This is a genomic window from Candidatus Kosakonia sp. 282A-S69, from assembly GCF_029433855.1.
In the GTDB taxonomy this organism is placed as follows: Bacteria; Pseudomonadota; Gammaproteobacteria; order Enterobacterales; family Enterobacteriaceae; genus Kosakonia; species Kosakonia cowanii_A.
This window is the reverse complement of the sequence record NZ_JAROAU010000003.1, coordinates 2,452,958-2,510,628: the sequence shown is the minus strand read 5'-3', so window position 1 is coordinate 2,510,628 and position 57,671 is coordinate 2,452,958. Positions and strand designations below refer to the sequence as shown.

52 protein-coding genes and 1 riboswitch (1 of these 53 cut by a window edge) are annotated in these 57,671 nt (G+C 57.6%); of the genes, 24 read left to right on the top strand and 28 right to left on the bottom strand.

The window, feature by feature from the left end; genetic code table 11:
• On the top strand, positions 1–970 hold the 3' portion of the coding sequence (gene uvrB / locus PU683_RS17535; protein ID WP_277173725.1) for an excinuclease ABC subunit UvrB. Its footprint begins 1,052 nt before the window's first position; the window shows 970 of its 2,022 coding nt (coding positions 1,053–2,022); its start codon lies beyond the left edge, outside the window; it ends in the stop codon at positions 968–970.
• Between the two features lie 120 nt (positions 971–1,090).
• On the opposite strand, the gene pmrB is transcribed toward uvrB, so the two are convergent.
• The 4 genes from pmrB to yvcK all read right to left on the bottom strand — a co-directional run bounded on the left by pmrB (position 1,091) and on the right by yvcK (position 5,534).
• Positions 1,091–2,203, bottom strand: a complete 1,113-nt coding sequence (gene pmrB / locus PU683_RS17530; RefSeq protein WP_277174323.1) for a two-component system sensor histidine kinase PmrB — start codon at positions 2,201–2,203, stop codon at positions 1,091–1,093.
• Complete coding sequence (pmrA, locus tag PU683_RS17525; protein ID WP_277173723.1) at positions 2,203–2,877, bottom strand: two-component system response regulator PmrA; 675 nt, start codon at positions 2,875–2,877, stop codon at positions 2,203–2,205. The genes pmrB and pmrA overlap by 1 nt, the downstream gene beginning before the upstream one ends.
• Entirely contained in the window at positions 2,874–4,517 is a 1,644-nt protein-coding gene (gene eptA / locus PU683_RS17520) for a phosphoethanolamine transferase EptA (protein ID WP_277173721.1), read from the bottom strand. Before eptA ends, pmrA begins: the two co-directional genes overlap by 4 nt.
• A 108-nt stretch (positions 4,518–4,625) precedes the next feature.
• Complete coding sequence (yvcK, locus tag PU683_RS17515) at positions 4,626–5,534, bottom strand: uridine diphosphate-N-acetylglucosamine-binding protein YvcK (RefSeq protein ID WP_277173718.1); 909 nt, start codon at positions 5,532–5,534, stop codon at positions 4,626–4,628.
• A gap of 407 nt (positions 5,535–5,941) precedes the next feature.
• Positions 5,942–6,085, top strand: a riboswitch (molybdenum cofactor riboswitch).
• Between yvcK and moaA the strand changes: the two genes are divergently transcribed.
• The 7 genes from moaA to PU683_RS17480 all read left to right on the top strand — a co-directional run bounded on the left by moaA (position 6,073) and on the right by PU683_RS17480 (position 9,781).
• On the top strand, positions 6,073–7,062 hold the full coding sequence (gene moaA, locus PU683_RS17510; protein WP_277173716.1) for a GTP 3',8-cyclase MoaA: 990 nt from the start codon (positions 6,073–6,075) through the stop codon (positions 7,060–7,062). (Overlaps the previous riboswitch by 13 nt.)
• 18 nt (positions 7,063–7,080) lie before the next feature.
• Entirely contained in the window at positions 7,081–7,593 is a 513-nt protein-coding gene (gene moaB / locus PU683_RS17505) for a molybdenum cofactor biosynthesis protein B (protein ID WP_277173714.1), read from the top strand.
• 3 nt (positions 7,594–7,596) lie between these two features.
• Entirely contained in the window at positions 7,597–8,082 is a 486-nt protein-coding gene (gene moaC / locus PU683_RS17500) for a cyclic pyranopterin monophosphate synthase MoaC (protein WP_277173712.1), read from the top strand.
• On the top strand, positions 8,075–8,320 hold the full coding sequence (moaD, locus tag PU683_RS17495) for a molybdopterin synthase sulfur carrier subunit (protein WP_277173710.1): 246 nt from the start codon (positions 8,075–8,077) through the stop codon (positions 8,318–8,320). The genes moaC and moaD overlap by 8 nt, the downstream gene beginning before the upstream one ends.
• Position 8,321: 1 nt before the next feature.
• Positions 8,322–8,774 carry a molybdopterin synthase catalytic subunit MoaE gene (moaE, locus tag PU683_RS17490; protein ID WP_277173708.1) on the top strand — a complete coding sequence of 151 codons (453 nt, stop codon included), beginning with the start codon at positions 8,322–8,324 and terminating at the stop codon, positions 8,772–8,774.
• 64 nt (positions 8,775–8,838) lie between these two features.
• On the top strand, positions 8,839–9,546 hold the full coding sequence (locus tag PU683_RS17485; protein ID WP_277173706.1) for a Bax inhibitor-1/YccA family protein: 708 nt from the start codon (positions 8,839–8,841) through the stop codon (positions 9,544–9,546).
• A gap of 61 nt (positions 9,547–9,607) precedes the next feature.
• Complete coding sequence (locus PU683_RS17480) at positions 9,608–9,781, top strand: hypothetical protein (protein WP_277173704.1); 174 nt, start codon at positions 9,608–9,610, stop codon at positions 9,779–9,781.
• Between the two features lie 701 nt (positions 9,782–10,482).
• Here the strand turns inward: PU683_RS17480 and PU683_RS17475 are convergent.
• From PU683_RS17475 to PU683_RS17465, 3 genes are read right to left on the bottom strand one after another with little or no spacing between them, the layout of a single operon-like run.
• The gene (locus PU683_RS17475; RefSeq protein WP_277173702.1) at positions 10,483–11,448 is read right to left on the bottom strand and encodes a lysylphosphatidylglycerol synthase domain-containing protein; all 966 of its coding nucleotides are present in this window, start codon (positions 11,446–11,448) and stop codon (positions 10,483–10,485) included.
• Complete coding sequence (gene clsB, locus PU683_RS17470) at positions 11,448–12,692, bottom strand: cardiolipin synthase ClsB (protein WP_277173700.1); 1,245 nt, start codon at positions 12,690–12,692, stop codon at positions 11,448–11,450. The genes PU683_RS17475 and clsB overlap by 1 nt, the downstream gene beginning before the upstream one ends.
• Positions 12,689–13,450, bottom strand: a complete 762-nt coding sequence (locus PU683_RS17465) for an endonuclease/exonuclease/phosphatase family protein (RefSeq protein WP_277173698.1) — start codon at positions 13,448–13,450, stop codon at positions 12,689–12,691. Before PU683_RS17465 ends, clsB begins: the two co-directional genes overlap by 4 nt.
• 133 nt (positions 13,451–13,583) lie before the next feature.
• Here PU683_RS17465 and PU683_RS17460 point away from each other — a divergent pair, with 133 nt between their 5' ends.
• Complete coding sequence (locus tag PU683_RS17460) at positions 13,584–14,003, top strand: YbhQ family protein (RefSeq protein ID WP_277173696.1); 420 nt, start codon at positions 13,584–13,586, stop codon at positions 14,001–14,003.
• On the opposite strand, the gene PU683_RS17455 is transcribed toward PU683_RS17460, so the two are convergent.
• Genes PU683_RS17455 through cecR form a run of 5 tightly spaced genes read right to left on the bottom strand, consistent with a single transcriptional unit; the run spans position 13,956 to position 19,596 of the window.
• Complete coding sequence (locus PU683_RS17455; RefSeq protein ID WP_277173694.1) at positions 13,956–15,062, bottom strand: ABC transporter permease; 1,107 nt, start codon at positions 15,060–15,062, stop codon at positions 13,956–13,958. The genes PU683_RS17460 and PU683_RS17455 overlap by 48 nt on opposite strands.
• Positions 15,063–15,071: 9 nt before the next feature.
• Complete coding sequence (locus tag PU683_RS17450; RefSeq protein ID WP_277173692.1) at positions 15,072–16,205, bottom strand: ABC transporter permease; 1,134 nt, start codon at positions 16,203–16,205, stop codon at positions 15,072–15,074.
• On the bottom strand, positions 16,195–17,934 hold the full coding sequence (locus PU683_RS17445; protein ID WP_277173690.1) for an ATP-binding cassette domain-containing protein: 1,740 nt from the start codon (positions 17,932–17,934) through the stop codon (positions 16,195–16,197). The genes PU683_RS17450 and PU683_RS17445 overlap by 11 nt, the downstream gene beginning before the upstream one ends.
• Entirely contained in the window at positions 17,927–18,922 is a 996-nt protein-coding gene (gene hlyD, locus PU683_RS17440; RefSeq protein ID WP_277174322.1) for a secretion protein HlyD, read from the bottom strand. The genes PU683_RS17445 and hlyD overlap by 8 nt, the downstream gene beginning before the upstream one ends.
• Positions 18,922–19,596 (bottom strand): transcriptional regulator CecR, encoded by a 675-nt coding sequence (gene cecR / locus PU683_RS17435; RefSeq protein WP_023479037.1) that lies wholly within the window; start codon positions 19,594–19,596, stop codon positions 18,922–18,924. The genes hlyD and cecR overlap by 1 nt, the downstream gene beginning before the upstream one ends.
• Before the next feature lie 282 nt (positions 19,597–19,878).
• Between cecR and rhlE the strand changes: the two genes are divergently transcribed.
• Complete coding sequence (gene rhlE / locus PU683_RS17430; RefSeq protein ID WP_277173688.1) at positions 19,879–21,306, top strand: ATP-dependent RNA helicase RhlE; 1,428 nt, start codon at positions 19,879–19,881, stop codon at positions 21,304–21,306.
• Between the two features lie 625 nt (positions 21,307–21,931).
• On the opposite strand, the gene PU683_RS17425 is transcribed toward rhlE, so the two are convergent.
• The 4 genes from PU683_RS17425 to licT all read right to left on the bottom strand — a co-directional run bounded on the left by PU683_RS17425 (position 21,932) and on the right by licT (position 27,645).
• Positions 21,932–23,323 (bottom strand): glycoside hydrolase family 1 protein, encoded by a 1,392-nt coding sequence (locus tag PU683_RS17425; RefSeq protein ID WP_277173686.1) that lies wholly within the window; start codon positions 23,321–23,323, stop codon positions 21,932–21,934.
• A gap of 9 nt (positions 23,324–23,332) precedes the next feature.
• The gene (locus PU683_RS17420) at positions 23,333–24,805 is read right to left on the bottom strand and encodes a glycoside hydrolase family 1 protein (protein ID WP_277173684.1); all 1,473 of its coding nucleotides are present in this window, start codon (positions 24,803–24,805) and stop codon (positions 23,333–23,335) included.
• Between the two features lie 11 nt (positions 24,806–24,816).
• Complete coding sequence (locus PU683_RS17415) at positions 24,817–26,649, bottom strand: beta-glucoside-specific PTS transporter subunit IIABC (RefSeq protein ID WP_277173682.1); 1,833 nt, start codon at positions 26,647–26,649, stop codon at positions 24,817–24,819.
• Between the two features lie 159 nt (positions 26,650–26,808).
• Entirely contained in the window at positions 26,809–27,645 is an 837-nt protein-coding gene (gene licT, locus PU683_RS17410; RefSeq protein WP_277173680.1) for a BglG family transcription antiterminator LicT, read from the bottom strand.
• 366 nt (positions 27,646–28,011) lie between these two features.
• On the opposite strand from licT, the gene dinG reads away from it, so the two are divergent.
• Both dinG and ybiB read left to right on the top strand, forming a co-directional pair.
• Positions 28,012–30,153 (top strand): ATP-dependent DNA helicase DinG, encoded by a 2,142-nt coding sequence (dinG, locus tag PU683_RS17405; RefSeq protein WP_277173678.1) that lies wholly within the window; start codon positions 28,012–28,014, stop codon positions 30,151–30,153.
• Positions 30,154–30,178: 25 nt separating this feature from the next.
• On the top strand, positions 30,179–31,147 hold the full coding sequence (gene ybiB / locus PU683_RS17400; protein ID WP_277173675.1) for a DNA-binding protein YbiB: 969 nt from the start codon (positions 30,179–30,181) through the stop codon (positions 31,145–31,147).
• A 108-nt stretch (positions 31,148–31,255) separates the two neighbouring features.
• Here the strand turns inward: ybiB and ybiJ are convergent, their stop codons facing one another.
• From ybiJ to PU683_RS17385, 3 genes are all read right to left on the bottom strand, one after another.
• Positions 31,256–31,516 (bottom strand): DUF1471 family protein YbiJ, encoded by a 261-nt coding sequence (gene ybiJ / locus PU683_RS17395; protein ID WP_277173673.1) that lies wholly within the window; start codon positions 31,514–31,516, stop codon positions 31,256–31,258.
• A 284-nt stretch (positions 31,517–31,800) separates the two neighbouring features.
• The gene (locus PU683_RS17390) at positions 31,801–32,067 is read right to left on the bottom strand and encodes a DksA/TraR family C4-type zinc finger protein (RefSeq protein WP_277173671.1); all 267 of its coding nucleotides are present in this window, start codon (positions 32,065–32,067) and stop codon (positions 31,801–31,803) included.
• A 496-nt stretch (positions 32,068–32,563) separates the two neighbouring features.
• Entirely contained in the window at positions 32,564–33,178 is a 615-nt protein-coding gene (locus PU683_RS17385; RefSeq protein ID WP_277173669.1) for a flavin reductase family protein, read from the bottom strand.
• A gap of 94 nt (positions 33,179–33,272) precedes the next feature.
• Here PU683_RS17385 and rlmF point away from each other — a divergent pair, with 94 nt between their 5' ends.
• Positions 33,273–34,208 (top strand): 23S rRNA (adenine(1618)-N(6))-methyltransferase RlmF, encoded by a 936-nt coding sequence (gene rlmF / locus PU683_RS17380; protein WP_277173667.1) that lies wholly within the window; start codon positions 33,273–33,275, stop codon positions 34,206–34,208.
• On the opposite strand, the gene ybiO is transcribed toward rlmF, so the two are convergent.
• The 6 genes from ybiO to rhtA form a co-directional block, all read right to left on the bottom strand.
• Positions 34,198–36,438 (bottom strand): mechanosensitive channel protein, encoded by a 2,241-nt coding sequence (gene ybiO, locus PU683_RS17375; RefSeq protein ID WP_277173665.1) that lies wholly within the window; start codon positions 36,436–36,438, stop codon positions 34,198–34,200. The two genes, rlmF and ybiO, sit on opposite strands and share 11 nt — an antisense overlap.
• Before the next feature lie 115 nt (positions 36,439–36,553).
• Positions 36,554–37,276 (bottom strand): glutamine ABC transporter ATP-binding protein GlnQ, encoded by a 723-nt coding sequence (glnQ, locus tag PU683_RS17370; protein ID WP_277173664.1) that lies wholly within the window; start codon positions 37,274–37,276, stop codon positions 36,554–36,556.
• Positions 37,273–37,932, bottom strand: coding sequence for a glutamine ABC transporter permease GlnP (gene glnP, locus PU683_RS17365; RefSeq protein WP_187801868.1), 660 nt, complete (start codon positions 37,930–37,932; stop codon positions 37,273–37,275). The genes glnQ and glnP overlap by 4 nt, the downstream gene beginning before the upstream one ends.
• Positions 37,933–38,018: 86 nt before the next feature.
• The gene (gene glnH, locus PU683_RS17360) at positions 38,019–38,765 is read right to left on the bottom strand and encodes a glutamine ABC transporter substrate-binding protein GlnH (protein WP_277173661.1); all 747 of its coding nucleotides are present in this window, start codon (positions 38,763–38,765) and stop codon (positions 38,019–38,021) included.
• Positions 38,766–39,134: 369 nt separating this feature from the next.
• Positions 39,135–39,638: a DNA starvation/stationary phase protection protein Dps gene (gene dps, locus PU683_RS17355; RefSeq protein WP_277173659.1), complete on the bottom strand. Its 504-nt coding sequence runs from the start codon at positions 39,636–39,638 to the stop codon at positions 39,135–39,137.
• Between the two features lie 294 nt (positions 39,639–39,932).
• On the bottom strand, positions 39,933–40,823 hold the full coding sequence (gene rhtA, locus PU683_RS17350; RefSeq protein WP_277173657.1) for a threonine/homoserine exporter RhtA: 891 nt from the start codon (positions 40,821–40,823) through the stop codon (positions 39,933–39,935).
• Positions 40,824–41,181: 358 nt separating this feature from the next.
• On the opposite strand from rhtA, the gene ompX reads away from it, so the two are divergent.
• On the top strand, positions 41,182–41,697 hold the full coding sequence (ompX, locus tag PU683_RS17345) for an outer membrane protein OmpX (protein WP_124969018.1): 516 nt from the start codon (positions 41,182–41,184) through the stop codon (positions 41,695–41,697).
• 68 nt (positions 41,698–41,765) lie between these two features.
• Here the strand turns inward: ompX and PU683_RS17340 are convergent, their stop codons facing one another.
• On the bottom strand, positions 41,766–43,355 hold the full coding sequence (locus tag PU683_RS17340; RefSeq protein ID WP_277173655.1) for a phosphoethanolamine transferase: 1,590 nt from the start codon (positions 43,353–43,355) through the stop codon (positions 41,766–41,768).
• A gap of 277 nt (positions 43,356–43,632) precedes the next feature.
• Positions 43,633–43,764 (bottom strand): manganase accumulation protein MntS, encoded by a 132-nt coding sequence (gene mntS / locus PU683_RS17335; RefSeq protein WP_023481863.1) that lies wholly within the window; start codon positions 43,762–43,764, stop codon positions 43,633–43,635.
• A 186-nt stretch (positions 43,765–43,950) separates the two neighbouring features.
• Here mntS and mntR point away from each other — a divergent pair, with 186 nt between their 5' ends.
• From mntR to PU683_RS17290, 9 genes are all read left to right on the top strand, one after another.
• A complete protein-coding gene (gene mntR, locus PU683_RS17330; protein ID WP_187801874.1) occupies positions 43,951–44,421 on the top strand; it encodes a manganese-binding transcriptional regulator MntR in 471 nt (156 codons plus the stop codon).
• The gene (locus PU683_RS17325; protein ID WP_277173652.1) at positions 44,418–45,527 is read left to right on the top strand and encodes an anion transporter; all 1,110 of its coding nucleotides are present in this window, start codon (positions 44,418–44,420) and stop codon (positions 45,525–45,527) included. Before mntR ends, PU683_RS17325 begins: the two co-directional genes overlap by 4 nt.
• A 101-nt stretch (positions 45,528–45,628) precedes the next feature.
• Positions 45,629–46,753 (top strand): HlyD family secretion protein, encoded by a 1,125-nt coding sequence (locus PU683_RS17320; protein ID WP_277173650.1) that lies wholly within the window; start codon positions 45,629–45,631, stop codon positions 46,751–46,753.
• Positions 46,750–48,321, top strand: a complete 1,572-nt coding sequence (locus tag PU683_RS17315) for a DHA2 family efflux MFS transporter permease subunit (RefSeq protein ID WP_277173648.1) — start codon at positions 46,750–46,752, stop codon at positions 48,319–48,321. Before PU683_RS17320 ends, PU683_RS17315 begins: the two co-directional genes overlap by 4 nt.
• 1 nt (position 48,322) lies before the next feature.
• The gene (locus PU683_RS17310; protein WP_277173646.1) at positions 48,323–49,846 is read left to right on the top strand and encodes an efflux transporter outer membrane subunit; all 1,524 of its coding nucleotides are present in this window, start codon (positions 48,323–48,325) and stop codon (positions 49,844–49,846) included.
• A gap of 101 nt (positions 49,847–49,947) precedes the next feature.
• Positions 49,948–50,988, top strand: coding sequence for an aldo/keto reductase (locus PU683_RS17305; RefSeq protein WP_277173644.1), 1,041 nt, complete (start codon positions 49,948–49,950; stop codon positions 50,986–50,988).
• Between the two features lie 199 nt (positions 50,989–51,187).
• Positions 51,188–52,564, top strand: coding sequence for a glycoside hydrolase family 1 protein (locus PU683_RS17300; protein WP_277173642.1), 1,377 nt, complete (start codon positions 51,188–51,190; stop codon positions 52,562–52,564).
• Positions 52,565–52,587: 23 nt separating this feature from the next.
• Complete coding sequence (locus PU683_RS17295) at positions 52,588–53,907, top strand: PTS sugar transporter subunit IIC (protein ID WP_277173640.1); 1,320 nt, start codon at positions 52,588–52,590, stop codon at positions 53,905–53,907.
• Positions 53,908–53,923: 16 nt separating this feature from the next.
• A complete protein-coding gene (locus tag PU683_RS17290; RefSeq protein WP_277173638.1) occupies positions 53,924–54,640 on the top strand; it encodes a GntR family transcriptional regulator in 717 nt (238 codons plus the stop codon).
• A 52-nt stretch (positions 54,641–54,692) separates the two neighbouring features.
• Here PU683_RS17290 and ldtB read toward each other — a convergent pair whose 3' ends face one another.
• Positions 54,693–55,613: a L,D-transpeptidase gene (gene ldtB, locus PU683_RS17285; RefSeq protein WP_277173636.1), complete on the bottom strand. Its 921-nt coding sequence runs from the start codon at positions 55,611–55,613 to the stop codon at positions 54,693–54,695.
• Positions 55,614–55,820: 207 nt separating this feature from the next.
• On the opposite strand from ldtB, the gene PU683_RS17280 reads away from it, so the two are divergent.
• A complete protein-coding gene (locus PU683_RS17280) occupies positions 55,821–57,413 on the top strand; it encodes an ABC-F family ATPase (protein ID WP_277173634.1) in 1,593 nt (530 codons plus the stop codon).
• Positions 57,414–57,671: the final 258 nt, after the last annotated feature.

The following is a 57,671-nucleotide window of genomic DNA, read 5'->3' as shown; positions in this document are numbered from 1 at the left end:
CCGCGGCGACCGGGCGCGTAAAGAGACGCTGGTGGAGTATGGTTTTCGCTTGCCGTCAGCGCTCGATAACCGCCCGATGAAGTTTGAAGAGTTTGAAGCGCTGGCACCGCAGACCATCTATGTCTCTGCGACGCCGGGCAACTACGAGCTGGAGAAATCGGGCGAAGAGGTGATCGATCAGGTGGTGCGCCCGACTGGCCTGCTGGATCCGGTTATCGAGGTGCGCCCGGTAGCCACCCAGGTTGACGATCTGCTCTCCGAGATCCGCAAGCGCGTCGAGATCAACGAGCGCGTGCTGGTGACTACGCTGACCAAACGCATGGCGGAAGATCTGACCGAATATCTGGTCGAGCACGGCGCGAAGGTGCGCTATCTGCACTCCGATATCGACACCGTCGAGCGTATGGAGATTATCCGCGACCTGCGCCTTGGTGAGTTCGATGTGCTGGTCGGCATCAACTTGCTGCGTGAGGGGCTGGATATGCCGGAAGTGTCGCTGGTCGCCATTCTCGATGCGGATAAAGAGGGCTTCCTGCGCTCCGAACGATCGCTCATCCAGACCATTGGCCGTGCGGCGCGTAACGTCAACGGCAAAGCGATCCTCTACGGCGATAAGATCACGCCGTCGATGGCGAAAGCGATTGGCGAAACGGAGCGCCGCCGCGAGAAACAGCAGAAATACAACGAAGAGCACGGCATTACGCCGCAGGGGCTCAACAAGAAAGTGGTGGATATTCTGGCGCTTGGCGAAGGGCTGGCGAAAACCAAAGCCAAAGGGCGCGGCAAGTCCCGCTCGCCGGTGCAGGCCGACGCACCTGAGCTGGGCCTGACGCCGAAAGCGCTGCAACAGAAAATTCATGAGCTGGAAGGGCAGATGATGCAGCATGCGCAGAATCTGGAGTTTGAAGAGGCGGCGAAGGTGCGCGATCAGCTCCATCAACTGCGCGAGCTGTTTATTGTCGCCTCTTAATGTTGACTTAACATAGCCCTGTCACACTCTCCTCAGTTTTTGTCGAGGAGAGTGTGATGCAACAAGTTACCGTTCGTGAGTGTTTTGCTGTGGCCTTTGTGCTGGCAGTGGTGGTTGGCTTTACCCATTACTGGCTGCTGAGCTACTGAGACTTCCCCGCTCGGGCGCACTGAATTTAACCCACGCCCGCACCCCATTTTGCGTCAGCCGATTGTGCAGGAAAAACTGCGCCTCATGCAGTTGCGCGATGCGCGTGACGATACTTAAGCCGAGACCGGCGCCGCCGTAACGGCTGTCCATCCTGACAAACGCTTTGCTCAGCTCGCCGCTGCGGCTCTCATCAATCCCTTGCCCCTCATCTTCTACCGCCAGCACCGGCGTTTCCGCCTGCTCCAGCCGCACGGTAATCGTACTGCCGACCGGGCTGTAACGATGGGCATTCTCCACCAGATTACGCACCAGCAGCCGCAGCAAGGTGGCATCGCCCGCTACCGCCATCCCTTCGCCCTCAACCGGCATTACCAGGCGCTGATCGCGCGCCGCCAGCATGGTACGCAGCTCCTCTTCCATCGGCAGCACCACATCGCGTAACAGGGTCACTTGTTGATATGTACCGGCAGAGAACGATTGCCCCACGCGCGCCAGCAGCAGCAACTGGGCGATATTTTCCGTCATCTGATCGAGGCGCTGCACCAGCGGCTCGACCTGCATACCGCTGCTTTTGGCCATCAGTTCAAGGTGCAGACGTAGCCCGGCGAGCGGTGTACGCAGCTCATGAGCAACATCAGCGGTAAAGAGCCGCTCGCGATCGAGGGTTAACGTCAGGCGCGAGACCAGATCGTTAATCGCGGAGGTGACCGCCTCCACTTCGCTGACGCTCTGATCGAGGATGATAGGCTGCAAGTTGTTCGGCGTGCGCTTATTCAGCTCCTGCTGAAGCTCCGAGAGCGGGCGGGTGATCGCTTTCACCGCCTGCATGCAGAGCAGCAGCGCAAGCCCGATAATCAGCAGGCTTGGCACCAGCAGGCTCGCCACCGCTTCGCGCACCTCATGCTCAATATGTTTACGGTTGTTGTGGTTGTGGATCGCCGTCTGCACCAGCAGTTGGATCTGCTCTTCACTCTCGTGCCAGAGCCAGAAGACGCTGACCAGCTGGCAGAAGAGCAGAATGCCGCCAATGGTCAGCAGCAGCCGGCGGCGCAGGCTCCAGTGACGAAAGTCGAACATTCCCATCACGCAAAGCGCTCTTGCGGCGACACCAGCATATAGCCAAAGCCGCGCACGGTGCGGATGCGCGACTTGCCAATCTTGTCGCGCAGATTGTGGATATGCACTTCCAGCGTATTGGTGGAGGGCTCGTTATCCCAGTTGTAAATATCGTTGTAGAGGATTTCGCGATGCACCGGGCTTTCGGCTTTCAGCATCAGGCGCGATAAGAGCGCGTACTCTTTTGGCGTCAGCTCCAGCAGTTGCCCCTCCAGCCACGCCTGGCGGCGGGTGACGTTCAACGTCAGGTTGCCGTGAACAATCTCGTTATCGCCCTGATTGTTATGACGGCGCAGCAGCGCGCGAATGCGGGCGTTAAGCTCATCAAGTGCAAAGGGTTTGACCAGGTAATCATCCGCGCCGGTATCAAGCCCCGCCACGCGATCGTCGAGGGTATCGCGGGCGGTAAGGATCAGCACCGGCAGGGTATATTTCTCTTTACGCAGCCTGTTGAGCAGATGCAGACCATCTTCATCAGGCAGGCCGAGATCGAGCACAATCAGGCTGTAGTGACCTCCCGCCAGGCAGAGCGCCGCTTCATGGGCGGTCGAGACACCATCGCAGGCGTAGCCTTCACTCTGCATCGCGAGGATCAGCCCCTGTTGCAGCAGCGCATCATCTTCAATCACCAGAATTTTCATTTCACCTGCTCCCGGCACGGCGTGAGAATATCGTCTTCAGGATGGTAGACCGTGGTGCTGACGCCCAGTATACCTAACATGGTCGGGAAGAGGTTATCCTGCGAGTAGGCCTTCTCCCGCGCATTTTTCGCGACACACTGGCTGTTAATGCCGTAGCGCGTCTGGTAATCCGGCGAGAGCCAGATCAGCAGCGGCACATGTTTCTGCGTGGCGGGCGCGATGGAGTAGGGCAGCCCGTGCAGGTAAACGCCATTTTCACCCAGTGATTCGCCATGATCGGAGAGGTAGACCAGGCTGGTGGTAAACCTCTCCTGTTTTGATTGCAGTAATTTAATCGCTTTATCAACAATATAGTCGACATAGACGATGGTGTTGTCATAGGTGTTCACCAGCTGCTCGCGGGAGCAGGTCTGGATCTCATTGGTGTCGCAGGTCGGGGTAAATTTCCGCATCTGCGCCGGGTAGCGGTTGTAGTAGGTTGGGCCGTGGCTGCCAATGGTGTGCAGCACAATCAGCCCGTCGCCCGGAAGTTGATCGATATAGCGGGCCAGATCGCGGAACAGGATCTCATCCTGGCACTCGCCCTTAATGCAGTAATCCGCCAGGTTCAGCTGCGTCATATCCTGATGCGGCACCCGGTCGCAGGCCCCTTTACAGCCGCCGTCGTTCTCATTCCACAGCACCTGAATTCCGGCGCGCTGCACCACATCAAGCAACCCCTCCTGGTGATGCGCCAGCTGATCGTCATAGTGGGCGCGCGTCATGCCGGAGAACATGCAGGGCACGGAGACCGCCGTTGCAGTGCCGCACGAAGTCGTGTTGGGAAAGTAGATAACATTATCCTGCTTCAGCAGCGGGTTAGTGTCGCGACCATATCCGCCGAGAGAGAAGTTATCCCCGCGCGAGGTTTCGCCCAGCACCAGAATGGTGAGGTTTTTACGCGCGCCGCGCTTCATCTGCGCAAGCTGATGGGCATCTTCTCCGATGCGCACCAGCGGCAGGTTATCCATGCGGTTATGGACATACCAGGAGAGCGAGGCAGCAATGGCGTTCGACGGGCCAAGGGACTTCACCAGCTCTTTGTTGTTGCGAAACAGCGAGGCGTAATCTTTATAAAACGGCACCGCCACGGCAACGATCATCAGTGCGGAGATCGCCACGCTGAGCAGGCGCAGCATTATGCCGCGCAGCCGTGGGCGGGCCGGTTTGATCTTGATCCACCAGGCGATGATCACCGGAAGCAGAGCGGTCAGCACCAGCGTCATGACCATTTTGCCCGACACCAGGGCGAAGCTCTCCGCCGCGGTGGTATCGAGAATATTAGTGATCATCGAGCGGTCGATAATCACGCCGAAGGTGGAGATAAAGTACTGCGCAGCGGCGCAGACCAGAATAAACAGGCTCAGCAGCAGCCGGTCGAGGCGCAGAAACGATGCCAGCGTCAGTACAATGTTGATCACGCTAAAGGCCACCAGCGGCATGGTGAGGAACACCAGGGCGTTATGCAGCGAGTCGACCGGCAGCAGATGAAACGCCTGGCGGTAAAAGACAATATTGAGCACCAGCGCGATATAGAGCGCCGCAAGCGTGAGCAGTGAGAGGCGGCTTAAAGAGGGCCGGTGAAGCGAAAGCGTGCGCATAGCCAAATTCCAGAATGAGAATAGCGCTATGCTGACAGTGGATTTTTAAGACAACCTTAAGAAATTAAGCAAAGGCTTTGACGGGGCTGAGTCTGCCCCGTCCGCGCGTCAGCCAAGCTGCTGCACCGCTCTCTCCAGGGCGTTGCGCAGCAGGACCCGGTCGTGACGATAGGGGATATCGCTCGCCTCCAGCTCCTCCTGAATAATCAGCCGGTCTGTGACCGAACTGGCGTCCACTTTTGGTCCCACCACCGCCGCGTCGATAATGCGCTTGCCGATGTACTGCTCCATGGTCGAGAGCTTATCCGCCAGCGTCAGACCAGCAGCAGCGGGGCTGAGCTCTTTTCCGAGGTTACCGATATAGACCACCGGCGCAGGCGTGCGGCGTAGCGCCTGGGCTAACTCATCGAGCAGCAGTAGCGGCAGCAGGCTGGTGTAGAAACTGCCGGGGCCAATCAGGATCAGATCCGCTTCAGCAATCGCCTGCACCGCTTCGCGGGTGGCGTGGACTTTCGGCGACAGCATCAGCTCCTGCACCGGCGCATGCAGTTGGTCGATATTGACCTCGCCATACACCACGTTGCCTTCGCTGTCCGTGGCCATCAAATCGACCGGCTGCTCGGACATCGGGATTAAGAAGGCATCCACTTTCAATAAATTGCGAATTAAGTTGATGGCTTCCAGCGGGCGCACGCTGAGGTGATCAAGCGCCTTTAACATCAGGTTTCCGAGGTTATGGCCCGAAAGCTCGCCATTGCCGCTAAAACGGTACTCAAACATCGCCGAGGCGACGCTCGGTTCGGTAATTAACTGGTTGAGGCAGTTGCGCATATCGCCCCAGGCGATGCCGCCTTCGGAGCGGCGAATACGTCCGGTGGAGCCGCCGTTATCGGTAGTGGTGACAATGCCGGTGAGGCGCGATCCCAGTGAGGCAAGCGAAGACATCACCCGCCCAAGACCATGCCCGCCGCCGAGCGCGACAACGCGATCCAGGTCGGCGAGGGTGCGGTTACGCATAATTGTTCCTTATGATTTTTTATCGCGCTACGTTAGCGTAAATACCACCAAAAGACGATGCCGCGTCCCGTGTAAAATGACACATATCAAAGCAAAAATGCGATTTTCGCGTACTCTGTAGCCATTGTGCACGATTATGTCGCTATGTACTGATTTATATAACGATATTCATAATGGCGAAAGCCGGGCGATCGCGCTACTATCGCCAGAGCATGTTAGCGTGCCTAACATAACCCTCCTCAATGGCTTTCGGGGTACATCCCACCGATGTAGCCCGAAAGACGGCGAGGATACTCCTCACAGCATTTCGGGTTGCATCAAGGCGGCAACTGAGCAACTCCCCGGGAGCATAGATCGCTATGTGACCGGGGGGCGCGAAGGCAGCCAACACCGATGCCGCCCGAAAGACGACGAGGATACACTCAAGCCTCTGCACCTGTGTCGCAAGATATGGTGCTTTGGCCGTAGCAGAGCGTGAGCTCTTGCTGCCAGGGTGCAGGAAGAAATGACTGCATCTCCCGTACTTGGAAAGGTGTACATGGCCTCACAACTGACTGACGCGTTCGCGCGCAAGTTCTATTACTTGCGTTTGTCGATTACCGACGTGTGCAATTTTCGTTGCACCTACTGCCTGCCGGATGGCTACAAGCCCGGCGGCGTTAATAACAACGGCTTTCTCAGCCTCGATGAAATTCGCCGCGTGACCCGCGCCTTTAGCGCGATGGGCACTGAAAAAGTGCGTCTGACGGGCGGTGAACCGTCGCTGCGCCGCGATTTCACCGACATCATCGCCGCGGTGCGGGAGAACGCCGCCATTCGCCAGATTGCCGTCACCACCAACGGTTACCGCATGGCCCGCGACGTCGCCCAGTGGCGCGACGCCGGGCTGACGGCGATCAATGTCAGCGTCGACAGCCTCGACGCTCGCCAGTTTCACGCCATTACCGGGCAGGATAAGTTTCGTCAGGTGATGGCGGGCATCGACGCCGCCTTTAGCGCCGGTTTTTCGAAGGTGAAGGTCAATACTGTGCTGATGCGCGACGTGAACCATCACCAGCTCGATACCTTCCTGGAGTGGATCCAGACGCGGCCAATCCAGCTACGCTTTATTGAACTGATGGAGACGGGGGAAGGGAGCGATCTGTTCCGCAAACATCACATCTCCGGCATGGTACTGCGCGACGAGCTGCTTAAACGCGGCTGGATCCACCAGCTGCGCCAGCGCAGCGACGGCCCGGCGCAGGTCTTCTGCCACCCGGATTACGAGGGCGAGATCGGGCTTATCATGCCCTATGAAAAAGATTTCTGCGCCAGCTGCAACCGCCTGCGCGTCTCCTCCACCGGCAAATTGCACCTCTGCCTGTTTGGCGATGGCGGCGTCGATCTGCGCGATCTGCTGCAGGCGGACGAGGAGCAGAGCAGGCTTGAAGATCGTATCGCCACGGCGCTCAGCCAGAAAAAGCAGACCCACTTCCTGCATCAGGGCAATACGGGCATTACGCAAAACCTTTCATATATCGGCGGGTAACGCCGCAAGGAGAGAGAGATGAGCCAGGTCAGCGCTGAGTTTATCCCGGTCAGGCTTGCTATTTTGACGGTTTCCAGCCGTCGCGGTGAAGAGGATGACACCTCCGGTCACTATCTGCGCGACGCCGCGCACGATGCCGGACATCAGGTGGTGGATAAAGCGATCGTCAATGAGAACCGCTACGCCATTCGCGCCCAGGTCTCAGCATGGATCGCAAGCGACGAAGTGCAGGCGGTGCTGATTAACGGCGGGACTGGCTTCACAGAAGGTGACCAGACGCCGGAAGCGCTGCTGCCGCTGTTTGACCGCGAAATTGAGGGCTTTGGCGAGCTGTTTCGCATGTTGTCCTTCGAAGAGATCGGCACCTCGACGCTGCAATCCCGGGCGCTGGCGGGCGTTGCCAACCAGACGCTGATTTTCGCCATGCCCGGCTCGACCAAAGCGTGCCGCACCGCATGGGAAAACGTCATTGAACCGCAGCTCGATGCGCGCACGCGTCCGTGTAATTTTTACTCCCATTTGAAGAAGTAAGTTATGTCGCAACTGACCCACATTAACGCCGACGGCGAAGCGCATATGGTGGATGTCTCCGCCAAAGCGGAAACCGTGCGCGAAGCGCGCGCCGAAGCCTTTGTTACCATGCTGCCAGAGACGCTGGCGATGATTGTCAACGGTAGCCATCACAAAGGCGATGTCTTCGCCACCGCGCGCATTGCCGGTATTCAGGCGGCGAAACGCACCTGGGAGCTGATCCCGCTCTGCCATCCGCTGTTGCTGAGCAAAGTGGAGGTACACCTGCAGGCGCAGCCGGAGCATAACCGCGTGCGCATTGAATCTGTCTGCCGTCTGAGCGGCAAAACCGGCGTCGAGATGGAAGCTTTAACCGCCGCCTCGGTCGCCGCGCTGACGATCTACGATATGTGCAAAGCGGTGCAGAAAGATATGGTGATTGGCCCGCTGCGTCTGCTGGCAAAAAGCGGCGGCAAATCGGGGGATTTCAGGGTGGAGAGCGATGCTTAAAGTACTCTTTTTCGCGCAGGTGCGCGAGCTGGTGGGCTGCGACACGCTCAACGTTGAGACACTTTTCCCCTCCGTCGAAGCGCTGCGCCAGCATCTTGCCGCGCAGGGCGACCGCTGGGCGCTGGCGCTGGAGGAGGGCAAACTGCTGGCGGCAGTCAATCAGACAATGGTCACTTTCGATCATCCGCTGGCAAGCGGCGATGAAGTGGCCTTTTTCCCGCCGGTGACCGGAGGCTGAGATGAGCGAAACGCGAATTTGCGTCGACCGCGCCGCGTTCAACGTCGGCAATGAGTACAGCTGGCTGGCCGGGCGCGATGAAGATGGGGCGGTGGTGACCTTTACCGGCAAAGTGCGCAACCACAATCTGGGCGACAGCGTCAGCGCCTTAACCCTGGAGCACTATCCGGGGATGACGGAGAAGTCGCTGGCCGCCATCGTTGACGAGGCGCGCAGCCGCTGGCCGCTCGGCCGGGTAAGCGTCTATCACCGCATCGGCGAACTCTGGCCGGGGGATGAGATTGTCTTTGTCGGCGTGGGGAGCGCGCACCGTAGCAGCGCCTTCGAGGCCGGGCAATTTATCATGGACTACCTGAAAACCCGCGCGCCCTTCTGGAAGCGCGAAGCGACGCCGGAGGGCGAACGCTGGGTGGAAGCGCGCGACAGCGATCGGCAGGCAGCGAAACGCTGGTAGCACGCAGGGTGCCGATTGATGTGTTAACCTTACTGCTGTGTTAACCCATCAATCAGGAGTGATTATGGATCGTTTCCCCCGTTCCGATTCCATCGTGCAGGGCAGCCGTACCGGGCTGCAAACTTATATGGCGCAGGTCTATGGCTGGATGACCTGCGGTCTGCTGTTAACCGCCTTTGTCGCATGGTACGCCGCACGCAGCGAAGCGATCATGAGCTTCGTCTTCTCCAGCCAAATCACCTTCTTCGGGCTGATTATCGCCCAGCTGGCGCTGGTGTTTGTCATCTCCGGTATGATCCATAAACTGAGCCCCGCGCTGGCGACCGGCCTGTTTATGCTCTATTCGGCGCTCACCGGCCTGACGCTCTCCAGCATTCTGCTGGTCTATACCTCGCAGTCGATTGCCGCCACCTTTGTGGTCACCGCCGGGATGTTTGGCGTGATGAGCCTTTATGGCTACACCACCAAACGCGATCTCAGCGGCTTCGGCAATATGCTCTTTATGGGGCTGATTGGTATTGTGCTCGCTTCGCTGGTCAACTTCTGGCTGAAGAGCGAGGCGCTGATGTGGGTCATCACCTATATCGGTGTGATTGTCTTTGTCGGCCTGACCGCTTATGACACGCAGAAGCTGAAAGCGATCGGTCAGCAGATTGATGTCAGCAACAGCGCAGAGCTGCGCAGATACTCGATTCTGGGTGCGTTAACGCTCTACCTCGACTTTATCAACCTGTTCCTGATGCTGCTGCGTATTTTCGGCAACCGCCGTTAAGCAACGGCGTACCTCATCCCGGCCGCGGCCGGGATTTTTTTGCGCTTTTCACGGAGGAGCGGTGAGAGTATCTGGCTGGATAGCCCCGGTGCAGCTGATGCCCGTTGAGTTACTGGTGAAAGCGTATTTGTGGCTGGCGGCGGGCGTGGCGCTCAGCGCGGCGACCGCTTTTCTCAACATATTCCAAACGCTGATAGTGTTGGTTTCATCAGGATCGTCCAGCGCGTCGCGCTAAAGCACCGTAGGCCGGATGGCGGCTACGCCTTATCCGGCCTACGGGAGTGGAGCCGCTTAAACGGTGTAATGCACCATCTGGCAATCGATAATGAACCCGCTGAAACCGCGTAGGCTGGATAAGCGCCAGCGCCATCCGGCATTCTCAACGCGGCAAATTTGCCGGATGCAGGCTTCGCCTTATCCGGCCTAAGGGAATGCAGCCGCTGGAACGGCGTTATCACCGCGGCACAATTGCCGGATGGCGGCTTTGCCTTATCCGGCCTACAAAAACGTGCTTTCAGCGACACCGGTGCGGTTTTTATCTGCAATATGGCAGCGAGGGGTTGTGTCCCCGCTGAAATCGGCGAACCGAAGCGTGAATGACAAGGTCTGGACGCCATGGATGGCGGACAGAGGCGAACCGAGACAGGGAGCGAGTCCCGTAGGGGCGAGCAAGTCGAGTCGAGCCGGCCGCAGTCAGACACGCGGGAGGTGAGCGCAGTGCGCAGCACCGATTTCCTCGCGGGGCCGCGGGGATTGACAAGGGGAGCGCGGCCGCTTCCCTTGTCCCGTTCACCGCATAAGAGATTAATGAAACTCCCGAACGCATAGTGAACGGAACCATTCCACCCATGTAGCATGGGTGCCGCCGAATATGCCGGATGGCGCGTTACACGCTTATCCGACCTACGCCGTTTCAGCGGCAATCAGTCGGCACCATCACTGCTGCGCCATTGCCTTCTCGTTTTTCGCCCGCAGCTTCCTGGCGCGACTCTCCAGCAGCAGATAACCAATCAGCGCCAGCAGCAGCGGCAGGAAGTAGTAGAGCACGCGATAGGCGAGCAGGGCGGCGATAATAATTCCCTGCGACACATGCTCGCTGGCGAGCAGGGCGATAAACACCGCCTCCAGCACGCCGATGCCCGCCGGGATATGCACAATCACCCCGGCGATACTGCTGACCAGCAGCACCCCAAGCACAAAGAAGAAGTCGGCGCGCATGCCGAGCAGGATCCAGATAATCGCCCCCATCGCAATCCAGTTAGCGCTGGAGATCACCATCTGCGCGACCGCGAATTTCCACGACGGCAGCACCAGCTTATGGCCTTTGATGGTGACGTGACGGCGCTTGGCAAACGCGCAGCCCCACAGGTACACGGCAATAATCAGCAGCAACACCACGCCGACAATGCGCAGCGTCGAGGCGTCGATATACCAGTGCGCCGGGATCTCCACCACGCCAAAGGTAAAGATCAGCCCGCCGAGCAGAATATAGCCCAGCCAGTTGGTGGTAATACTGAGCGAGAAGATGCGCGTAATGGTGCTGCCCGGCAGCCCAAGCCGCGAGTAGAGGCGATAGCGCATACCAATCCCGCCGACCCAGGTGCTGAGCGTCAGGTTAAAGGCGTAACAGATAAACGACACCAGCATCACCTGGCGCTTCGCAAGCTTATGCCCGCAGTAGGCGCGGCCCAGCAGATCGTAAAAGCCATACAGCACATAGCTGATGATCACCAGCGCCACCGCGCTCAGCAGGGCGGTACGGTTGTAATCATGAATGACCTTCCAGACATCTTCCCAGTTCACCTTCTGCGCGTAGAGCACCAGCAGAACAATAACGGCGATAAAAAAGATCACCGTGAGAATTTTTTTAGCCAACCGCCAGCGCGGATGTGATGTTGACATCAGGGTTTTGCTCCCGAGTGCTGTGCTTCGTTTCTGTCCTGGGTTTCCATCTCCGGCTGCACCGGCGGTCCCACTTCAGCAAGTTTAGGGGTATGCGCCGGCAACCAGCCGACCAGCGCCGGGAAGTGGCGTAAGAAGTGGAACACCACCACGCTTTTCCCCAGGTTCCACCAGGTGCGCTTTGGTGCCATCGACTCATCCACCTGCTTACAATCCTGCTCAATAATCTTTTGCAGATTCTCGCGCAGCGTCTGGTTGAACTCGCGATCGTGAATAATCAGGTTCGCTTCAAGGTTGAGCGACAGGCTTAACGGGTCGAGGTTGCTGGAGCCAACGGTCGCCCAGTGATCGTCCATCAGCGCCACTTTGCCGTGCAGCGGACGGCGGCGATACTCATACACCTTCACACCGCCTTTCAGCAGGTAGTTATAGAGCAGCTCCGCGCCCACTTTGACAATCGGCATATCCGGCTCGCCCTGCACAATCAGCTTAACGGTGACGCCGCGACGGGCAGCGTTACGCATCGCGTGCAAAAGACGGTAACCGGGGAAGAAGTAGGCATTGGCGATAATCACTTCCCGGCGGGCGTTGGCCAGCATCTTCAGGTAGTGGCGTTCAATATCGTCGCGGTGATCGTCATTGTCGCGCCAGACAAACAGCGCCTGCGCTTCACCCGGTTTGCGGTTCTCTTCCGGGCGGTGGCGGCGGCGCTGCCACCAGCGTTTCGCCGGGGCATTATCGGGCAGGTTTTCCAGCTCAAACTGCAGAATATCTTCGACAATCGGCCCCTCAACCCGCACCGCGTAATCCTGTTTCGCCTCGGGGCCATAATCAGAGAGATGCTCGGCCGAGTAGTTAATCCCGCCGACAAAAGCGACGCTGTTGTCGATCACCACAATTTTGCGGTGCATGCGACGAAAGACATTGGTGCGCATCCCGAGCAGCGGCGGGCGCGGATCGTAATAGCGGAAAATCACGCCCGCCGAAGTGAGAGTGCTGACAAACGACTCGCTTAAGTCGGGCGAACCGTAACCATCGAGCAGCACCTCAATACTGACGCCGCGCTGGGCGGCGCGCAGCAGCACGCCGTGCAGCTCTTTGCCGACCTTATCTTCAAACCAGATAAAGGTTTCGAGAATCACTTTCTGTTGCGCTTTTTCAATCGCATCGTAGAGCGCCGGATAGTAGTTATCACCATTTTCCAGCAACTGGATGCGATTACCGTCCCGCCAGCTACATTTCATAAATGGATCTCCGCACTCAGGGGGGCATGATCGGACAGATGACGCCAGTTGCGCAGCGGCAGCGCGGTGGGCGCACTGGCGCTGGCGTTTTTGACATAAATTCTGTCGAGGCGCAGCAGCGGCAGAGTGACCGGGAAGGTGCGCGCCGGGCGGCCATGCGCCCGGGTAAAGATCTCCTCAAGCCCGGCCTGCGCTTTAAGCGGTTGGTTCGCTTTTTGCCGCCAGTCGTTGAAATCCCCCGCCACCAGCACCGGCTCCCCTTGCGGCAGGGAGTTGACCCACTCCGCCAGCATGGCGAGCTGCGCCTGGCGGTGCGACTCTTTCAGCCCAAGATGAACACAGAGGACATGTACCGCGCCGCCATAATCGGGCGGCACAATCCGGCAGTAGAGCAGGCCGCGCTTTTCGCTGCCATCAACCGAGACGTCGAGGTTTTCGTAGTGTTCAATCGGATAGCGTGACAGCACCGCATTACCGTGGTGCCCTTCAGGATAGACCGCATTGCGCCCGTAAGCGAAGTCGCTCCACATGGTATCGGCGATAAATTCGTAGTGGGTGGTATCGGGCCAGTTCTCAACGCGCAGCGGGTGCACTTCGTGGGCACCCATCACCTCTTGCAGGCAGACGATGTCGGCGCTCACCAGGCGCACGGCATCGCGCAACTCGGGCAGAATAAAGCGCCGGTTGAAGGTGGTGAAGCCTTTGTGTGTGTTAATCGTCAGTACTTTTAATGAAAATGGTCGCGCGTGTTGGGTCATAAATCTCCTGCCAGCATCACTCTCCTGTATAGAAATAAATTGTAGTCCCTGTCACAAAAAAAGCCGGGGTTACAGAATTTTCCGTAGATCGGGGTACTCTTCTACAAGAGTAAAATGCTTGCGGAGAGATGCCATGAAGTGGCAACAACGTGTTCGTGTCGCAACCGGCCTGAGTTGCTGGCAGATTATGTTGCATTTGATGATTGTGGCGATACTGGTGATGGGCTGGATGAGCGGCAGACTGGTGCACGTGGGGCTCGGGCTATGCGTGCTTTATGGCGTCACCGTGCTGCTGATGCTCTTTTTTCAGCGCCATCATGACGCTGGCTGGCGCGGCATTGGCGACGTGCTGGAGGAGCTCACCACCACCTGGTATTTTGGCGCATCGCTTATCGCCATCTGGCTGCTCTCGCGGGTGCTGCAAAACAACTATCTGTTGGCGCTTGCCGGGCTGGCCATCCTTGGCGGCCCGGCGGTGGTCTCACTCTTAACCAAAGAGAAACGGCTAGGCCGTGTGGCGACGAAACATGGCGTACGCCGCGGTGCCCGTTGACAGGGCAATCACTATCAGCGGCCAGAGGCTTCCCCAGATAATCTCCAGACTGGCATCCTTCAGATAGATCTGCTTGGTGATATCGGTAAAGTGCCGGATTGGGTTAATCCAGGTTAACTCCTGCAGCCACACCGGCATGTTCTCCACCGGCGAAACGTACCCGGAAAGCAGGATCGCCGGCATCATAAAGACAAATACCCCGATAAACGCCTGCTGCTGTGTTTCACAAAACGACGAGATCAACAGCCCGAAACCGACCAGTGACAGACCGTAAACCAGCATCGCGAAGTAGAAGAGCAGCAGCGATCCGGCAAACGGGATCTGGTAAGCCAGAATGCCGAACAGCAGCACAATCGTCGCCTGGAACGCGGCGACAATCAGTGCCGGCACCGCTTTGCCAATAAAGATCTGCCAGGTGGCGAGCGGCGACACTAGCAGCTGATCGAAGGTGCCCTGTTCCCGCTCGCGCGCTACCGATAAGGAAGTGACAATCATCACGCCGATGGTGGTGATCATCGCCACCAACGACGGCACGATAAACCATTTGTAATCCAGATTCGGGTTGTACCAGTTGCGCACCACCAGCTCGCTGTTATTCGGCTTCGGCTGCCCGGCGAGCAGCTCCTGCTGATAATCCTTCACCACCTGCTGCAGGTAGTTGGCGGCGATCTGCGCGCTGTTGGAGTTACGCCCGTCGAGGATCAGCTGCATCTGCGCCGCTTTGCCGCTGTCGAGATCGCGGGAAAAATCCGCCGGGAAGCGCACCAGCAGCAGCGCTTTTTGCGTATCCAGCGTCGGGCGGATCTCCTGCGGGCTGTGCAGTAGCAGCACGTTGGTAAAGGCTTTGGCGCGGGCGAAGCGCTGGGTCAGCTCCACCGCGTGCCTGCCGTTATCCTCGTTATAGATAGCGATAGTGGCGTTGGTCACCTCAAGCGTGGCGGCAAACGGAAAGAGCAGCACCTGAAAAATGACCGGCAGAATCAAAATGGCGCGAGTTTGCGGCTCGCGCAGCAGAGACTGCAACTCTTTGCGGATCAGCGTCCATAAACGGTGAAACATGGCTTCTCCTTAATCCAGCCTGCGTTTTGTTTTCAGCCACGTCAGGCCGATAAACATCACGGCGGAGGCCACCAGAAACAGCATATTAATGGTCAGGACCAGCGGAATATTGCCCGCCAGAAAGAGGCTTTGCAGCGTGCTGACGAAGTAACGCGCCGGGATGATATAGGTCACCGCACGAATGATTGCCGGCATACTGTCGATCTGAAAGATAAAACCGGAGAGCATAATCGACGGCAGAAACGCGGCGTTCAGCGCCACCTGCGCGGCATTAAACTGGTTGCGGGTGGTGGTGGAGATCAGAAGCCCCATGCCGAGAGTGCTGAGCAGAAACAGGCTGCTGAGCAGGAACAGGATCAGCAGCGAGCCGCGATAGGGCACACCGAGAATAAAGACCGACACCAGCATACAGAGCAGCATCGCCAGCATGCCGAGAAAGTAGTAGGGGATAAGCTTACAGAGCAGCAGCTCGGCGCGGGTGATCTCAGTGGAGAGCAGCGCCTCCATAGTGCCGCGCTCCCACTCGCGCGCCACCACCAGCGAGGTGAGGATCGCGCCAATCACCGTCATGATAATGGTCACCGCGCCGGGAATAATAAAGTGCTGGCTGATGGCCGCCGGGTTGAACCAGTAGCGGGTCTGCACATCGATTAGCGGCGTGAAGCTCTCGCCGCGATCTTCCGCACGCTGTGCCTGCCAGAGTTGCCAGATCCCTTGCAAATAGCCCTGCACAAAATTGGCGGTATTCGGTTCGCTGCCGTCGGTGATCACCTGAATCGGTGCCACCCCGGCGGGTCTTGCCATCTGTGCATCGAAGTTGACCGGAATTACGACCAGGCCACGGATGCGCCCGGCCTGCATCATTTCGATCAACTGCTGGCGATCGCTGCTGATGGTGGCGTCAATATAGGGCGAGCCGGTGAGCGCATGGGTAAAGTCGAGCGCCTCATCGCTGCGCTGCTCAAGCAGGACGCCGACGCGCAGTCTGCTGGAGTCGAGATTGATGCCGTAGCCAAAAATGAACAGCAGCAGCAGCGGGATCACCACCGCAATCAGCCAGCTGCTCGGGTCGCGCACGATCTGCCGCGTCTCTTTGACGCACAGCGCCCGTACGCGCCGCCAGGAGAGGGCGTTAACGCGCATTGCTATGCTCCTTGTCCCAGTTCTGAATCAGCGTGATAAATGCATGCTCCATGGTGGGGTCCGGGTGGGTGTCGTCGGCGATCTGCGCTTTAAGCTCGTCCGGCGTGCCGCTGGCAATCAGTTTGCCGTGATAGACCAGCCCAATGCGGTCGCAATACTCCGCCTCATCCATAAAGTGGGTAGTGACCATCACCGTCACCCCTTTCTCCACCATGCTGTTGATATGGAGCCAGAACTCGCGGCGGGTGAGGGGGTCAACGCCGGAGGTGGGTTCATCCAGGAAAAGAATGTCCGGCTCGTGCATCAGCGAGCAGGCCAGCGCCAGGCGCTGTTTATACCCAAGCGGCAGTGCATCCGTGGCGTGGCGGGCAATCGCCTGCAGGCCAAACGCTTCGCTCATCCGCGCCATCTTCTCGCGCTGCGCGCTGCCACGCAGGCCGTACACACCGGAGAAGAAGCGCAGGTTCTGCTCCACCGTCAGATTGCCGTAGAGGGAGAACTTCTGCGCCATATAGCCGAGGCGCTGGCGCGCTTTGCCGGAGCTCACTTTGAGATCCATATTCAGCACCAGCGCCTGGCCGGCGGTGGGCACCAGCAGGCCGCACATCATTTTGAATGTGGTTGATTTGCCCGCGCCGTTCGGGCCGAGCAGACCAAAGATCTCGCCGCGCTTGACGGCAAAATTGACTTCGTTGGTGGCGGCGAAATCGCCAAACTTTTTGGTAAGCGATCTCGCTTCAATCACCGTCTCTTCGGCGTCGCCCTTCACGGAGTGGAGAATGGCACCAAGCGGCGACTCGGCGGCGCCCGCGCCGCCTAACAGGTCGATAAAGGCATCTTCAAAGCGCGGAGCAGTCTCCTCAATGTGTAGCGTCGGCATCGCTGGCGCGGCGTGAATCGCCTGCACATCGGTCCCTTTTTTCAGGATCATGCGTACCGACCGCCCCTGGATCACGCCATCGCTCACCTGTGGCAACTTGAGAATGCGCCGCAGCAGGCGGCGGTTATTCTCATCGCGGCTGGTGAGCAGAAAGCTGCGCCCGGCCATGCTGCGGGTTAACGCTTTTGGCTCGCCGTGATAGAGCAGTTCGCCCTCATTCATCAGCAGCACATCGCGGCACTGCTCCGCTTCATCAAGATAGGAGGTGCTCCAGAGGATCAGCATGCCCTCGCCCGCCAGCTCATGCACCATCTGCCACAGCTCACGCCGCGAAATGGGGTCGACGCCGACGCCTGGTTCATCGAGCAGTAACACCTGGGGATCGCCGACCAGCGTGCAGGCCAGACCCAGTTTCTGCTTCATGCCGCCGGAGAGTTTGCCCGCCAGCCGGTCGGTGAAAGGGGCGAGGGAGGTAAACTCAAGCAGGCGGGTAAACATCTGCTGGCGCTTCTCGCCGGTGACGCTGCGCAGATCGGCATAGAGGATCAGGTTCTCCATGACGGTCAGATCTTCATAGAGGCCAAATTTCTGCGGCATATAGCCGAGCACGGCGTGCAGTTCGCTGTCATTGTCGATAGGATCGAGGCCAAGCACGCGTACGCGCCCCTCATTCTGCTTCATCAGCCCGGCCAGAATGCGCATCAGCGTCGTTTTCCCCGCGCCGTCCGGGCCGACCAGCCCGGTGACGTAACCGGCCCTGATTTCACAATCCAGCCGCGCCACCGCGGGCTTCTCCATGCCGGGAAAGGCTTTTACCAGCCCGTCGAGTTGAATGGTCCGCTCATTCATGACGCGCCTCGTCGGCGAAGCGCAGCGTCACCGGCATCCCCTGACGCAGGTTATCATCGGCATCAGTGACGATAATGCGCAGGCGATACACCAGGTCGGTGCGCAGATCCGGCGTCTCAACGGTTTTCGGGGTAAATTCGGCGGTCGGCGAGACAAAGCCAATTTTGCCGTGATAGGGCTTATCCGGGCGGCCATCGGTGTAGAGCAGAATTTCAGCGCCCGGGCGCGTCTGGTGCAGATGGCGCTCATCTACATAGGCGCGTACCCACACCGGGCGGGTCAGCGATAGCGTTAACACGCTGCTGCCGGCATTGAGCATGCTGCCCGGCTCAACGGCGCGGGTCAGCACCGTGCCGCTGCTCGGCGCGACAAGGGTGGTGTCCTGGAGATCAAGCTCTGCCTGAGCGAGTGCGGCCTGCGCCTGTTCGAGACCCGCTTTCGCCTGGGCGATCTCCTGCGGGCGATTACCGGCGCGGAACTGGCGCAATTTATCCTGCGCCGATTTGAGCGTCGCCTGCGCCTGGTCGCGCGAGGAGCGGGCGTTCTCCAGATCGTTTGCCGAAATCACTTTTGTTTTCCACAGCCCCTGCTGGCGCTGGTAGAAGTTCTGCGCGTAATCGTACGCCGCCTGCGCCTGGCGGACGGCGGAGGCGGCCTGGGCGATCTCCTCGGCACGGTAGCCTTCGGTGGCTAACGCATATTTTGCTTCAGCAGTAGAGACGTTGGCTTTGGCCTGTAACAGCGCGTTTTCATAGGGCGCGCGGTCGATTTCGCCCAGCTTCTGCCCGGCCTGCACGCTGTCGCCCTCATCGACCTGCAGTGCCGCCAGACGCCCGCCGACGCGAAAACTTAAATTAACGGTGCGGATATCAACATTGCCATACAGCGTCAGGCTGTCGTCCTGCCTGCTTTGATACCAGTACCCACCGCCGGCGAGCATCGCCAGCACCACCACGCTGAGTAATACCACAACGCTACGCTTTTTCATCACTCCGGACTCCTGTGCGTTAATCCCTGCAAAATAAAATCGATATGGCAGGTGATGACTTGAAAGATCATTTCCGTTTTCTCTTCGTCAAACTGCGTCCAGCCTGCACGCAGCAAAATGGTTTCCCGCACCAGGCGAAAGGCGAGGATCTCGCCGATTAAGGCGTGAGCATGCAGCACCATCTGCGTGCTGTCGGCATCCTGGCCGGTGTAAGCGGCGAGCAGGCGCGTCAAATGTTGATGCATCGGATCGATCACCTGCTCGTGCACGATCTGATACGCGCGGGTAGGGGAGAGCTGCTCGCGGGAGATAAATTTGCTCAGGTTGAGGGTTTCATCATGGGTCAGCAGCGTCAGCATCTCTTTACTGGCGCGATGGATCAGCGCGCGGATCGCCGGGCGGTCTGGCTCAGGCTCGGCGAACAACGCCTCGGCGGCCTGCACGTGGGGTTGAAAATGGTGGCTAATAAAGTCGGCAATCCACTGCGCGCAGGCGAGATAGAGATCCTCTTTCGAGCCGAAGTAGTAGGGAATGGCAGCGATATTCTGCCCGGCCTGGGCGGCGATATCCCGCGTGGTGGCATGCAGGCCATACTCGCCAAACTGCGCAAGGGCGGCAGCAATTAACTGATTTTTGGCCTGTTCGCCTTTGCTGGTGGTCGGTGTGCTATTCATGGAGGCTATAAAATTAATCAATCGATTGATTAACTCTACGACGCTGAAAAAAGGTTGTCCAATTTTTGCGCAGAAAATGTGAGGGGGGCTAAATTTATGCCTTTTTCAGAGAATGAAGCGGGCAGATATCTTGCTGAGTCATTGACGCGGGATATTTTATGCGCCGGATCACAAAAGCTGATACACTCCGCACCTTCATGACATTGTGGTTTTTGTCATCAGTCTACCTATTATCTCCTCGAAAACTACACCTGTGACAGGTCGGGGCGGTGCGGAGTTGTTATGTCATTTGATGCCCTTGGCCTGAATCCGGATATCCTGCGCGCAGTTGCGGAGCAGGGTTACCTCGAGCCAACCCCTATTCAACAGCAGGCGATCCCTGCGGTGCTGCAAGGCCGCGATCTGATGGCCAGCGCCCAGACCGGGACCGGTAAAACCGCCGGTTTCACGCTGCCGCTGCTGCAACGTCTGGTGCAGAGCCAGCCTCACGCGAAAGGCCGCCGTCCGGTCCGCGCCCTGATCCTGACCCCAACCCGCGAACTCGCGGCGCAGGTGGGTGAGAACGTGCAGGAGTACAGCCACTATCTCAATATTCGTTCGATGGTCGTCTTCGGCGGCGTCAGCATTAACCCGCAGATGATGAAACTGCGCGGCGGCGTCGACATCCTGGTGGCTACTCCGGGTCGTCTGCTCGATCTTGAACATCAAAACGCCCTGAAGCTCGACAGCGTGGAAATTCTCGTGCTGGATGAAGCTGACCGTATGCTGGATATGGGCTTTATCCACGATATTCGCCGCGTGCTGGCGAAACTGCCGTCCAGGCGTCAGAACCTGCTCTTCTCCGCGACCTTCTCGGATGAGATCAAACAGCTGGCGGAAAAGTTGTTGCACAACCCACTGGAAATTGAAGTCGCACGCCGTAACACCGCGTCCGAACAGGTGACGCAGCACGTTCACTTCGTGGATAAGAAACGCAAGCGGGAGCTGCTGTCGCAGATGATTGGCGAAGGTAACTGGCAGCAGGTGCTGGTCTTTACCCGCACCAAGCATGGCGCCAACCACCTGGCTGAACAGCTGAATAAAGATGGCATTACCAGTGCGGCGATCCACGGTAACAAGAGCCAGGGCGCACGTACCCGCGCGCTGGCAGACTTTAAATCCGGTTCGATTCGCGTGCTGGTAGCCACGGATATCGCCGCGCGCGGCCTCGATATCGAAGAGCTGCCGCATGTCGTCAACTATGAGCTGCCGAACGTGCCGGAAGATTACGTGCACCGCATCGGGCGTACCGGCCGTGCTGCCGCCACCGGCGAAGCGCTGTCGCTGGTCTGTGTCGACGAGCATAAACTGCTGCGCGACATTGAGCGTTTGCTGAAAAAAGAGATTCCGCGTATTGCGGTTGCCGGCTATGAGCCGGATCCGTCGATTAAAGCGGAGCCCATTCAGAATGGTCGCGGTCAGAATGGCGGCCGTCAGGGAGGCGGTGGACGCGGGCAGGGCGGCGGCGGTCGCAGCCAGTCCGCGCCGCGCCGCAGTGAAGGTGAGACGCAGAAAGCGCGTCACCCGCGTCGCAGTAACGACGGCGGAGCCGCGAAATCGGAAGGCGGAGCCGCGAAGCCAGTGGGCAACCGCCGTCTTGATGGCGGTGCAGCGAAACCGGCAAACAACGGCGCGCGCCGTCGCCGTCCGCGTAAGCCCGCTTCCGCGTAATTCTGTTTCCGTTCAGGCCGGGTAGGTTTTTGGTGACCCGGCACTCGAAGCCGCCATCGGGCATTACGCCGGATGGTGGTTTTTTTATGGTGCCGCTGGAATGAGCTCACTGGAACGGCGTAGGCCGGATAAGCGTCAGCGTCATCCGGCAATGGGCCAGCCATGTGGCATTGGTGGAAGGGTTCCGTTCACCATGCGTTCGGGAGTTTCATTCATCTCTTAAGCGGTGAACGGGACAAGGGAAGCGGCCGCGCTCCCCTTGTCAATCCCCGCGGCCCCGCGAGGAAATCGGTGCTTCGCACTGCGCTCACCTCCCGCGTGCCTGACTGCGGCCGGCTCGACTCGGCTTGCTCGCCCCTACGGGACTCGCTCCATGCCTCGGTTCGCCTCTGTCCGCCATCCATGGCGTCCAGACCTTGTCATTCCCGCTTCGGTTCGCCGATTTCAGCGGGGACACAACACCTCGCTGCTATATCGCAGATAAAAGTAACATTGATGTCGCGGTAGGCTCGTTTTGGTAGGCCGGATAAGGCGCAGCCGCCATCCGGCAATCGGTGGCGCAGAAATAACGCCGGATGGCGCGTTACACGCTTATCCGGCCTACGCGGTTTCAGAGGCCGGGCTTCTACAACACCTCTCCATTACTGGCGATAACCTGCTGATACCAGGCGAAGCTGCGCTTCTTGCTGCGTTTCAACGTGCCGTTGCCTTCATTATCTTTATCGACATAGATAAAGCCGTAGCGCTTTTTCATCTCGCCGGTGCCGGCGCTGACAATATCAATCGGTCCCCACCAGGTGTAACCCATAATCTCGCAGCCATCCGCGATCGCCTCCGCCATCGCCTGAATATGGCGGCGGCCATAATCGATGCGCGCCTGGTCATTAATCTCCCCGTTGGCCTGCACCTCATCAACGCCGCCATAACCGTTTTCGACAATAAACAGCGGTTTGCGGTAGCGGTCCGCCAGCTCATTACAGACGATACGAAAACCGAGCGGATCGATAGGCCAGCCCCATTCGGTCTTCTCAAGGAAGGGGTTATCCAGCCCGGCAGTGCCGCCGGTATCAACGCGGAACTGCCCGCCCGCCTGGTGCAGCACGCTGCGGTAGTAGCTAAAGCCGAGGTAATCGGAGGGGTACTCCTTCAGCAGCTGCATATCGCCCTCCGCCGTCTCCAGCTTCACCCCCAGCTCGTTCAGCAGCCGTTTAGCGTAAGCCGGGTACTCACCCAGCATCATCACATCGGAGAAGAGCAGCGAGCGGCGGCGCAGCTGCATGGTCGAGAAGATATCTTCCGGGTTGCAGCTCGCCGGGTAGACGGTGCTCAGCGACAACATACAGCCGATAAGCGCATCAGGCATGATCTCGTGGCAGAGCTTGTTCGCCAGCGCATTGGCAACGAACTGATGGTGGTTCGCCTGCCAAATCTCCTGCGGGCTGGCATCAACATCCACCGCGCCGGTGGCGAACGGCATGCGGTTCATGTTGTTCAGCTCATTAAAGGTCATCCAGTATTTGACCTTGCCCTGATAACGGCGGAACACCGTTTCGCAGTAGCGGGTGAAGAAGTCGATAAGCTGGCGGTTTTTCCAGCCGCCATACTCCTGATAGAGCGCCAGCGGTGTTTCGTAATGCGAGAGCGTAATCACCGGCTCAATGCCGTACTTCAACAGTTCATCAAACAGATTATCGTAAAATCGCAGCCCCGCCTCGTTGGGCGTGGTCTCATCTCCACGCGGGAAGATGCGCGACCAGGCAATCGAGGTGCGAAAGCATTTAAAGCCCATCTCGGCGAAGAGCGCGACATCCTCTTTGTAGCGATGGTAAAAATCGACCGCCTGATGGCTGGCGTAGTAGAGCGTCGGGTCGATCACCGCATCATGTTTACCGGAGGCAATACCGCCGCGCACCACGTCGGCGATAGAGGGCCCTTTGCCATCTTCGTCCCACGCGCCTTCCGCCTGATTGGCGGCAATCGCGCCGCCCCATAAAAAGTCGTTCGGAAAAACAGACATATCCGCTCCTTAATCCGCTAAGTCTTCGCCGTTCGAGGCGATCAGTTTTTTGTACCAGTGGTAGCTTTTCTTCAGTGAGCGCGCCTGGCTGCCGTTGCCCATATCATCCTGATCGACATAGATAAAGCCGTACCGCTTGGAGATTTGCGCCGTCCCGGCACTGACCACGTCAATCGGCCCCCACCAGGTGTAACCGAAGAGGTCGACGCCGTCGGCAATCGCCTCCTGCATCTGCACCACGTGCTGGCGCAGGTAGTCGATACGGTAATCGTCGTCGATGGAGCCATCCGGCTTGACGGTATCCACCGCGCCGAGGCCGTTTTCAGCAATAAACAGCGGCTTCTGGTAACGGTCATAGAGCTGATTGAGCGCCAGCCGCAGCCCTTTCGGGTCAATCTGCCAGCCCCATTCGCTGGTGGTGAGGTGTGGGTTACGAATGCCGCCGGTGATCAGGTTGCCTTCTGCGCCGTCATGCAATGCCGGGTTGGCGCTGACGGTGCTCGACATGTAGTAACTGAAGGAGACGAAATCGACCGGGTGCTGGCGCAGGATCTCATCATCGCCAACCACCTTTTGCAGCGTCACCCCTTTTTCCGCCAGCATGCGATCGGTGTAGGCGGGGTAGTAGCCGCGTGCCTGCACATCGCTGAAGAAGAGCGACACGCGCTGCATCTCTTCACAGGCCTGCAAATCATCCGGATGGCAGGTGTGCGGATAGAGCATCTGGTAGCTGATCATGCAGCCCATCTGCGAGCCGGGAATAATGGCATGGCACGCTTTGGTGGCGAGTGCGCTGGCGACAAACTGGTGGTGCGCACCCTGGTACTTATCCTGCTCAAGATGCGGGTTATCCTCCTCGATCACCCCGACGCTGACATAGGGGTGGTGCTTCACACAGTTGATCTCGTTAAAGGTCATCCAGTACTTCACCTTTTTGCGATAGCGTGTAAAGACGGTGGTGGCGAAGCGGACATAGAAATCGACCAGCTGGCGGTTCGGCCAGCCGCCGTAATCGGTAACCAGCGCCAGCGGCATCTCGTAATGGGAGAGGGAAACAATCGGCTCAATGCCGTGCGTGCGCAGCGTGTCAAACACCTCGTCATAAAATGCCAGCCCCGCTTCGTTGGGCGTGGTTTCATCCCCGCGCGGAAAGATGCGCGTCCACGCAATCGACATGCGAAAACACTTAAAGTCCATACCGGCAAACAGCGCGATATCCTCTTTGAAGTGGTGGTAGAAGTCGTTGCCTTTGCGCTTTGGGTAGTACTTTTTGCTGTCAGGATCCTGCGCTTCGCGCACCTGCGCGTGGGTCATGCCGAGCCACTGATCGAGCCAGCGCTCACGCGGCGTGTTGATATCAAAGGTGTAGACATCGGAGACGGAGAGCCCTTTGCCATCGACATTCCATGCGCCTTCCAGCTGGTTGGCCGCCGTTGCGCCGCCCCATAAAAACCCTTCCGGAAATGATTTCGAGTAAGCCACTGATGTGCTCCTTATGCCGCGCTTGCGGTCAATGTGAGAAAAGCGTCCCGGCTGGCGACATCGCCATCTGTTTTTACCGGGCTGATATCGACGTACTGTTCGCTGTTGGTGACCACCACGATCACGCTTGGATCGATCCCCGCCGCCCGCAGCGCGGCGAGATCAAAACTGACCAGCAGATCGCCCACCTCTACGTTCTGCCCGGGCGCAATATGGCTGGTGAAGTGCTGGCCGCCGAGTTTCACCGTGTCGATACCGATGTGGATCAGGATCTCGGCACCGGTGTCGCTCTCCAGCGCCAGCGCGTGGTGAGTTTCAAACAGCGATTCGACCTTACCGTTGACCGGGGAGCGTAGCTCGCCGTTACTCGGGTCGATGGCCAACCCTTTACCGAAAATTTCATCGGCAAAGACCGGGTCGCTCAGGGTGTTGAGGGCTTTTAGCGTGCCGCTGACCGGGGCGAAGAGCCGCTCCTGCTCGCGCGCGATCTTTACCGGGCTGACGCCGGCCACCACCTTCTCTTCAAAACCGAGGATCACCGTCAGCACGGCAGCGGAGAGAAAGGAGAGCGCGATACTGACGATAGCCCAGAGAAAGGTCGGACCGACCAGCGCCGGCAGGCCGGGCAAGCCGCTAAGGGCAAAAGCGTAGGTTTTCACCCCCATCGCCATGGCAAAGCCGCCGCCAATCGCGCCGCCCAGCAGCGCGGCGGCAAAGGGGCGTTTGTAGCGGATATTGACGCCATACATCGCCGGTTCGGTGATGCCCATCATCGCGCTGAAGCTGGTGGAGAGCGCCAGCGACTTCAGCTTTTTATCGCGTGCGCGGATAAACACGCCAAAAGCCGCACCCGCCTGGCCGAGGTTGGCGACATAAAAGAGGATTTTGAACGGGTCGAAGCCCATGGTGCTGATGTTGTTAATCATGATCGGCACCAGCACATAGTGCATGCCGGTAATGATGATCAGTGACAGTGTGCCGCCGACCACCACGCCCGCAACGATGCCCATATTCTCCACCAGCCAGATAATGCCGCCGGAGAGCGCGTTGCCGGCGAAAATCCCCAGCGGTCCAATGACCATCAGCGTAATCGGCGCGACAATCACCAGGCTTAGCAGCGGGACAAACATCGTTTTCAGCACGCCGGGCATGATGCGGTCAATCAGCTTCTCCACCCGGCTTAGCAGCCACACCGCCAGCAGAATCGGGATCACCGTCGAGGCGTAATTGACCGTTGGCACCGGCAGGCCGAGGAAGCTCACCGGCAGGCCGGATTTAAACAGCGTCTGGATCGCCGGGTGGAAGAGGGTGGCGGCGAGCGCTACGGCGACATAGGGGTTGGCACCAAACTTATTCCCGGCGCTGAAGGCGAGTGCCAGCGGCATAAAGTAGAAGACGCCGTCACTGATGGCGAGCAGGATTTGATAAGTCTGGTTGCTGGTCTGAAGCCACTGCATGGCGACCATCAGTGCCAGCACCCCTTTCAGGATCCCGGCCCCGGCAATCGCCGGGATGATGGGCGAAAAGATGCTTGATAACCCCTCCAGTACCACCGACACCGGGTTACGCCGTTTACTGCTGCTGGCGCTTGAGGAGACGCCCGGCAGTTGCGCGAGCAGCGCTTCGCAGAGCGGGGCGACCTCATTGCCGATAATCAGCTGGTACTGATCGCCAGAGATATTTACGCCGATCACGCCATCCAGCGCGTCCAGCGCCGCGCGATCGACCTTATCATGATCGTGAAGAAGAAAACGCAGGCGGGTGATGCAGTGAAATAGCGACAGGATATTCTCCTTGCCGCCAATATGCGCAATGATCTTCTGCGCGGTTTCAGGGTAGTTCATGCTCATTCCTCCAGACAGACGCCCGATTTTCTGGCGTCATCAACAAACACCGGCCTTGGCCGATACCTTGTTTCCTCTGGGGTTTGCCTGATTTAACAGTAACAAGCCTGGATGGAATTCATTTTTTCACGCCGCAGGCCTGGCTGCCTGCCGGGTGGATTACGCTGACCGTTGCACCACATTTTCGATATGCACAGTCAGATAAAGTTTCTCGGAGTTACTCATGGAGTGGTGATAATGTTTGCCGACAAACTCGCTAATGGCGTTAACGCACTTCAGCGTCGTCTGGTAGCGGCGCTCAACCATGGCAAATAACTCCTCGTCATCGTTATTTAATACCTCGCCGGCAATCACCCGCTGCGCGAAAAATTTTAAGTGGGTAATAAAACGCTGGTAATTGAGGGTGTGCTCATCGGGCGGCAGGGTAAAAAAGTATCTGACGATATTTTGCAGCTGATAAATAAGCCGGGTGATCTGCGTGGTTTTTCCCATCGTATCGTTTAGCCCGGCGTTCACAACGTGCAGGGCGATGCTGCACGCTTCGCTGTCGGGTAGCAGCGTGCCGGTGCGCGCCACCACCATCCCCAGCGCCTGGCGGCCGATGGCGTACTCGGCGGTGTAAAAGTGGCGCACTTCCCACTCCAGCGGGTTGGTTAAACTCTCGCCTGTTTCGCTGCGCTGCAGGGCAAAATGGAGGTGATCGGCAAGCGTGACATACAGCCCGTCGCTTAATTTATGCGGCAGGGTTTCACGCGCGAGGGCGACAATATCCGCCGTTAGCTGGACAATTTCCACCGGCACTTCGCTCACCAGATCTTTAAAACGGGCCGAGAGCCGGGAGTCTTTCAGGTGGAATATCTTCTCGATGGCCTCCATATTGACGCGGTCACCGCTCTGGGTATTAAACCCGAGGCCGCGCCCGGTCAGAATAACCTCAACGCCGTGCTCATCGAGGGCGCTGACAACGTTATTATTTAATATTTGTTTGACCAGCATCGCCAACTCCTGCAAACAAAAACGGGCAAAACGTAAATACAGCCAGGGACGGAATAATCCCTTCAGTCTGCATTTAGGTTTTGCCCGATATTCGGTAACAAGCGTAATGCAGTTAAAAAGCTAGCATTGACCATATCAATGTTCAACGCATCCGAAAGCGGTTTCATAAATGGATCTGCCAATTTGTGATCGGCTTTGCGAAAAGTATCCTCTGCCTGACGCGCAGCGCTGCCCCCAGGCCGGGTTATCGGTCGAAGCGTGTTGCGCGATTTACGCGCGCGCTTCCATAACGGCAAAAAGCGTTCGCTCCTGTGGGCGAAAAAGTGCCACAATAGTGGCCGTTTATACAGTATTTCAGGTTATCGAATGGCCCTTACCGCCGCGTTAAAAGCGCAAATTGCCGCCTGGTATAAGGCGTTGCAACAACAGATCCCGGACTTTATTCCCCGCGCGCCGCAGCGTCAGATGATTGCTGACGTGGCAAAAACGCTGGCGGGCGATGAGGGCCGCCATCTGGCGATTGAAGCGCCGACCGGGGTGGGTAAAACCCTCTCATACCTCATTCCGGGCATCGCGATTGCCCGTGAAGAGCAGAAAACGCTGGTGGTCAGCACCGCCAACGTGGCGCTGCAGGATCAAATCTTCAGTAAAGACCTGCCGCTACTGCGTAAAATTATCCCCGATTTACGCTTCACCGCCGCCTTTGGCCGCGGGCGCTATGTCTGCCCACGCAATCTCGCAGCACTCGCCAGCAGCGATCCCAGGCAGCAGGATCTGCTGGCCTTTCTTGATGATGAGCTGACGCCCGGCAACAAAGAGGAGCAGACGCGCTGCGCGTCGTTAAAAGCCGATCTCGACAGCGATAAGTGGGATGGCCTGCGCGATCACACTGATAAAGCCATCAGCGACGATCTCTGGCGACGCCTGAGCACCGATAAAGCGGGCTGCCTGAACCGCAACTGCCACTACTACCGTGAATGCCCCTTCTTCGTGGCGCGGCGGGAGATCCAGGAAGCCGAAGTGGTGGTCGCCAACCACGCGCTGGTAATGGCGGCGATGGAGAGCGAAGCGGTGCTGCCGGAGCCAAAAAACCTGCTGCTGGTGCTGGATGAAGGCCACCATCTGCCGGATGTTGCGCGTGATGCGCTCGAGATGTCGGCGGAGATCACCGCCGGCTGGTATCAGCTGCAGCTCGATCTCTTCACCAAACTGGTGGCGACCTGTCTTGAGCAGTTTCGCCCGAAAACCCTGCCGCCGCTGGCCACGCCCGAGCGGCTCAACGCCCACTGTGAAGAGCTGTTTGAGCTGATTGCTTCGCTCAACGCCATTCTTAACCTCTATCTTCCGGCCGGGCAGGAGGCGGAGCACCGCTTTACGATGGGTGAACTGCCGGATGAAGTGATGGAGATCTGCCAGCGGCTGGCGAAACTGACCGAGATGCTGCGCGGGCTGGCGGAGCTGTTTCTCAACGATCTCAGTGAGAAAACCGGCAGCCATGACGTTGTGCGCCTGCACCGGGTGATTTTGCAGATGAACCGCGCGCTGGGGATGTTTGAGAGCCAGAGCAAGCTCTGGCGGCTGGCGTCGATGGCGCAGGCCTCCGGCGCGCCGGTCTCAAAATGGGTGACGCGCGAGGTGCGCGACGGGCAGCTGCACCTGCAGTTTCACTGTGTCGGCATTCGCGTCAGCGATCAACTGGAAAAGCTGCTCTGGCGCAGCGTGCCGCATATCGTCGTTACCTCGGCGACCCTGCGCTCACTTAACAGCTTCAACCGCCTGCAGGAGATGAGCGGCCTGAAAGAGAAAGCGGGCGATCGCTTTGTCAGCCTTGACTCGCCGTTTAACCATGTCGAGCAGGGGAAGATTGTTATTCCGCAGATGCGCTACGAGCCGCTGATGGAGAACGAAGAGCAGCATATCGCGGAGATGGCGACCTGGTTTCGTGAGCAGGTAGAGAGCAAAGCGCACCGCGGAATGCTGGTGCTTTTTGCCAGCCAGCGCGCGATGCAGCTCTTTCTCACCTACGTGCCTGACCTGCGTCTGCTGCTGCTGGTGCAGGGCGATCAACCCCGTTACCGGCTGGTGGAGCTGCACCGTAAACGCATTGATGGCGGCGAGCGCAGCGTGCTGGTTGGCCTGCAATCCTTCGCCGAGGGGCTGGATCTGAAGGGGGATTACCTCACGCAGGTGCATATCCATAAGATTGCTTTCCCGCCTATCGACAGCCCGGTGGTGATCACCGAAGGGGAGTGGCTGAAAAGCCTTAAGCGTTACCCCTTTGAAGTGCAGAGCCTGCCGAGCGCCTCGTTTAACCTTATTCAGCAGGTCGGGCGCCTGATCCGCAGCCACGAGTGTCGCGGTGAAGTGGTGATCTACGATAAGCGGCTGTTGACCAAGAGTTATGGGAAACGCCTGCTTGATGCACTGCCAATATTTCCAATTTCCCAACCGCCGATGCCTGACGTTATAGTGAAGAAACCAGAACAGAAGCGCCGCAGGCGCCGTTAACGATGTGAGCACGCAAGGAGAGTCCATGGATTACCGCACCATCATTAAAGAGGTTGGCCGGGGGAAAAATCACGCCCGCGACCTTGATATTGACACCGCCCGCAGCCTTTACGCGAAGATGCTCAACGGCGAGGTACCGGAACTGGAGATGGGCGCAATCCTGATTGCGCTACGCATTAAAGGGGAAGGCGAGGCCGAAATGCGCGGCTTCTATGCGGCGATGCAGGAGCGGACAATGAAGCTGACGCCGCCGGTGGCGAAGCCGATGCCGGTAGTGATTCCGAGCTATAACGGCGCGCGCAAGCAGGCAAACCTGACACCGCTGCTGGCGATTCTGCTGAGTAAACTGGGCTTTCCGGTGGTGGTGCACGGCGTCAGCGAAGATCCGACCCGCGTCGTCAGCGAAACCATTTTCGCCCTGTTAGGTATTGAAGCCACAACGCTTGCCGGGCAGGCGCAGGCGAAGCTGGAGGGGCATCAGCCGGTCTATATTCCGGTCAGTGCGCTCTGCCCGCCGCTGGAGGATCAGCTGGGGCTGCGCTGGCGCATGGGGGTGCGTAACAGCGCGCATACGCTGGCGAAGCTGGCGACCCCGTTTGCCGAAGAGGCGGCGCTGCGCCTCTCCAGCGTCTCGCACCCGGAGTATCTCACCCGGGTGGGGAAATTTTTCGCTGATATTGGCGGGCGCGGCCTGTTGCTGCAGGGCACCGAAGGGGAGGTGTATGCCAACCCGCAGCGCTGCCCGCAGATGAACCTGATCGATCCCGCAGGCGAGCGCGTGCTCTTTGCCCGCAGTGATGCGGCGCTTGAACCTGCGGCGGCGGGTGCGGCGAAAGATGCGGACAGCACCGCGCGCTGGATCGAGCGCTGCCTGAGCGGGCGCGAAGCGGTGCCGGATTCTCTAAAGGTGCAGCTGGCCTGCTGTCTGGTGGCGAGCGGTGAAGCGCAGACGCTGGAAGAGGGGATGGCGCGCGTCGCGGCGACAGTGGGATAAAAAAAAGCCCGTCACAATCCTGGACGGGCCATGCAAAGGGCAATAAGGGTCAATGAGGGTGGTGCATCCGGCAGAGGGTTAAAATGCCGGGGTAAAACGCGGGGCAGGTTATTTGTAGATAACCGCAGTGCCGCTCAGCTTGTTGTTGCCGCTGGTGGACTGGATGCTGTAGCCGGAAGCGCCCGCCGCTTTGGCTTTTTCTGCCAGGCGTGCTTCAAGGCCGTCCAGTGTGGTTGCGCCATGAGCGGAAACCACACCGATTTTGTTGAGTTCGCCTGCCTGAGCAGGGTTCACAGGTTGTGCCGCAAAAGCACCGAAAGAGAGGGTCGATAATGCGACAGCGGCAACAGCATATTTAATGGCGTTCATAAGTTTCTCTCGCAGGTTATACTGAATTTTGGACGATGTTCCGTCGATGTGATAAGTATCACGGTTTTTTATCAGCGAGAAAATCGAAGAGAATTGAAAGCCTTGTTCTAAAAAATTGAACAATGCTTATGTTTTTGAAACATAAAGGTTAAAAAGATAAAAAAGCGAGAAAGGGTTGCACTCTGTTGGCGTGGCAAGATAAGCGGCACATTTTGCGACAAGCGAAGCGGAAAAGTGTGAAGGTAAAGGTAAGCGTTTATCCTGCCAGAAAACGTCAGAAAAAGTCAGCGTAGCTGGCTATCCTTCGATCCCCTGCGATTATATCCTGAGTATGTCGAGTTATGTAAATCTTTCTCCTGCTGACAATTGACGCACAGCCGCACGCCGGGAATCGCTTTACGCCGCGCTTCCGGGATCTTTTCCCCGCACTCTTCGCACTCTTTAAGGCTCTCACCTCCCGGAATGTCCCGGCGTGCACGGGCGACCGCATCCTCAATGGTGCTGTCGATCTGCTGCTGTACTGCATCGTCGTTTGCCCAACCTGAAGCCATAATGTCCTCCTCTGTAGCCATTAAGTATAGACGCTATAAAGGGGCATGAGGTTGTCGGCAGGATGGCGGCTGCGCCTTATCCGGCCAACCAAAACGAGCTTACAGCCATATCGATATTGTTTTTACGTCAGATCTCACAGCGAGGGGTTATGTCCCCGCTGAAATCGGCGAACCGAAGCGTGAATGACAAGGTCTGGACGCCATGGATGGCGGACAGAGGCGAACCGAGACAGGGAGCGAGTCCCGTAGGGGCGAGCAAGTCGAGTCGAGCCGGCCGCAGTCAGACACGCGGGAGGTGAGCGCAGTGCGCAGCACCGATTTCCTCGCGGGGCCGCGGGGATTGACAAGGGGAGCGCGGCCGCTTCCCTTGTCCCGTTCACCGCATAAAAGGTTAATGAAACTCCCGAACGCATGGTGAACGGAACCCTTCCACTAATCCAACATGCCAACCCCCCATCCGGTATAGATGATGGGAATTATGCCGGACGGCAATATCTTAACGATTATCCGGCCTGACCAGATCGAAACGCTGCTCCTCGCTAATACCGTAATAAGCGGACGGGCCGCCGGCGCGCAGCACCGGCTGCGCCTTCGCCGTCTGGTAGATGCCCTCTTCGAGCAGCGACTCATCAATATGCACCGCAACCACTTCCCCCAGCACCAGCCAGCTCTCAATCGGGCTGCCGTCGGCGGCGGTGAGCTGAATGCACTGCGAAAGGCGGCACTCAAAGTTAACCGGGCTCTCTGCCACGCGCGGGACGCGTACCAGGCGACTCTCTGCCGGGGTCAGCCCGGCGCGGGCAAACTCATCTTCGCCGTGCGCCAGCGACGCGGAGGTCTCATTCATCTGCACCGCCAAATCGCGGGTGGTTAAATTCCAGACGAACTCTTTGCTCTCGACAATATTCTGCACGCTATCTTTCCAGCCGCTGCTGGCGAAACCAATAATCGGCGGGCGGTAGTTAAAGCAGTTGAAGAAGCTATAAGGGGCAAGGTTGCGGCGGCCTTGCCCGTCCAGCGAGGCGATCCAGCCGATAGGGCGCGGGCCAACAATGGCGTTCAGCGGGTCGTGCGGCAGGCCATGACCTTTCGCGGGCTCATAAAAATACATAGCGTCTCCTGATGGCAAAAAGTTTCTTCAGGCTCCCTTATTTACCCGGCTGGCGTCAACGGGTATCTTACGCCGCTGTTAACAGGAGAATGCCATGAATGCCCAGAAGCCGGGTCTGCACCCGCGTAACCGCCACCATAGCCGCTACGACCTTGACGCCCTGTGCGCCGTCAACCCGTCGCTGCGCGCCTTTATCACGCGCAATCCGAACGGGGAAGAGACCGTTAACTTTGCCGATCCGCAGGCGGTGAAAGCCCTGAATAAGGCGCTGCTGGCGCACTTCTACGGCGTACGCGAGTGGGATATCCCGGAGGGCTTTCTCTGCCCGCCGGTGCCGGGCCGCGCGGACTATCTGCATCATCTTGCCGATCTGCTGGCAGAGAGCGATAACGGTACCATCCCGGCGCAGGCCAGCGTGCTTGATATCGGCACTGGCGCGAACTGCATCTATCCGCTGATTGGTGCCCATCAATATGGCTGGCGCTTTACCGGCAGCGAAGTCAACGCCGAAGCTTTTGCCAGCGCACAGGCGATCATTGCCGCCAACCCCGGCCTGACGCGCGCGATACGCCTGCGTCGCCAGAAAGAGAGGGCGGCGATCCTCACCGGCATCATTCATAAAAATGAGTCCTACGATGCCGTTATCTGTAACCCTCCTTTCCATGACTCGGCGCAGAGCGCACAGGCGGGCAGCGAGCGCAAGCGGCGCAACCTTGGCCAGTCTGTCACAGACGCGGCGAACTTCGGCGGCCAGCAGCAGGAGCTGTGGTGTGAAGGCGGTGAAGTAGCCTTTATCAAAACGATGATTGCCGAGAGTAAACAGTTTGCTCGCCAGGTGTTGTGGTTCACCTCGCTGGTGTCACGCGGCGACAATTTGCCGGAACTTTACCGCGCCCTGACGCAGGTCGGCGCAGTAAAAGTGGTGAAAAAAGAGATGGCGCAGGGGCAGAAGCAGAGCCGCTTTGTCGCCTGGAGCTTCCTCGATGAAGCCCAGCGCAAACGCTGGGCGCAGAGTCGTTTTAAAGGGTAGGTTGTGCGGGCGGCGGCGTACCCGTGTTCGCCGCCGGTTGCGCTTGCCCGATACCTTCGGGGGCTGAGACCATCTGGTAGGTCTGCACCGGCGGGCGCACGTGGGCGAGATCGAAATGCTTTTTCACCATCGTGTCGAGGGCGAAACGCACCGTCCACTGCTTTAGCGGTAGGGTCGTGAAGGTGACACGCAACGTAAAGGCGGTGTTGGTCAGCCCGACCAGCCCGGCAAAGTTCGGTTCGCCGATAATAAGGCCGCGGATCTCCTCCTGCTCCATCAGCTCTGCCACCGCATCCTTCAGCGCCTGATTGGCCTTGTCTGTATCCTCATGACGATCGACATCGTAGTTCGCCACCACCGAGCCAATCCCGCGCACAAAGTTGGCGAAGGTAGTGATCGATGACCACGGGATAATGTGATACGCGCCGGTATCCTGGCGCACGCCGACGGAGCGGATGGTCATGCGCTCCACCGTGCCGGTAAGCGGGCCGATGGTTACCAGATCGCCGGTATTCATTCCATTCTCGAACTGAATAAATATGCCGGTGATGATATCTTTCACCAGGGTTTGCGAACCGAACGAGATCGCCAGACCCAGCGCCCCGGCACCCGCCAGCAGCGGCGCGATATTCACCCCAATCTCTGAGAGCACAATCATCACCGTAATGGTGCTGATGACCACTGCCAGCGCGTTGCGAAACAGCGTCAGCAGAGTACGCGTGCGCGCGCTGGGCAGCGGGCGACCATGTATATCGGATGTCAGCCGGTTCTCGATAATCGTGGCTAACAAGGTCCAGCCGACGGCGGAGAAGAAGAGGATCAGCGCGATGCGAATCAGAATATCGACCGCCTTCTCTCCGGCGCCATAATTGAGCCAGTGCCAGAAATCAAACAGCCCCCACGCGCTCAGCAGCAGCAGAATGGTGGTGCAGACCACCAGAAACCGGGCGGTCTTCATCGAAGCCGATAACCAGCCGTTAAGCCGCTTTTGCAACTCCGGGTAGTTGCGCTGTACCTGCGGCGCCAGGGTGATGGTTTTGTCCAGCCAGCGCGACAGCACCCCGGAGATAAAGGCGGAGACGCTGAGGATCGCCAGGCTGCTCAACGACGCGCCCATCATAAACTTCAGGCTGTTGCCCGGATCGAAGAGCGAGAAGAAGAAGAGCACGATGAAGTAGGCGCTGGCGAGCCAGTGCCACACCAGCGCAAAGGCGCGGATAAAGAGGCTGAAGAAGGCTAGCGAGCGATCCGCCAGCAGGATCAGGTTATGCTGGATCTCGCGCTTGTTATGGAAAATAAGGTAAAGCGCCCAGAGGGTGATGCAGAGCATGATCACCACGTTGGCGAGCGCGCCGAACTGGATATTTACCTGATTGGAGATAATCGGCACCGCCACCAGCAGCCCATAGCCAATCAGGCTGCTGAGCGCGCTTAAGCGCAGGTGCCAGTAGCGCGCTGTCTCATCACGAATATGAAACGGGCGCAGATCGGGAATGCGTGGGCAGAAGATAAGCCGCAGGATTGCTTTGAAAAACTCAATCAGCGCGAAGGCATTAAGAAACAGGCTCTGCTGGAAAGCGATGGTGCTGTTGCCTCCGGTGAGGTTGGCACGCAGTACCTGGCCGACAAAGAGCGTCAGCGCCAGCAGCATGATGTCGATAATAAAAGCCCCGACGATCATCGACGGCAGCTGTAGCCAGTTGCTACTGTCGCGGTTTTTACGCCGTCCCCAGGCACCCATTCTGCGGTAAACGGGCGAGACGCAAAATCGCACGGTCCACCAGAAGGCGAACACCAGCAGCGCGAGCAGCATGAAGTGGCTGGCGGCATTGGTGAACGTTTGCGGGTTGAAGGCTTTGTGCGGCGAGCCGGTAATGTTGCGCCAGAGCTGAGCAAAACGGGTCGAGAGCGCGTCGCCATAGTAATCCACCACTTCGGTGACCTTCTCCAGCACCGTTTTCTGCTCTTCAAGGGCGGGCGGCGTGATGACCGGTACCGGCTCCTGCGGCGGTGTCGTGGCGACTTTACGCAGCTGATCAATCAGCTCTTTGCGTGACTCCTCATTCTCCAGTACATCGGCCAGCGCGCCATAGGCCGCTTTTTTCTGTTCAACATCGGGTTCGCCGGTTTGTGCAGAGGTGGGGGAGGTTGTTGCGGCGGTCACGCCGGGTATCGTCGCGGCCTGAAGCGGCGCGCACAGCAGGCTAATCAGTAACAAAATCCACGGCATAGCTCCTCCGGTGAGAAAATCCCGCAAAGGGATAAGTATAGGTGCCGGGGGAGGGGGAGAAGAGATTGCGCACAATCCGCAAAAGAAAAACCCCTCCGGCTGGAGGGGTTGGCTGTCAGGAGACGTGCTGCAGGAACTCCTGCAGGCGCTGGCTGGGCGGATTCTCAATCAGCTGCTGCGGGTTGCCATCTTCAGCAATGCGGCCCTTATCAATGAAAATCAGACGCGAGGCCACTTTTTCGGCAAAGCCGATTTCGTGGGTCACGATCACCATCGTCATCCCCTCTTCGGCCAGATCCTGCATCACTTTCAGCACTTCATGACGCAGCTCCGGATCGAGCGCTGAGGTTGGCTCATCAAACAGCATCATCTTCGGTTTTACCGCCAGCGCGCGGGCAATCGCCACACGCTGCTGCTGACCGCCGGAGAGCTCTGAGGGGTAGTGATGGGCGCGCTCAGCGAGACCCACTTTCGCCAGCAGCGCTTTCGCCTGCTTTTCCGCTTCCGCTTTGTTGGTGCCGCGCACGCGCAGCGGGCCAAACATCACGTTCTCCAGCGCCGTCAGGTGTGGGAAGAGGTAAAACTGCTGGAACACCATGCCCGCTTCCTGGCGGATCAGGCGTTCGTCCACTTTCGGGTCGTTGACCTTCAGACCATCAACAATCAGATCGCCTGTGGTGATCTCTTCCAGCTTGTTGATGCAGCGCAGCAGGGTCGATTTACCGGAGCCGGAGGGACCGATAATCACCACCACTTCACCTTGAGTAATGTTGAGGTCGATATCATGCAGCACCTGGGTTTTACCGAAGTGCTTGGAAACATTTTTAAATTCAATCACAGGATTTTCATCCTTTTTTCAAGACGGCGAAGCACGATGTTGAGTGCCTGGGTAATGATGAGATAGATAACCCCGACGGCGGTCCAGATCTCCAGCGCGCGGAAGTTACCGGCGATGATCTCCTGGCCCTGGCGGGTCAGTTCAGCCGCGCCGATAACAATAAACAGCGAGGTATCTTTGATGCTGATGATCAATTGGTTGCCAAGCGGTGGCAGCATGCGGCGCAGCGCCAGCGGCATAATGACGTGGCGAATGGTTTCGCGGCGCGACAGACCGAGCGCCATACCCGCTTCGCTAAAACCTTTATGGATCGACAGCACCGAGCCACGGGTGATCTCGGCAATATAGGCGCCGGAGTTGATCATGATTGTCACCACCGCGGCGGTGAAGGTATCGATGCGCAGATCCGGCAGCGCCATCGGCAGGGCGAAGTAGATGTACATCACCTGTACGACAATCGGCGTGCCGCGGACAATTTCGATAAACACGAGGGCGACGTGGTTTGAGATCCACCCGCCGTAGGTACGGGCTAAACCGGCCAACAGGCCGATAACGATACCGCCAGCCAGACCGAGGATCGAGATCCACAAGGTCATTTTGGCCCCGTCCAGTAGAAGCGGAATGGCGGGCCAGATGGCGCTCCAGTCAAACTGCATGTGATTAATTCCTGTATACCGTAGAAGAGACAAATAGCGCGGGGACGAAAGCCGCCCCCGACGTTTAACCTGTTACTTTTTAATAATTATTTAGGCTCAGAACCGAACCATTTTTTGTAGATTTCGTTGTACGTACCGTTCTCGCGCAGGGTTTTCAGCGCGCCGTTCACTTTCTCACGCAGATCGTCGCTGCCTTTCGGGAAGGCGATGCCGTACTGCTGCGCTTCCAGAGAGTCGCCTACCGCTTTAAAACGACCGTTGCCGGCGGTTTTGATGAAGTAGAGGATGTTTGGCGTGTCATGCAGAACCGCGTCAGCGCGGCCGGTACCCAGTTCCATGTAGGCGTTATCGATGTTCGGGAACTGGCGCAGATCTTTGGTTTTGATGTTTGCTTTTGCGTAATCCACGGAGCCGGTGCCGCTCTTAACCGCGATCACTTTACCATTGAGGTCTTTCGCGCTCTTCACGTCGTTGTTGTCGGCTTTCACCATCACCAGCAGGCCGCTTTTGTAGTAGCCGTCGGAGAAGTCGATCGCTTTTTTGCGCTCTTCAGTAATAGTGATGCCCGCCAGTGCGACATCAACGTTTTTGGTTTGCAGGGCGGGGATGATGCCGCTGAAGTCCATCGGCTTCAGTTCATAATCCAGCTTCAGCTCTTTTGCCACGGCAGCCCACAGATCGATGTCGAAGCCAACATACTGATTGCCTTTTTTGAATTCGAAAGGAACGAACGCAGTATCGGTAGCCACAACCAGTTTTTTATCAGCAGCCTGAGAAGAAACAGCAAAGGCGAGAGCGAGTGCAGCCAGGGAGAATTTCAATACAGACTTCATAGTGTTTCCTTTTGTATCGGGGGAGCGAGCCCCTGCGAGAATGAACGCAGTATGAAAAAATCATGCCAGGTTTACAACCTATTGTTTTGTAAAGGCGAAGCTTTAACCGGTTGCACAATAAGTGTAGCAATGACGCCGTAATGCACCATTTTGAGTCACTCTTTTGGTGCGCTCGCGCGCGATTGTCGGCAGTGCTGCTATTTAGCGCCCAACGTGGGTGAGAAACAATCACTTATTAACAATTTTGTGATGAGATAATTACGAAGCGGTAACTTTATGCTGGGGAGGGAGACGAAGTGTTGCACCATAAAAGTGCAAACCCCCGCACCAGAGGGTGCAGGGGTCTGAGCGATAACAAAACGATCTGGGTTATTCGATGTTAGCTTCGATAAACCACAGGTACTGATCCAGATCGCGGGAAGCGGCGGTAAAGATATCTGCGGTATCTTCATCTTTCGCTTCGGTAATGGCTTTACGCAGGTCGTTCGCCACAACCGCGTAACGATCGGCCAGCTCTTTCAGGTGATCCTGTACGCTGTGAATGTCCAGCGGGTAGCTTTGCACCGCCGTTTTGCTGTTGATCACCTGAGTAGTACCCAGTGCAACACCGCCCAGCTGAACCACGCGCTCTGCCATCGTATCGAGATGCGTTACCAGCGAAGTACGGAACTGATCCAGCATCTCATGCACGCCGATGAAGTTCGCGCCACGCATGTTCCAGTGAGCCTGCTTGGTGATCAGAGACAGGTCAGTGAAGTGGATCACCTGGCGATTCAGCAGTTCAATGGTCGCTTGTTTATCGCTGTCCGATACATCGTTACGGGTATAAAGCAGATTAGACGCTTTCGTTTTTACCAGTTTAGCGGTACTCATAATCCATATCCTCTTGATGTTTGTGTCCCAGGTAATTACCGGAACTAAGTATAGCACCAGATTAACCGTCGTCGGTTTTGGCTATGCCTATCAGTTCGATAGCGTGATTTAAATATAGGTCACGATTTCGAAAACGCGCAACTAATCGAATGAAATGTAAGATAAATCTAATAAAGAAAGAGGTGATAACCAGGAATAATTCTAATTAATAAAGAATTTACTTAAAGCGTAAAAAATAATGTCAAAGGTTTGAATGAATATTCAGCATGAGCGGAATCTCATGCTGAATAATTATTATTTACTCCTATCCACTTCTTTTATTGTGGTCTCGCGACGCAGGGTTAATGTCGACCCCATTGAGGCAATCACGATCGCCATCAAAGCCAGCACCTGCTGGAGCGCTAGCGTCTCGCCGAGGAAGACCATGCCCGAGACGGCGGCAAGCGCTGGCTCCATGCTCATCAGTGTGCCGAAGGTGCGCGTCGGTAACCGGGTAAGGGCGATCATCTCCAGCGAATAGGGCAATGCGGTCGACAAAATCGCCACCGCAATACCGAGCGGTAAAATCGACCAGTGCCACAACACGTCGCCGGCCTGAAATGCGCCAAGGGGAACAAAGATAATGGCGGCAATCAGCGACCCGAGCGCGACGGTTGCCGGGCCATGATCCTCGCCCGCGCGCTGCCCGGTCAGAATATAGATAGCCCAGCAGGCGCCCGCGCCGAGCGCAAACGCCGCGCCGGTCAAATCAACTTGCGCCACATCCTGGCCCAGCGGCAGCAGATACCACAGCCCCAGCACGGCGAGGATCACCCAGATGAAATCGACCGCACGACGGGAGCCGAAGAGGGCAACGGCCAGCGGGCCCGTAAACTCCAGCGCCACGGCCACACCGAGCGGTACGGTCTGGATCGCCAGGTAGAACATGTAGTTCATCGCCCCCAGCGACAGGCCATAAAAGAGCAGCGGCAGACGTTGTTCGCGGGTGAAACGCAGACGCCAGGGTTTAAAGACGATCACGAGGATAAGCGTGCCGAGGGCAAGACGAAGCGCGGTGACGCCAGGCGCGCCAACTAAAGGAAAGAGCGATTTCGCCAGTGACGCCCCTCCCTGAATTGAGGTCATCGCGATGAGCAGTATGATGACCGGTACCCACACCGGCAGTTTACGCGGCAAAACAGGCATCCTTTCTCCGTTAAGTGTCTGGTGAAGCAGAGCCAACAGTTTACTTGAAATAGTATTCAGACGGTTGATGGTTGGTTGTAAAAAAGGCTGAAAAAATCCGTATAATGACCCTCGGCCGGTCGTTTATTGGCCTGTTTATTTAAGAATAATCTGGATGAACGAATTCAGGAACAGGTACCATAATAGTCCGGCTCTTGAGAAAACTGCTTGTTAATGAAAGAGTTGTTAAGATGCGGAAACTTTCTGTTACATGAAAGAACGCTTTAGACTCTATTTCTCTCAAAGAGTTTCCTTATAATTTTTGATATATTTAAATGCGTAGTACCCAGGATTTCTTGAAGCACATTTGAGGTGGATTATGAAAAAAATTGCATGTCTTTCAGCACTGGCCGCTCTTCTGGCGGTTTCTGCAGGTTCCGCAGTAGCATCAACTTCTACTGTTTCCGGCGGTTATGCTCAGAGCGACGCTCAGGGTATTGCTAACAAAACCAACGGTTTCAACCTAAAATATCGTTACGAGCAGGACAACAACCCGCTGGGCGTTATCGGTTCCTTTACCTACACCGAAAAAGATCGTACTACCGGTGAAGGCGTTTATAACAAAGCTCAGTACTACGGCATCACTGCTGGTCCGGCTTTCCGCATCAATGACTGGGCGAGCATCTACGGTGTAGTGGGTGTTGGCTACGGTAAATTCCAGCAGACTGCTGACGTTGCTAAAGTTTCTGACACCAGCGACTACGGCTTCTCCTACGGTGCTGGTCTGCAGTTCAACCCGATGGAAAACGTTGCTCTGGACTTCTCCTACGAGCAGAGCCGTATCCGTAGCGTTGACGTTGGCACCTGGATTGCCGGTGTTGGTTACCGCTTCTAATCGCTTTCGCGATAATAAAAATCCGCCTCAAGGGGCGGATTTTTTTTGCCTGCAACAAGCATAGACCGTTAATGCGTGCTGCGCGTGTCGAACAGATCCGTGCCGAGATGGTTATAGTCCACTTTCTGTAACTTAAAGTTGGTCACGTAGACGGGTCCCGCTTTTTTCCCCGAGATAAAGGGGTAGGAGTTTTTGATCTGCGTGGCGCTAATGCCGGTCCACTGCGAGAAGAAGCTCAAAAAGTCGTTGGCGGAGCGGCGCGCCTTAATCAGACGATGTTTGGTCGCATCGCTTGAGACCACCATAAACGGTACCTGGAAGTTCTGCTGAAAATGGTCGTCATGCGCCAGGTACTGCACCTCTTTGCCGCGCTCTTTAAAGGCCAAACCATGATCGGAGAAGTAGACCATCGAGAAGCTCTCGCCGCTGTTGCGCAGCTGGGAGTAGATCTTGCTCAGCAGAGTGTCCGTCTGGGTGATGGAGTAGAGGTAGCAGGAGGTCTCTTTCGACTGTACAAACTCGTTGTACTTGCCGCCGGTGCGATCGCACGCCTGCGGATGCGAGCCCATCAGATGTAACACAATCAGCTGCGGTTGATTACGCCGCACGCTCAGCACCTGGTTGGTGAGCGTTAACAGATCCTCATCGCGGGTGTTTTTATCCGCTTCAAAGTCGCCCCGTTTCAGGAACTGCACTTCGTCGACGCGCTTCGCAATACTGGCGATGGCAGTGTCATACTCGCCAATCTGCCCCTGGTTGGAGAACCACCATGTCTGGAAACCGGCGCGGCTCGCCAGCGTGACAAAGTTATCCTGATACTGTGGCTTGTCGTTGACCACGCGGTTTAAAGTCAGGCCGAGAGACTTCTGTGTCGATCCGCTGGCGGCTATATAGTCGGTAAAGAGATCGCCATTCACCTGGCTGGCAAACGGTGTGTTGTTCCAGTGACCGCCAAAAGCACCCAGCGCATCGCGGCGCGCGCTCTCACCAATCACGACCACATAGACGTGATACTTCGGGTTTACGGCGGTGACTGTCCACGTATCTTTCATCCCGGAGAGCTGCGCCATGTTCTCCTCTTCCACCTTCACTTCGTGATAGTTGTAGGCGACATCGCGCACAAAGCGCAGCACCGGCACGCCAGTGTCGATCAGGCGGAACTCAAAGCCGCGAAAGTGGTTCTGCACCGGGCCAATAAAGTAGGAGGCGACGCAAAAGATCACGCCCAGCGTGTCCCACTTCAGCCACGGCGTTGACGGCACCAATACCCGGCGGCGCAGTGCCACCACGCCCAGCGCGAGGATGCCAAGGCTAATCACATAGTGATACCACGGAAAGATGGTCAGAATTTCCGATGACTCTTCGATATTGGTTGAACGCAGCGCCAGCAGGGTGTTGAAGTTGGGCGCGCCATAAGCCTGGCCAAACGGAAAGTAGCTGGCAGCGGTAAGCGTTGTGATCGCCAGAAAAATTTTTTGCGCGCGCGGTGCATGACGCCAGAGCACGCAGAGCGCGCAGGTGGAGACCACCGCATACAGCACGCTGAATTCGTAGCCAAGGGCAAAGTTAATTAACAGGGACTGCAGGAAATAGAAACCAATCCACGGATTGATCGACTGACCGCGCAGGGCAACGGACTCTTTAAGGATTACGCTCATAGATGATTTCGTGAAACGCCATGTGCTCACCCTGGCGTAAGGGTCAAAACCTGCCGGACAGCGCGCTGAGAGGGGGAGGGGATCCGCGTCTGCGGTGCGCATTGAGTGCAGGGCTGCGCAAAGATAAAGCGCGGCGGGGTGAAGGTCAACAGCAGCTAAGAGTTTGTTTTGCGAGAGTGATTGCAAATCCAGCAAAATGACGCGGATTTTGGGGAAAAGAGGTCAGTATGAAGGGATAAAATGACAGAAATATGAAGCGGCGTACCGCGACGCCGCATCAGTGGGTAGGTTTATCTTCGTTCTGCTGCGGCTTACCGTTGACGATATCGCACAACATATTGAGCAGCATTAAACGGACTTTAAAGGGAGAGTGGCTAAACACGCGCATACACCTCTTGAACTCATTCATTGTCACCTCCTGCTAATTAGGACCCCTTCGATCCATGAAAGGTGAACGCATTACATACAGATATAGCACAGGCTATATTACATAGCTACGGCTAATACGTTAATTTTTTGTACTGATTCACGGATGGTTTACAATGCGCCTCTCTTATATGATGCTGCACAGCGTCTCACCGTCAGGGGAAGCACTATGAACCGTCGCGCAGGTAAGCAAACAATAAAAAAAGTGACGCTGGTTAATGTCGAAGAGCATGTCGAAGGCTTCCGCCAGGTGCGCGAAGCGCATCGCCGCGAGCTGATTGATGACTATGTTGAACTCATCTCCGATCTGATCCGCGAAGTGGGGGAGGCCCGCCAGGTCGATATGGCCGCGCGCCTCGGCGTATCGCAGCCTACGGTAGCAAAAATGTTAAAAAGGCTCGCCTCGGTCGGTCTGATTGAGCAGATCCCGTGGCGCGGTGTCTTTCTCACCGCCGAAGGGGAGAAGCTGGCGCAGGAGAGCCGCGAACGCCATCAAATCGTTGAGAGTTTCCTGCTGGTGTTGGGTGTCAGCCCGGATATCGCCCGGCGCGATGCGGAAGGGATGGAGCACCACGTCAGCGAAGAGACCCTCGAGTGTTTTCGTCGTTTCACGCAGCAACACGAGACGCCATCTGAATGAACCTCCCTTTTCTGCGCGCCCTGGCGCGTGACCGCTTTCTCCACCTGTTATTGTTGATCGGCATCGCCTTATGCTTCTTTGTCCCCTTTGCACCAAAGAAGTGGCCTGGCGCCATCGACTGGCACACCATTATCACCCTCAGCGGCTTAATGCTGCTGACCAAAGGGGTGGAGCTGAGCGGCTATTTTGATGTTATTGGCCGACGCATGGTGCGTCGTTTTCAGCACGAACGTCAGCTGGCGATCTTCCTCGTGCTGGCGGCGGCGGTGCTCTCCACCTTTCTTACGAATGATGTCGCGCTCTTTATCGTCGTACCGCTGACCATTACCTTAAAGAAGCTGTGCGAAATTCCGGTTAACCGGCTGATCATCTTTGAAGCGCTGGCGGTCAACGCCGGATCGCTACTTACGCCCATCGGCAACCCGCAGAACATCCTGATTTGGGGACGTTCGGGGCTCTCTTTCCCGGCCTTCATTTGGCAGATGGCGCCGCTGGCGCTGGCGATGATGGTCACGCTGCTGGTGCTCTGCTGGTTCTGCTTCTCCGGCAAAGCGCTGACCTACCATAGCGGGCAGAGTTCAAGCGAGTGGAAACCGAAGCTGGTCTGGAGCTGCCTCGGTTTTTACCTGGTCTTTATCACCGCGCTTGAGCTGAAGCAGGAGCTGTGGGGGCTGGCGATTATCGCCGTCGGTTTTCTCTTTCTGGCGCGCCGGGTGGTATTCAGCGTCGACTGGACGCTGCTGCTGGTTTTTATCGCCATGTTTATCGATGTCCATCTGCTGACCCAGCTTCCGGCCCTGCACGCGACCCTTGCCAGCACCGGCCAGCTCTCGCCGCCTGGCTTATGGCTGACCGCGATTGGCCTGTCGCAGTTTATCAGTAATGTGCCGGCGACCATTCTGCTGCTCAACTATGTTCCGCCCGATACGCTGCTCGCCTGGGCGGTCAACGTGGGGGGTTTTGGCCTGCTGCCGGGTTCGCTGGCGAACCTTATCGCCCTGCGTATGGCAAATAATCGCCGTATCTGGTGGCGCTTCCATCTCTACTCCATGCCGCTGCTGGTGTGGGCTGCGCTGGTGGGATACGGATTACTCTTAGTCATATAGTGCTGATTTGTCAGTTTATCCTGGCAAATGTATAGCAACCGCCTAAGTTTAGTAAACGGCGCACTCCCGGCGCCGTTACCTGACAGGAACGTTGCGAGACTATGGCAGAAAAGAGAACTCAACCTGACGATGTTCAGGACGAAAAAGAGCAGCAAGACGAAAAAGAGCAGCAAGAGGACAAACCCCGCAAACGCCCCGGAAAGAAGCCACTGATTATTCTTGGCATTGTTGTGGTGGTAATGGTCGTGGTGGCGCTGGTGTGGTGGTTATTAACCCGCAACCAGGAGACCACCGATGACGCCTTCACCGACGGCGATGCGGTGACCATCGCGCCCAAAGTGGCGGGCTACGTGACCGAGCTGCGGGTAAAAGATAACCAGCGGGTGAAAAAGGGCGATCTGCTGGTGGTGATCGACCCACGCGATGCTACCGCCCAGCGCGATCAGGCGCAGGCCCAGCTTGGGCTGGCGACCGCGCAGCTTCACCAGGCGCAGGCGCAATTAGCGCTCTCCAGAGTGCAGTACCCGGCGCAGCGGGATGAAGCGCGCGCGCAGGTACTGAAAGCGAAGGCCGATCTCGCCAACGCTGAAGCCGCCTATAAACGCCAGCGCGGTGTCGATCCCCGCGCCACCACCCAGCAAAATATTGATACCGCCAATGCGCAGCTGCGCAGTGCCCAGGCGCAGCTTGCCAGCGCGCAGGCGCAGCTGGAAGTGGCTGAGCAGGTGCAGTTGCAGATCCGCCAGCAGGAGACCAACGTCGAGGCGCGCGAGCAGCAGGTTGCGCAGGCGAAAGCGCAGCTGGAAACCGCCAATCTTAACCTCTCGTGGACCAACGTCCGCGCGCCGTTTGATGGTTACGTCACCAAACGTAATGTGCAAACCGGCACGCTGGTGCAGGCCGGGACCGCGCTCTTTTCCCTGGTCTCGCAAGAGGTGTGGGTGACGGCCAACTTTAAAGAGTCACAGCTGGAGCGTATGCGCCCGGGCAATAAAGTGACGGTCACCGTCGATGCCTGGCCGGATCTTGAGCTGGAAGGGCATGTCGACAGTATCCAGCAGGGGAGTGGCTCAAAGTTCGCCGCCTTCCCGTCGGAAAACGCCACCGGTAACTTTGTGAAGATCGTTCAGCGTGTGCCGGTGAAGATCGTTATCGATAAGGGGCTGGATCCGAATAAACCGCTGCCGCTCGGCCTCTCTGTTGAACCGAAGGTTACGCTGGAATGACCGACCACAGCCATGAAAACTGGCGTCCGGCCAGTAACCCGTGGGCGGTGGCGTGGGTCGTCACCCTCGCGGTATTTATGGAGATCCTCGACACCACTATCGTTAACGTGGCGCTGCCGCATGTCGCCGGGTCGCTCTCAGCCAGTTATGACGAATCGACATGGGTGCTGACCAGCTACCTGGTGGCGAACGGTATCGTGCTGCCGATCTCCGCATTTCTTAGCCGTACCTTTGGCCGCAAACAGTTTTTCCTCATCTGTATCGTGATGTTTACCGTCTGCTCCTTCTTATGCGGTATCGCCACTGAGCTGTGGGAGATCATTCTGTTTCGTATTTTGCAGGGCTTCTTCGGCGGCGGCCTGCAACCGACGCAGCAGTCGGTACTGCTGGACTACTTTAAACCGGAAGATCGCGGCAAAGCCTTTGGTCTCTCCTCTATCGCCATTATCGTGGCCCCGGTGCTTGGCCCGACGCTGGGCGGCTGGATCACCGATAACTACTCCTGGCGCTGGGTCTTTTTTATCAATATCCCGGTGGGGATTGTCACGGTGCTGGCCATCTATCAGCTGCTGGAAGATCCGCCGTGGGAGCGTAAATCAAAACAGAAACTCTCCATCGACTGGCCGGGCATTGGCCTGATCGCGCTCGGTCTTGGCTGCCTGCAGGTGATGCTTGACCGCGGGGAGGATGAGGATTGGTTTAACTCCGACTTCACCCGTATCTTTGCGGTGCTGACGGCGATAGGGCTTGTGGGCGCTATCTACTGGCTGATGTACGCCAAAAAGCCGGTGGTCGATCTGCGCTGCATGGCCGATAAAAACTTTGCCGTCTCCAGCCTGTTGATGGCCGGCATGGCGATGATCCTTTATGGCAGCTCGGTGGTGATCCCGCAGCTGGCGCAGCAGGATCTGGGCTACACCGCGACCTGGTCGGGGCTGGTACTCTCGCCGGGGGCAATATTGATTGTGTTAACCATTCCGCTGGTGTTGAAGCTCATGCCGGTGGTGCAGACGCGCTGGATTATCGCCTTCGGCTTCTTCTGCCTCGCGGCCTCCTTCTGGTGGACGCGATCGCTGGCTCCAGATGTCGATTTTGAAACGCTGGTGCTGTTTCGCAGCGCGCAGTCGATCGGGCTTGGCTTCCTGTTTGTGCCGCTCACCACCATTGCTTTTATCACTATCCCGCGCCAGCTCAACGCCGATGCGGCGGCGCTATTTACCATGTTTCGTAATGTGGCGGGTTCGATCGGCATCTCGCTCTCAACGGCGGCGATCACCGAGCGTTCGCAGGCGCATATGTCGCACCTCTCCGAACATACTTCGCCCTTTAATGAGCCCTTCCAGCTGGCGCTGCGCTCGATGGCGGAGGCGGTGCGCAACTTCACCAGCCTGGCGGGCGATCCCTTCTCTAACGCCACCGGACAGATGTACAAAGCGATGGTCGCCCAGTCGCGCATTCTTGCCTACATCGATGTCTTCACCATTCTGAGCGTGGTGGCGGTACTGTTGATCCCATTTTGTCTATTGCTTTCGCCGATCAAGAGCGAAGGCAGCGCAGGAGCACATTAATATGGCATGGCGTCATTTTCCCGTTACCTTTCTGTCACTGTGCCTGGCCGGGTGCGCGGTCGGGCCGGATTACCAGCCCGCGCAGCCGCAAACCCCGGCGCGCTGGAACGATCCGGGTGATGCGTCGGTGAAATCCCGGGCGACGCCGCAGGCGGTCAATCCGCGCTGGTGGACCACCTTTAATTCTCCGCAACTTAACAGCCTGATCGAACGGGCGATTGCCGGGAATTTATCCCTGCAACAGACGGTGCTGCGCATCGCCGGTGCCCGTGAACAGATCAACCAGGCGGGCGGCGCGTTTCTGCCGGCGGTGAACGGCTCGCTGCAGGCAACGCGTCAGCAGCTGGGGCTGGAGGGGGAACTGAAATCCCATGATGTCTATGGTCAACTGGAGAGTGCCGACCCGGCGGTCAGCGGCGCGCTGGGCGCGTTAACTCAGCCGGTCAATCTCTACCAGGGCAGCTTTGATGCCCAGTGGGAGCTGGATCTGTGGGGCAAAGTGCGCCGTCAGGTCGAGGCCACGACCGCCCAGCAGCAGCAGGCGATTGAACAGCGTAACGACGCACTGGTGTCGCTGGAAGCGGAAGTGGCGCGTGCCTGGCTGCAACTGCGCGGCGCACAGAGCATCATCGCCTCACTGAATACGCAAATTCAGAGTGCGCAGGAGACTTTCACCCTGACGCAAAACCGCCAGCAGGGTGGGTTATCGCCGCAGCTGGACGTGGAGAATGCCCGTGCCCAGGCGGCAAACCTCGAAGCGCAACTGCCGCAGTACCAGGCGCAGGAGCGCCAGGCGATGAACGCGCTGGCGGTGCTGCTCGGTAAAACGCCGGGCGCGCTGGATAGCGAACTGCGCGGTGCACAGCCGCTCCCGGCTTTGCCGGACGTGGTGCCGACCGGCATTCCATCCACGTTAGCGCGCCGCCGCCCCGACGTGCGCGAAGCGGAGGCGACGCTGCACGCGGCGACCGCGCAAATCGGCGTCTCCGTCGCGCAGCTCTTCCCGAGCCTGACGCTCAGCGGCCAGTTTGGTCTGCGCAATAGCGAAACTAACTGGCTGACGGACTGGAGCAGCCACTTCTACAGCTTCGGCCCGCAGGTCTCGATCCCTATTTTCCAGGGGGGACGGCTGGTGTCGAGCGTCAAGCTGGCGCGCGCGCAGCAGGGTGCCGCGGTGCTCAACTATCGCCAGACGGTGCTCAGCGCGCTGAACGATGTCGAGAATGCGCTGGTCAGCTACCGCGCCGACCAGCAGCGTGAGGCGAGTCTCGATAAGACCCTGGAGGCGCTGCAAAACGCCTTTTCGCTCGCCAGCGACAGCTACCGCAAAGGGATTGCCAGCTTCCTTGATGTGCTCGATGCCCAGCGCCAGCTGGCGCAGGCGAGCCAGCAACGTGAGCAGGCGCGGGTGCAGAGCAGCCTCGACCTCGTTGCGCTCTACAAAGCGCTTGGCGGCGGCTGGGAGCCGTACCAGAATGTGCAACTACCTGATTACAAAATCTTTGGCGACGCGCCGCGCGGATAATCAGAGGATTGGGCAAGAAACAGGCAGGATCCCCACATTCGCCGCGCAGACACGGAGCGTATAACTGATTGCGTCAACACAACCGATGAGGAGACGCTACCATGCGCTACAAAAAACTGGGCAATACCGGACTGTTTGTTTCTGAACTCTGCCTCGGCACCATGACCTTCGGCGGTCAGGAGGATATGTGGGGCAAAATCGGCCAGCTTCAGCAGGCACAGGCTGAGGCGTTGGTCGGTCGCGCCCTCGATGCCGGGATCAATTTTATTGATACCGCCGATGTTTACTCCGGCGGACGTTCGGAAGAGATCACCGGCCAGGCATTAAAAAACCTCAAGGTGCCGCGTGAGAATGTGGTGGTGGCTACCAAAGTCTTCGGTGAAACCGGCACCGCAGGGGTCAATTCCCGCGGCAGTTCGCGCTTTCACATTGTTCAGAGCGTGAAAGCGAGCCTCAAGCGCCTGCAACTCGATCATATCGATCTCTATCAGCTACACGGGTTTGATCCGGCGACGCCAATGGAAGAGACGCTCTGTGCGCTTGATACGCTGGTGCAGCACGGGCATGTACGCTATATCGGCGTCTCCAACTGGGCGGCGTGGCAGATTGCTAAAGCGCTGGGCATCTCGGAGCGCCTGGGCCTCGCGCGTTTCGCTTCGCTACAGGCCTACTACACGATTGCCGGGCGCGATCTGGAGCGCGAACTGTTGCCGATGATGCAGAGTGAAAATGTCGGTCTGATGGTCTGGAGCCCGCTGGCGGGCGGCCTGCTGAGCGGCAAATATGATCGGGATGGCAAAGCCGAAGCGGGCGGCCGCCGGGTGGAGTTTGACTTCCCACCGGTGAATAAAGATCGCGCTTTTGACTGCGTAGAGGTGATGCGCACTATCGCCGACAGCAAAGGCGTGAGTGTCGCGCAGATCGCGCTGGCCTGGCTCCTGCATCAGCAGGCGGTGACCAGCGTGATTATCGGCGCGAAACGCCCGGAACAGCTGGAGGATAATCTCGCCGCAGCGACCGTGCAGCTGAACGATGAGGAGCTTAAACAGCTTGATGCCGTCAGCGCGCTGCCGCGTGAATACCCCGGCTGGATGCTGGAGCGCCAGGGTGAGTATCGCCGTAATCAATTGAATCAGCAGTAATTTACCTCAGCTATAAAGCGCAGGCCGGATAAGCATTCACCCTGTCCGGCCTGCTGCATTTTGCACCGCTTCTCCTCCCCGTTTCACACAATTCTTTCGAAAAGCGTCACAAAACCGCGCTTCTCTCTTTGCCTGTTATTTCGCCATTCGCTATATGACTAGTCATATGAACAAAATGACTAGTCATGGAGAAAGCGCGATGAGCAGAATATTACCGACCGGTTTTTTATGGGGCAACTCTGTCTCCAGCATGCAGACCGAAGGGGCGTGGAATGAGGGCGGCAAGGGGATGTCGGTCTACGATATCCGCGAAGCGAGCGAATTCGCCTCCGACTGGAAAGTCGCCACCGACTCCTATCACCGGTATCAGGAAGATTTCGATCTGATGCAGGATCTGGGCATGAACTGTTACCGCTTTCAGATCGCCTGGAGCCGCGTCTGCCCGCAGGGAGACGGCGAATTTAATCAGGAGGGCATCGATTTTTACCATCGTTTTATTGACGATCTGCTGGCGCGCGGTATTGAGCCGATGGTCTGCCTCTACCACTTCGATATGCCGCTGGCGCTGGCGGAAAAATATAACGGTTTTGTCGATCGTCACGTGCTCGACGCCTTTGTGCGCTACGGGCAGAAGATGATCGACTGCTTCGGCAGTAAGGTGAAGTACTGGCTCACCTTTAACGAGCAGAATATCTATCATATGCCCGGCGCATTTCAGGTCGGCGGCTACCTGAAGGGCGAGAAAACCCTGCGCGAGCTTTACCAGATCCAGCACCACGTGATGATGGCGCACGTGCTGCTGACGCACTATCTGCACGATACCCAGCCTGGCAAAATGATGGGTGGTATGCTGGCGCACCAGCTGATCTACCCGGCCACCTGCAAACCGCGCGATATCTTCTGCGCCATGCTGTACGACGAATTCCTCAATCAGAACCTGCTGCGCGTTTACGCCGGGCAGGGTTACAGCCCGGCAGTAATGGCGGTGGTGGAAAACGAAGGCTTTGGCGATATCTACCGTGATGAGGATTTGGCGCAGATCGCGCGCGTCAAAAACGACTTTATGGCCTTTAGCTACTACGCCAGCAAAACGCTGGACAGCGACGCCATTAGCACGGATACGCCGGTCAACTACTACCTGCACGAAGGCGACAAGCCCAACCCTTACCTTGATGCGACAGAGTGGGGCTGGCAGATCGATCCGCTCGGTTTTCGCGCCATTATCACCCGCTACTACAACGACTGGCGGCTGCCGGTCTTCCCGATTGAGAACGGCATCGGCGTGATTGAGGAGTGGGACGGCGTCAATCCGATTGATGATGAGTACCGCATTACTTATCACCGCGATCACCTGCAGGCGATGCAGGATGCCATCTTCGAAGATGGCGCGGAGGTGATGGGCTATCTCGGCTGGGGGCTTATCGACATCCTCAGCTCCCAGGGCGATATGCGTAAACGCTACGGCGTGGTCTACGTCAACCGTGATAACCACGACCTGAAAGATATGCGACGCGTACCGAAAAAGAGCTACCGCTGGCTGCAACGGGTGATCCGTAGCAACGGGCGTGACATGTAACGCAGTGATAAGAGGGCAGCGCAATGTCTGAGACAAAAATCACGCCGAAAATGCAGTCATTCGTCGATAAGTTCGTTGAGTTCTCCGCCCGCCTGGCAAACCAGGTGCATCTGCGATCCCTGCGCGACGCGTTCGCGGCGGTGATGCCGATTTTTATCCTCGCCGGGCTGGCGGTGCTGATCAATAACGTGATTTTCCCCTGGGTGCTGGAGGGGGAGACGCTGGCGCGCTTTAAGGTGTGGGGCGAAGCGGTGATTAACGGCACGTTGAATATCGCGGCTCTTTTAATTGCGCCGATGACGGCCTGGTCGCTGGCGCGTAATAAGAACTTCGAGAACCCGGTCTCAGCGGTAGTCATTGCGATTGCCAGTTTTATTATCATGATGCCAATGCAGCTTGATGTGGTGCCGGTGGGGAGTCAAACCACGGTAAGCGTCGCGCAGATGCTGTCGTTTGCTAATATCGGCACCACTGGCATTTTCGCCGGGGTGATTATCGGCCTGCTCTCGACGGAACTCTTTATCCGCGTCGCCAGCGTAAAACGTTTCTCCATTTCGCTGGGCGATAATGTGCCGTCGGCGGTGGGGCAATCCTTTTCAGCATTGATCCCGACCATTATCACGCTGTCGCTCTTCGCGATGGTGGCGGCGCTGCTGGCGAACCTGCTGCATACGGATCTGATCCATCTCATCACCACCCTGATTCAGCAGCCGCTGCGCCAGATCAACACCAGCCTCCCTGGCACGTTGTTTATCTACAGCTTCGGTAACTTCCTCTTTACGCTCGGTATTCACCAGACGGTGGTCAACGGCGTGATCCTCGAACCGCTACTGCTGATCAACACCAATGAGAATATGCTCGCCTTCGCCAACGGCCAGCCGATTCCGCATATCATCAATAGCATTTTTGTGCCGACTTTCGGCATGATTGGCGGCACCGGCAGCACGCTGTCGCTGCTGATCGCCATCTTTATCTTCGCCAGACAGCAGTCGGCGAAGCAGGTAGCGCGGCTGGCCATTTCGCCGGGGCTGTTTAACATCAACGAGCCGGTAATTTTTGGCCTGCCGATTGTCTTTAACCTGCCGCTGATGATCCCCTTTGTGTTGCTGCCGGCACTCGGTATCTGGTTTGCCTGGTTCTGCACGACGATGGGCTGGATGGCGCGCTGTGTGGTGATGATCCCGTGGACCACGCCGCCCATTTTAAGCGCCTGGCTGGCGACGGCGGGCGACTGGCGGGCGGTAGTGGTTCAGTTGATAATCATCATCTTTGGTGTATTCTTCTACCTGCCTTTCCTCAAAATTGCCGAGAGAGTGGCCTTAAGAAACAATGGGATAGACTAAGTTACCGGGACGGGTCATGGCGGCAAAATATATCACTATCGCGCGGGAAATTAAGCGGCGCATCCTTAGCCAGCAGTATGCTGCCAGCGCACCGCTGCCGGACCAGTTCGCGCTGGCGGCGGAGTTTAATACCAGCCGCATGACCATCCAGCAGGCGATGCGTCAGCTGATTGTTGAGGGGCTGGTCTATACCCGCCAGGGGCAGGGCACCTTTATCCGCAAAAACTTCCTTCAGCTGTCGCGCTGGGATCTGCCGGGCAGCGACTATTTTGGTGCTACCAAAACCTGGGAGAATGTCGGTGAAGTGACGAGCAAGATTGTGCGCTTCGATCTGCGTTTTGCCAGTGAAAAGGAGCAGGCTTCGCTGCTGGTGGGGCCGGATGAGCCGGTCTATGACTTTGTGCGCCTGCGTCTGCTGGAGGGTGAACCGGTATCGCTGGAGTTCACGCTGATGCCGGTAAACCTGGTGCCGGGGCTCAATCGCAGCCATCTGGAAAGCTCGGTGTTTCGCTATGTGCAGGACGATCTGGCGCTAAAAATTATGGGGTCGTACCGCATTGTCCGCGCGCTGAAGCCCTGCGACGAGGATAAGCAGTACCTCAATTGCGAGGAGACCGATCCGGTGCTGGAGGTGGAGCAGGTTATCTACCTGGAGGATGGCACACCGCTGGAGTATGCCCATTGCCACTACCGCTACGATCACGGCGGGGTGATTGTGGTCAACCACGGATAAAAAAAGCGGAGCTAATGCTCCGCTTTTTGTTACCGATTCAACTCACGGCAAATCAGTTCAGACGCACCGGCATACCGGAGCGGTTCTGGATCGCCTGGTCAACTACGTTCGTATCAACGTCAGCCTGGCTGGTTACCGCCTGCACCGCTTTGGTCAGCGCGATCGGCACGATTTCGCCGCCGGTAAACTGCGCTTCGGTGGTGGAGAGCGGGTTGTGAACTTCGATATAGCGGCTGCCATCCGGCTCGGTGGTCGCTTTAACCGGCTCATCAATAAACTGGACGCGGGTGCCGACCGGCACGTTCTCGAACAGGAATTTGATGTCGTCGTTACGCAGACGCACACAGCCGTGGCTCACGCGCAGGCCGATACCAAAGTTGGCGTTGGTGCCGTGGATCGCATACAGGCGGCCAATATAGAGCGCGTAGAGACCCATCGGGTTATCCGGGCCTGCCGGCACTACCGGCGGCAGCGGTTGACCCATTGCCTGATATTCGGCGTGCATTTTTGCCGTCGGTGTCCAGGTCGGACCGGCTTTTTTACGCTCGACTTTAGTGGTCCAGGCAATCGGGGTATCTTTACCCAACTGACCGATACCGATTGGCAGCACGATCACCGTGTTGGTGCCTTTCGGATAGTAGTAGAGGCGCATCTCCGCACTGTTAATCACAATCCCTTCATGAACGGTATCCGGCAGGATTAGCTGCTGCGGAACGTTCATCACCGTGCCGCCTTTCGGCAGATAGGCGTCAATGCCCGGGTTAGCTTCCAGCATATTGGAGAGACCCATCTGGTATTCAGCCGCAAAATATTCCAGCGGCTGAGTATTGCCTTCAGGAATGGTTACGACCTGGTTCTGACCGATCAGACGGCTACCATCAGTCGGCAGCGGATAAGTCACAGCAGACGCGCTATTGCAAAATCCCACGACAGCAAAGGCCGCCGCGAAGAGAGTTCTTAATTTCATATTCATGTTGTGCGAGATTATTGCCACACTGGCCGTTGGGTTGAGAATGCAGGAAGCGCATTATATGTGCATTCCCCCGTCCAGGGAATTCAGATGTTGACGAAATCACACTTTTTTCCCGTTGTTTGCAGTGTAGCGGCCTGACAGTGGGCAAGAATCTAATTCGGAATTGTGGCATACTATGGCGTTTGTCACATATTTCAGGATATCGCCGTGTTAGTCACCAGCAACGTCACCATGCAGTTCGGCAGTAAGCCGCTGTTCGAAAACATTTCCGTCAAATTTGGCGGCGGCAACCGTTACGGCCTGATCGGCGCGAACGGGAGCGGTAAATCCACCTTTATGAAGATCCTCGGCGGCGACTTAGAGCCGTCGCTGGGCAACGTCTCTCTCGATCCGAATGAGCGCATCGGTAAGCTGCGCCAGGATCAGTTCGCCTTCGAAGCCTTCAGCGTGCTCGACACGGTGATCATGGGCCACGCTGAGCTGTGGGAAGTGAAGCAGGAGCGCGACCGCATTTACGGCCTCGCCGAGATGAGCGAAGAAGATGGCTATAAAGTGGCCGATCTCGAAGTGCTGTATGGCGAAATGGATGGCTACTCGGCGGAAGCGCGCGCGGGCGAACTGCTGCTCGGCGTCGGTATTCCGGTTGAACAGCACTACGGCCCGATGAGCGAAGTCGCGCCCGGCTGGAAACTGCGTGTGCTGCTGGCCCAGGCGCTGTTCGCCAACCCGGATATTCTGCTGCTCGATGAACCGACCAACAACCTGGACATCGACACTATTCGCTGGCTGGAGCAGGTGCTGAACGAACGCGACAGCACCATGATCATCATTTCGCATGACCGTCACTTCCTGAACATGGTCTGCACCCACATGGCGGATCTCGACTACGGCGAGCTGCGCGTCTACCCGGGCAACTACGACGAATACATGACCGCCGCTACCCAGGCGCGCGAACGCCTGCTGGCGGACAATGCCAAGAAGAAAGCGCAGATTGCCGAGCTGCAATCCTTCGTCAGCCGCTTTAGCGCTAACGCGTCGAAATCGCGTCAGGCGACCTCACGCGCCCGTCAGATCGATAAGATCAAGCTCGACGAGGTGAAAGCCTCCAGCCGTCAGAACCCGTTTATCCGCTTTGAGCAGGATAAAAAACTGTTCCGTAACGCGCTGGAAGTGGAGCAGCTTGCTAAAGGCTTCGATAACGGCCCGCTGTTTAAAAACTTCAATATGCTGATGGAAGTGGGCGAGAAAATCGCCATTCTCGGCACCAACGGCGTCGGTAAAACCACGCTGCTGAAAACGCTGGTCGGCGAGCTTACGCCGGATAACGGCACGGTGAAGTGGTCGGAAAACGCCCGCATCGGCTACTACGCGCAGGATCACGCGACAGATTTTGATAACGACCTGACGGTGTTCGACTGGATGAGCCAGTGGAAGCAGGAGGGCGACGATGAGCAGGCGGTGCGCGGTATCCTGGGGCGTCTGCTGTTCAGCCAGGACGATATCAAGAAGCCAGCGAAAGTGCTCTCCGGGGGAGAGAAGGGCCGTATGCTGTTCGGCAAGCTGATGATGGAAAAACCGAATATTCTGGTGATGGACGAACCGACCAACCACCTGGATATGGAGTCGATCGAATCGCTGAACATGGCGCTGGAGATGTATCAGGGCACGCTGATTTTCGTCTCACACGACCGTGAATTTGTCAGCTCGCTGGCAACCCGCGTGATTGAGATTACGCCGCAGCGCGTGGTCGATTTCACCGGCAACTATGAAGATTACTTGCGTACCAAGGGTATCGAATAGATTCACCCTCTTTACCGTCCTCTTTCGAGCCGCAGATGCGTTGGCTGCACCTTCATACCCCGGTCACTTACTTCCGTAAGCTACCGGGGATACTCAGGTTTGCCGCCTTCCCGCGACGCGAAATACAGGGGTAAATAAAGGAACACATTGCCGGATGGCGCGTAAACGCTTATCCGGCCTACGGGATCGTTCTGCTTGTGTAGGCCGGATAAGGCGAAGCCGCCATCCGGCAAAGGAGCAGATGCCGGATGGCGCGTA

Coding starts and splice junctions, on each gene's coding strand:
- pmrB (WP_277174323.1), bottom strand. CDS start 2,203: ATGGGAATGTTCGACTTTCGTCACTGGAGCCTGCGCCGCCGGCTGCTG.
- pmrA (WP_277173723.1), bottom strand. CDS start 2,877: ATGAAAATTCTGGTGATTGAAGATGATGCGCTGCTGCAACAGGGGCTG.
- eptA (WP_277173721.1), bottom strand. CDS start 4,517: ATGCGCACGCTTTCGCTTCACCGGCCCTCTTTAAGCCGCCTCTCACTG.
- yvcK (WP_277173718.1), bottom strand. CDS start 5,534: ATGCGTAACCGCACCCTCGCCGACCTGGATCGCGTTGTCGCGCTCGGC.
- moaA (WP_277173716.1), top strand. CDS start 6,073: ATGGCCTCACAACTGACTGACGCGTTCGCGCGCAAGTTCTATTACTTG.
- moaB (WP_277173714.1), top strand. CDS start 7,081: ATGAGCCAGGTCAGCGCTGAGTTTATCCCGGTCAGGCTTGCTATTTTG.
- moaC (WP_277173712.1), top strand. CDS start 7,597: ATGTCGCAACTGACCCACATTAACGCCGACGGCGAAGCGCATATGGTG.
- moaD (WP_277173710.1), top strand. CDS start 8,075: ATGCTTAAAGTACTCTTTTTCGCGCAGGTGCGCGAGCTGGTGGGCTGC.
- moaE (WP_277173708.1), top strand. CDS start 8,322: ATGAGCGAAACGCGAATTTGCGTCGACCGCGCCGCGTTCAACGTCGGC.
- PU683_RS17485 (WP_277173706.1), top strand. CDS start 8,839: ATGGATCGTTTCCCCCGTTCCGATTCCATCGTGCAGGGCAGCCGTACC.
- PU683_RS17475 (WP_277173702.1), bottom strand. CDS start 11,448: ATGTCAACATCACATCCGCGCTGGCGGTTGGCTAAAAAAATTCTCACG.
- clsB (WP_277173700.1), bottom strand. CDS start 12,692: ATGAAATGTAGCTGGCGGGACGGTAATCGCATCCAGTTGCTGGAAAAT.
- PU683_RS17465 (WP_277173698.1), bottom strand. CDS start 13,450: ATGACCCAACACGCGCGACCATTTTCATTAAAAGTACTGACGATTAAC.
- PU683_RS17460 (WP_277173696.1), top strand. CDS start 13,584: ATGAAGTGGCAACAACGTGTTCGTGTCGCAACCGGCCTGAGTTGCTGG.
- PU683_RS17455 (WP_277173694.1), bottom strand. CDS start 15,062: ATGTTTCACCGTTTATGGACGCTGATCCGCAAAGAGTTGCAGTCTCTG.
- PU683_RS17450 (WP_277173692.1), bottom strand. CDS start 16,205: ATGCGCGTTAACGCCCTCTCCTGGCGGCGCGTACGGGCGCTGTGCGTC.
- PU683_RS17445 (WP_277173690.1), bottom strand. CDS start 17,934: ATGAATGAGCGGACCATTCAACTCGACGGGCTGGTAAAAGCCTTTCCC.
- hlyD (WP_277174322.1), bottom strand. CDS start 18,922: ATGAAAAAGCGTAGCGTTGTGGTATTACTCAGCGTGGTGGTGCTGGCG.
- cecR (WP_023479037.1), bottom strand. CDS start 19,596: ATGAATAGCACACCGACCACCAGCAAAGGCGAACAGGCCAAAAATCAG.
- rhlE (WP_277173688.1), top strand. CDS start 19,879: ATGTCATTTGATGCCCTTGGCCTGAATCCGGATATCCTGCGCGCAGTT.
- PU683_RS17425 (WP_277173686.1), bottom strand. CDS start 23,323: ATGTCTGTTTTTCCGAACGACTTTTTATGGGGCGGCGCGATTGCCGCC.
- PU683_RS17415 (WP_277173682.1), bottom strand. CDS start 26,649: ATGAACTACCCTGAAACCGCGCAGAAGATCATTGCGCATATTGGCGGC.
- licT (WP_277173680.1), bottom strand. CDS start 27,645: ATGCTGGTCAAACAAATATTAAATAATAACGTTGTCAGCGCCCTCGAT.
- dinG (WP_277173678.1), top strand. CDS start 28,012: ATGGCCCTTACCGCCGCGTTAAAAGCGCAAATTGCCGCCTGGTATAAG.
- ybiB (WP_277173675.1), top strand. CDS start 30,179: ATGGATTACCGCACCATCATTAAAGAGGTTGGCCGGGGGAAAAATCAC.
- ybiJ (WP_277173673.1), bottom strand. CDS start 31,516: ATGAACGCCATTAAATATGCTGTTGCCGCTGTCGCATTATCGACCCTC.
- PU683_RS17390 (WP_277173671.1), bottom strand. CDS start 32,067: ATGGCTTCAGGTTGGGCAAACGACGATGCAGTACAGCAGCAGATCGAC.
- PU683_RS17385 (WP_277173669.1), bottom strand. CDS start 33,178: ATGTATTTTTATGAGCCCGCGAAAGGTCATGGCCTGCCGCACGACCCG.
- rlmF (WP_277173667.1), top strand. CDS start 33,273: ATGAATGCCCAGAAGCCGGGTCTGCACCCGCGTAACCGCCACCATAGC.
- ybiO (WP_277173665.1), bottom strand. CDS start 36,438: ATGCCGTGGATTTTGTTACTGATTAGCCTGCTGTGCGCGCCGCTTCAG.
- glnP (WP_187801868.1), bottom strand. CDS start 37,932: ATGCAGTTTGACTGGAGCGCCATCTGGCCCGCCATTCCGCTTCTACTG.
- glnH (WP_277173661.1), bottom strand. CDS start 38,765: ATGAAGTCTGTATTGAAATTCTCCCTGGCTGCACTCGCTCTCGCCTTT.
- dps (WP_277173659.1), bottom strand. CDS start 39,638: ATGAGTACCGCTAAACTGGTAAAAACGAAAGCGTCTAATCTGCTTTAT.
- rhtA (WP_277173657.1), bottom strand. CDS start 40,823: ATGCCTGTTTTGCCGCGTAAACTGCCGGTGTGGGTACCGGTCATCATA.
- ompX (WP_124969018.1), top strand. CDS start 41,182: ATGAAAAAAATTGCATGTCTTTCAGCACTGGCCGCTCTTCTGGCGGTT.
- PU683_RS17340 (WP_277173655.1), bottom strand. CDS start 43,355: ATGAGCGTAATCCTTAAAGAGTCCGTTGCCCTGCGCGGTCAGTCGATC.
- mntS (WP_023481863.1), bottom strand. CDS start 43,764: ATGAATGAGTTCAAGAGGTGTATGCGCGTGTTTAGCCACTCTCCCTTT.
- mntR (WP_187801874.1), top strand. CDS start 43,951: ATGAACCGTCGCGCAGGTAAGCAAACAATAAAAAAAGTGACGCTGGTT.
- PU683_RS17325 (WP_277173652.1), top strand. CDS start 44,418: ATGAACCTCCCTTTTCTGCGCGCCCTGGCGCGTGACCGCTTTCTCCAC.
- PU683_RS17320 (WP_277173650.1), top strand. CDS start 45,629: ATGGCAGAAAAGAGAACTCAACCTGACGATGTTCAGGACGAAAAAGAG.
- PU683_RS17315 (WP_277173648.1), top strand. CDS start 46,750: ATGACCGACCACAGCCATGAAAACTGGCGTCCGGCCAGTAACCCGTGG.
- PU683_RS17310 (WP_277173646.1), top strand. CDS start 48,323: ATGGCATGGCGTCATTTTCCCGTTACCTTTCTGTCACTGTGCCTGGCC.
- PU683_RS17305 (WP_277173644.1), top strand. CDS start 49,948: ATGCGCTACAAAAAACTGGGCAATACCGGACTGTTTGTTTCTGAACTC.
- PU683_RS17300 (WP_277173642.1), top strand. CDS start 51,188: ATGAGCAGAATATTACCGACCGGTTTTTTATGGGGCAACTCTGTCTCC.
- PU683_RS17295 (WP_277173640.1), top strand. CDS start 52,588: ATGTCTGAGACAAAAATCACGCCGAAAATGCAGTCATTCGTCGATAAG.
- PU683_RS17290 (WP_277173638.1), top strand. CDS start 53,924: ATGGCGGCAAAATATATCACTATCGCGCGGGAAATTAAGCGGCGCATC.
- ldtB (WP_277173636.1), bottom strand. CDS start 55,613: ATGAATATGAAATTAAGAACTCTCTTCGCGGCGGCCTTTGCTGTCGTG.